This is a genomic window from Undibacterium sp. Rencai35W, assembly GCF_049340185.1.
GTDB lineage: Bacteria > Pseudomonadota > Gammaproteobacteria > Burkholderiales > Burkholderiaceae_D > Undibacterium.
In genome coordinates this window covers 1-53,502 of the sequence record NZ_JBMPPC010000013.1, presented here as the reverse complement: position 1 = coordinate 53,502, position 53,502 = coordinate 1, and the positions used below count along the sequence as shown (strand labels likewise).

Sequence of the window (53,502 nt, the reverse complement as noted above, 5' to 3'; positions counted from 1 at the left end):
AATCGTTTTGTTTGTCAGCAGCAAAGAAGCGAGATTATGAAGCACTTCCTACTTTTCGTCAACACCTTTTTTAGCCGCTTTCGCTAAACACGCTTACTACGCGCACTTAACTCTTCACTTCTAAAACTTGCATCGACTGCTTCTCTTTCTCTTCTTGCCTTCCCCGCCTCTCGACGGGAGCCGAACTATAGCAAATACCACCCAGCCTTGCAAGAACTTTTGACCGATATTTTATAAATCGTTTTATTTAATAATAAAGTATCTATCAAAGTGAAACAATCTTCCCGGTACGGAACAACAGACAGATATAAGCATGTGATAAAACACTTGATGCCAATATTATTGAATAATGTTTGAAGAATTTTTTATGAATACTAAGTATGAATCCAGAAAATCGTAAATTTTTATCCGAGACGATGCTGCATAAGCGTGGCATCCGCATCAATCTGCAACTGCCACTGATTGAATCCGATGAAGAGGTCACCTTGCGTGATACAACATCTCTTTTTGAAAGGCTGGTTGCCTTATGGGCAGTAACTAGTAGCGCGCAATCTGGAGAAGCGAGCTACTTCCGCGAGTATCTTGCCTCCCACCAGATGACCGGCTATTTATCAGAAAAAGAAAAAAGCTTCTTACTATCGGATCAGTGGACTGAAGATGAACGCAATTACTTCTCCGTACAAAAAGAACGCTTATTTTTGCTGGCATGGTGCGCTGGTATCCAGCCGGATATTGAGCTCAGTTTACAAGCATCTAATTTGGATAAGCTGTTACGCTATTTCCCACGAGGCATGGAGAGCCCGGACGTTTTGCGGCAGGCAATAAACACTCGCTCTAAATCGAAAATCTTAGACTGGGCAGATCTGCTATACCGTGTTCATTGGGCGGTGAGGCATGCCAATCTGATTGGAAAAACGACCGTCGGTAATATTCGTTGTGACATCATTCCCGAATGGCATCACGCTGTAAATTGGATTACCTGTTATAACGAAGAAGATAACTGGGATATGGTCGAAACCGATACTTAAACTAAAACAGATATATAAGTATGAACAAAGAAGCGTTAGAAGCCATCATAGCCCGCCAAAAACCCGGCGCCAAATTTGTCGTCTCAGCAGAGATGTTAGGAATGAATATGGTCGATTTTGACCTGCAAGCCAAACGCTGGGTAGAGGAAAATGGTCCCGGCTTCACTACAACAGGCGTCCCGTTCCGCAAAGTAATTGATGGTCAGTTTTTAATTCAGAGACTGACCTTAGTGAAAAATACGTAAGATGCGCTTGAAATGCACTCATCAGATGCATCATCGCATCTGACTTTAGTTAGTAAGTTAGGTAAGTCAGATGTGTTAGACACGCACTGCCGGCGCACTATCAATATCCACTAAAGAGTCGCGACCTTTATCCGTAATCGCAAAGCCCCCCTCAGGCGACTCAATAATGTGGCCTTTTTTACTCAAAAAGGTCGCCACGTCCTTCGCCAGTGACGTTGTTGCATCTTGAGATACCGATCGTAAGCCTTCTATGCATCGTTTAACGAACAGTGTCTGCAAGCCTTTTTCTGTCATTTCGAAAGTGCCGTCTTTATGATGTTTGATAAATTTCAAACCATTCAAGCGCTTAGAGTTTCTTCCTATGCAGGCATTCGGCGTATCACCCTTACGTAATTTGCTAATCAGCTCCAGCGCGTTAAATTCATCGATAGTCAAATTGTCGTTCATACTTTTCCTTATTTATTTTTAATCTTGCAAAAGTGGCGCAATAGATAATTTTCCCGACCTCACAAGTAAGATTTTTGATTATTTCTATGCTTTTCTAGTCGAGCGAAGTATATTTTTTCGCACTGCCGTAGGCTAAGCTCACTGGATAGCGTTTCTCATTGATACGGATTTTTTCTTCCGCGGCCGCAATTAGATCGATTCCATTTTGTTCGGCGATTAGCAGCAAATAATGCAATACATCGGCACACTCACCAGCTAGATCACGCTGAAACCCGGGATCGGCTTGCAATGCGATCACATCCTGATCCGTTTTCCACTGCATCAACTCCAGTAGCTCACCAGTTTCAAGATGCAAAGAAATAATCAGATTTTTTAAGCTATGAAACTGTTTCCAGTCACGCTTGTCTCTGAATTCCACCAATAGTTGACTCAATGATTGCAAGTCAGGCATGTTTTATACAAAAAATGAGAAAGAATGCCGCATTGTAATCGATAGACCGCCGCTTACTGGTAATCAGGGTCTTCAAGGTTCTTAGAAATCCATCGATACCACCAATTGGAAACATCTTGGCTGACCTCCATACAATTTGACTCAGCACCGGATTGAATTCGGTATTTCGTGGTTTTTATCAACTTTGCTCTGTTTATTTTCATTCACATTCATTAATTTGAAAAAAATTGATTAGAATTTGCGGCGTAGGGCGAACTCGCAACAACAATGCTGGTCTATCTAATGCAAGGCTCACGGCAGCGCTTTGCATTTGCCCCGTGCTGCCAAGCGATATTGCCAGTGATTCATTTAGTTAAAACAACAAGCCACAACTCACTACCAGGGAGATTTTTAGTGAAAGCACAAGTTCTCAGCGCTATCGCGCTCATGTTTGCCGGCGCTACCAGCGCCTACGCAGTTGAACCAGTCAATACGGCTGCATCCGCTTCAGCTGTTCTATTAGCTGGCATTGACACCAAACACAACGACAAAACTGTACGCGCGCAAGACGATTTTTATCGCCATGTAAACGGCACCTGGCTAACTAAAGCAGAAATCCCTGGCGACAAATCGTCTATTGGTGCCTTCATGGACTTGCGTGAAGCCGTAGTGCCGCGCCTGCACACCATTATTGAAGGCCTGAACAAACAAAAACCGCAAGCCGGTTCAGAAGCGCAAAAAATCAGCGATCTGTACGCCACTTTCATGGACACAAAACACATCGAGTCACTGGGCCTGAAGCCACTCGATGCCGATTTTGCCAAAGTCGCCGCCCTGTCTGACAAAAAACAGATTCCAGCTTTCATTGCCTGGCTAAATAAAGTCAGCGTCAATGCACCGCTTGATATCTCTGTTCATCAAGATAATAAAGACTCCACCAAATACGTACTGGACGTTGGCCAGTCAGGTCTCGGCTTGCCAGACCGCGATTATTATCTGAACGATAGTGATGCCAAGCTCAAGGACGCTCGTGCCAAATATCTGAAACATATTGAGACGATGCTTGCTCTGGCCGGTGACAAAGCTGCCGCAAAAACGGCTGCCGACATTCTCTCGCTGGAAACAGAACTGGCAAAAATCCAGTGGAGCAAAGTGGAGTTGCGCGACCCAATCAAAGCTTATAACAAAATTGAGCTCAGCAAACTAGATGCATTGACGCCGGGCTACGACTGGACCGGCTACCTCACGACACTGGGCGTACAAAGCAAAATCAATTATCTGATCATCAGCCAGCCAAGCTATCTGACAGGCTTTAATACCGTTATTACTAATACCCCGCTTGATACCTGGAAAGCGTATTTCAAATGGCAGTTATTGAGCTCTGCGGCCAGCCAATTGCCGACAGCATTTGCAGACGAAAACTTTGCATTTAAGAGCACTACGCTGATGGGCGTTCCTAAGCAAGAAGAACGCTGGAAACGTGGTGTGCGTCTGGCAGATGCCGGTCTGGGTGAAAGTCTGGGCAAGCTGTATGTAGAAAAATATTTCCCCGCCGGGCATAAAGTCAAGATGGAAAAACTGGTCAGCAATTTGTTGCTGGCGTACAAGCAAAGTATCGATACGCTTGACTGGATGAGTCCAGAAACGAAGAAAGAAGCACAGGCAAAATTGGCGACGTTTATGCCTAAAATCGGCTATCCAAACAAATGGCGCGACTACTCAGCACTACAAATTGTCAAGGGTGATGCTGTCGCCAACTTACGCAATACGCGCTCATTTGCCTCTCAGGTTGAGTTAAATAAACTGGGGCAACCGATTGACCGCGAAGAATGGGGCATGACGCCACAAACCGTCAACGCCTACTACAACCCGGAGATGAACGAAATTGTCTTCCCGGCAGCGATCTTGCAACCGCCATTCTTTGACGCGAAAGCCGATGATGCAGTGAACTATGGCGGCATCGGTGCTGTGATTGGTCATGAAATCAGCCATGGTTTCGATGATCAAGGTGCGCAATATGACGGCTTGGGTAATTTGCGTGACTGGTGGACCAAAGAAGACCACGAGAAGTTCGCAGCCAAAACAGCGACACTGGTCAAGCAATACAGCAGTTTCAGTCCGCTTCCTGGTTACTTCGTGAACGGCGAACTGACTCTTGGCGAAAACATCGCGGATAACTCTGGTCTAGCCATTGCGTACAAAGCCTACAAATTATCACTTGGTGGCAAGCCTGCACCAGTAATCGCAGGATTGACAGGCGACCAACGCTTTTTCATGGGATTCGCTCAGGTATGGCGCGGAAAAATGCGCGAAGCCTCAATGATCGTTCGCCTGAAAACTGATCCGCACTCTCCTGGCGAAATCCGTGCTAACGGCACATTGCGCAACATGGGCGAATACTACAAAGCCTATAACCTGAAAGAAGGCGACAAGATGTATTTACCGCCTGCTGAACGCGTATCGATCTGGTAATCAGGCATCAGCTTAGCTGCATCAATAAAAAGGGCGCTTCAGTTTATATTACTGAAGCGCCCTTTTTCATTCACTTACAGATACTCCCCTAATTTCCTTTTAAAACCGTCTTATTCCCGCATATCTGCATTGTGGTTTTAAAAAATACTCTAGTGGAGTATGGTAAAAATTCATATAAACGACTTACTTGTATTGTGATTTTACGATGGCAAGATTTTTAAAGAAATTCTGCACAACCGTGAGCTCTCTGGTGCGAGTGAACGCCGGCAGGCTTTGCCATATCCGTTTGCCATAAGGCTTGGAAATCAGGCGGGGGTCGCACAGCATCAATACGCCTTTATCCAATTCATCACGAATCAAGCGCCCTGCTCCCTGCTTCAGATTGATAATCGCTTCCGGTAACTGATGATGGACAAATCCGTTCAAGCCTTTTTTTTCCATGGCTTCGATACGGGCTGCGAGTACCGGGTCATCGGGCGGCGAGAACGGCAACTTATCAATCACCACCAACGACAACGCGTCACCGCGTACGTCCACTCCCTCCCAAAAACTCTGGCTGCCGATCAACACCCCGTTACCGGCGGCACGAAAACGATCAAGCAATTCGGTGCGCCCTGCATCTCCCTGCACAAACAAGGGGAAATCCAGATGACGTTTTTCAAATTCTTCTCTCAGCCGCTCTGCGCAATGCTTGACCGCTTTGATCGTCGTGCACAGCATAAAGGTGCGCCCGCCTGCCGCCTCAATCACTGGCAATGCCGCATCTACGACGGCGTCGGTGTATTCACGAGAATTAGGCTGCGGCATTCCCTCTGGCACATACAAGATGCCCTGCTCCGCATAATTAAACGGGCTAGGCCAGGTTCTAGCAGGCTCATTCCATAAACCCATCTGCGACACAAAATGCGCGAAATCATTCTTCACCGCCATCGTAGCCGACGTAAAAATCCAGGTACGCGGCACACCCTCACGCTGCTTATTAAAAATCGGCGCAATCGACAGCGGGGTACGGTGCAACTGCAACGAGGTTGAAAATGCCTCGACCCACAGCACATAGTCGGCTTTGGGCACGGCACCCGCCTTAGGATTCGGCTCTGGCTCTTTCCAGTCATCGATTTTGGTTTGCAGATCAATCGCCCTGACACGGCATTGCTCAATGGTTTCAGCCCGCTCAGCCTGCTTTTCTAAGACTGCAATCAGATCGTCCATCGTGTCTTTGAGTTTATCGAGCGAAGGAAAAAACTCGCTCGACGGCGCGATTTGCGACAAGGACAGACGGACAACGTCCTGAGGAAATGCCAGACGCAAATCACGCGCGGCACGTTCAACAGGCGCTACAAGCTTTGCCCATTCGGCACCGTCGCGGGCATGCGACAGCCCCTCCGCCAGTACGTCACGGCACAGTTCCAATATTTGAGAAGTCGAAATCGTCTCTCCAAAGAACAAGGTAGCGGTGTCTGGCAATTGATGCGCCTCATCAAAAATCACGGTATTCGCCGAAGGCAGCAGTTCGGCAATGCCAGTATCTTTCAAAGCCACATCAGCAAAGAATAAATGGTGATTGACCACCACCACATCAGCTTGCTGCGCCTCTTTGCGCGCCTTCATGACAAAGCAATCCTGGTAATACTGACACTCAGATCCCATGCAGGTATCTTTGGTAGACGTCACCAGATTCCAGACCGAGGCCGTTTCCGGCACACGTGCTAGTTCCGCTTTATCACCGCTGCTGGTAGTCTTCATGAAACGGGAAATATCACGCAAATATCCGACGTCCTCACGAGAAGTCAGGCGGCCATTTTGTAAAGTACGCTCCAGATGAAAATGGCAGAGATAGTTCGCCCGCCCTTTCAGCAAGGCAACCGAGACTGGCGCTTTCAAGACTTTTTTGATTGTTGGAATATCGCGCAAGAACAATTGATCCTGCAAGTTCTTGGTACCGGTAGAGATGATCACCTTCCCACCCCATAGCAAAGCAGGCGTCAGATAGGCATAAGTTTTACCTGTGCCGGTACCAGCTTCTGCCAGCAGGGTTTTTTGGCCAGAAATCGCATCAGCAATCGCTTTTGCCATCTCGGTCTGCGCCTGACGAGGGCGATATCCGTTAATTGAAGCGCTTAGCGCACCGGTCAAACCAAAAATATGTTCAACTTCGTCATCATGAGTGCCCTTGGCACCAGGTACTAGTGTGGATTCAGTCAAAATAAATGGATCAGTCAGCAAAGTGTAACAAAATAAAACAGATCATCAGCTTACGCCGGCACATCTGGCATCATTTGCATTTTGAGTAGAGTAATATGGTCTTTTAATTGCAACTTGCGCTTTTTAAGGCGGCGTAGCTGCAATTCATCGTGATTTTGGTCTTTCACCAGGGTTTCAATCACGATATCAAGATCGCGATGTTCGACTTCCAACTCGATAATGCGTTGTTGTATTTGTTCCGGATGGCTCATAGTCGTCTGGTTGCGAGTAAAATGAAGTTTAATTTGAACAACAGTTTTTTGCTTGGGACCTTTTACAGGATACCCGCTAGTTTAATCTACCAAGACGTATGAGCCAATATAAGATCGAAGCTGGCACCGGACAACACATTGGTGACAGGAAAGAACAACAAGACAGGGCTGCCCTGTTTGCGGCTCCGCACGCCCCTGGCTATATGATGGCCGTAGTGGCCGATGGCATGGGTGGCAAGAGCGGTGGCGCACTGGCGGCGGAACAGGTCGTGCGTACTGCAAAATTATTATTTGATGATTTCTATCCGACCAGCGATGTCAAAAAATTGCTGGAACATATCGTCAACGAAGCACATACCGTCATCAAGCTCAGCGGCGTCTCCGCTGAAAAAGAACCACACAGCACCTTTGTCGCCTTGGTGATTACGCCAAATAAAGAAGCGATCTGGGCATATGCAGGCGACTCTCGGCTATATCGTTTCAGCGGACCGAATTTCGCCGAACGCACAAAAGATCATTCATACGTAGAACGCCTGGTGGACGAGGGCAAAATTACTGCAGAAGAAGCCAAGACTCACAGGATGTCGAATATTCTGGTAAACGTGCTCGGCTCCAGCACAACACCTCCTTATATCACCTACGGACAACGCAGCGAATTAAAGGTCGGCGATTCGTTTTTGATCTGCTCTGACGGACTCTGGCATTATTTTACCGACGCAGAATTATCCGCCGCCGTTGCTGCAAATTCTCCGCGTCAAGCATCTGAGTTACTGATCAGAAAAGCCCGAGAGCGTGCCGAGGGGCATGGCGACAATTGCACCTTCGCGATTGTTAAACTGGTTGAGCCACCGGAAGAAGTAAAGAATTACGTCGTCCAAAAGATGCGCAGAGCGGTATAAGCACCTGCTTGAGCGATGTAGCGCGGCATGACTTAACGTGCAGTGCTTATAGCAACTTACATAAAAACGGCGTCCTGATAATGAAGGACGCCGTTTTTTACTCTACAGTCACCGCGTGCGGTACATAAGCTATTTTTTTGAGCGTTCTGCGAGCAATAGTTGATTCGCCTTGCGATCCGCGTTGATCTGCTGCATCGCTGGGCGTTCTGACATCATTTTCACGTAATCCCGGGCAGGCAAATCCGCTAAGAAATCGCGATCATAAATCGCCTTCGTCGCCATTGATACCAAAGGAAAATGCACTACCGCAACGCAGTCAGCCATCGTAAATTCGCTGCCCGCAACGAACGGGGCGAATTTAAGCATTGGTGTCAGCGCTTTAATATTTCTCGTGAGTTGCTTCTCGACCCGCATCTTTACTTCGTCGCTGACTTTGCCACCAAAAAAAGCCTCTGCATACAGCTCTCGTGCCACCAGCTCCAGATGCAATTCGAGAAACACAATCAGTTCCCGTACTTTTGCCGCGGCAAAAGGATCGGCAGGCAACAACGGATGCGCAGGATAAGCACTTTCCAGATAATCAATAATCGCCTGGGATTCACATAAAGCACCTTGTTCAGTGTCGATAAAAGGAACTTTACCTAGCGGAGATCTGGCTAACAGATCGGGGGAACGATCAGCCCATACCAGAACTTCTTCAAATGGGATCTGTTTTTCCAGCAATGCCAGTTTTACTTTGTTGTGATAATTACTGACGGCAAAGCCACATAATTTAAGCATCGTTTGTCTCCGGTTTTGTTATTTTGTGCATCAGACTCATTATCTGACGAGTACACATTATTGTGAATTACAAACCTTAGCGCACAGCTCAGGTTTTTTTATGAAAATCAATCGCTTCAAAATCAATGCTATGCGGATCGGACTGGATAATGGACTCATCGACGCCAGGCTCAATATGACTGACGACATCCGGAGCATGTGCCCAACCGCTGCCTGCAGGACCTGCGCTGGCATTGCGTTCGAGCTCATTTGCGATGGCAATCAATAACAAAATATCGCGATACACCGGCAAATCAAATCCCATCCGCGTACCATCACGGTCATCGACTAATAAGCTTTGCAGGAAAGGAACGATATTACCGCCGTTCCACATACCACAAATACGCTCAATCAAATGCGGAAATTCTTCCAGGTGACGGCTCACAATTGTTGAGTGATCCACATCAAACTCAGGAATATTGGCATTGAAAAACAAGATGAAACGATCACGTAAGGCATCGTATTTCACACGATTATCGGTCGCGTGATACAGATCCAGTAAATACAACCAAGGCACGGGCGAATCCGGATGTTCGACCAGGCTTTGCGGCTCCAGAATCTCAATCGCACGCTGAGGGTCGTTGACTGACATCCAGAATTCAGCTTCCTGAGTGACGTCAGAGATCTCTTCAACCTTGACTGAGCTACCTCTCGTGGAGAAAAAATTAAAGGTGCTGCTATTACTTTCTTCTAGCGTCGGGGTGCGCCCCCGCCCTCCTCTTGCCGGAGAATCTGTGTCCATCGCATCTATATCGGGAGAGCCTGCTTTTGACATCGTATCGCCCCCGCCAAACGACATAGGCTGACTATCTTCAAACGACTGAAAGCGTCCGCTGGTCGTCGTTGGCTCATACGAAGCCTGTATGTTGTTGACGATATCTTCTATATTTTTTCTTTCAACAGGTTTTTCAGCATGTTGTGCCCACCAGGAACTCTCGGTACGTTTGTGCATGCGATTGATATAAATCAGCAACATCACAATGACCAGCAATCCCGTCAAAATGAAGGCGGACAAACCAATCACCCAATTGCGGGAAAAACTATTTTCCTTAACCTCATCCAACGCAGCCCTGTCAATCTGGCTTTGTTTTTTGAGTTGCGCCGCTTCCATTTGCAGGCTGGATAGTTTTTGCTGGTCGGCTTTTAATTGGGTTGATTGTGTTGCAGACTGGTCGCTATCACCACGCAACAAAGCTGCCAGATGTGCCTGTGCTGCGCGAAGCTCGGCCATATTACTTGCACTCTGCGCCTCGGCTCCCATCGTCAGACTGTCACTCATGCGCAAGCCTTGAGGCAAGACCATCGTCTCATCAGAGAGCTTTAAGACATCTTTATGTTCTGTGGAATTTTTTTTATGGTTCTTTGGCTTATCCGGGGATTTTGGCGTGTTGGTTTTTTCTGAAAATGCCGCTTCTCCGGCCAATTCTGCACTAGTTGCAGAAGTTTTCACTTTTTTAGAACTTTTTTTTACCCGGGTGAGCGCTGGCTCGTTTTGAGCAGATGCAGAAGACGCCTGGGGTAATGACGAGGATTGACTTGCTGATGAACTTTGCGTGCCTTGTATGAGCGGCAAAGAAATAGCCTTCTCATTTTGATTAAATTGCGGCGGATCTAACAAGAGCATGTATTCGCGATGCAATTGCACTTCGCAAGCGATATCAATCGTGACTTTGACCGCAGGCTCAGACAAGCCTTGACGGGTTGTGACGTAAATCGTCTTAGCACTACCTGACTGAACCAGCGCAACATTGCCGGTTGCCAAAAAACCGCCTTCAGAAGTTTCAACCTTCGCCTTAATGCAAATCTGGCTCACATCACTTGCGTCATTACCTAATAAGCCAATAGACGATTTCAGGGGCTGACCTAATCCTGACTGCAGACGAATTTCGCCGAGACCTAAGGCGTAAGCGGGCATCGCAGCAATCAACATCTGAGCTGCGATAAAAAGCAAAGTGACAACGAATCGACGGGTGCGATAAAAAATAATCAGTTCCTCAAAAAACACTTAGCAAGAATAATTTTCGCAAACCGCAAAAAAAGATACCTAATTGACTAAACTAATATTGCCAATCTTACTTGCTTTATAACAAAGGCAAAAGCAATTGCCTTTAAAAAAGGCGATGAAGTACAAGGATTTCAACTTATTTATCATTTGCCACAACAATTCATTTCCAATAAGAAATTATATTGTGCCAACTTGGGACAAACCGTCCCTGAAGGCGCCTGATTTTTATCTCAAGTCAGATTGAAACAGACACTACTTCACATTGTTGAACTGCAAAATTTTCTTTGCAATTCCGCGCAGTATATTCACTTCTTCAGTTTCTAGTTGAGCTCGTGAAAACATCCGTTTCAATCTCGGCATCAGCTTTTTGGGACTGGCAGGATCAAGGAAATCAATCGCGATCAACGCCTGCTCCAGATGCGCATACATGCCATCAATATCGTTGGCAGATGCCGCCTCGCCCTGAAAACCGATATCGCTTATAGGCAATTTATCGCCAAGCGCTGCCAGACGACATTCATAAGCTAGCAGTTGCACCGCCTGCGCCAGATTAAGCGAAGAGTAATTAGGATTCGCCGGAATATTGATTAAGGTATTGCAGTTGACGACGATGTCATTCGGCAGGCCAAATCGCTCGTTGCCAAAGACCAGAGCAATGGGCGCATTGCTGGACGAACCACCAGTTTGCGCCGCACGGAGCGCAAGCTCGCGTGGCGTGCTGAGCGGCGGCGAATATTCCCGCAATCTTGCACTGACTGCCGCGACTAATTGGCAGCCATCAAGGGCGACATCAATAGAATCGACAATTCTGGCAGACTCCAGCACATCCAGTGCCCCGCTGGCAAAAGCGATCGCATCAGGATTACTTAGCGCATCAGGAAAGCGAGGATTCACCAAAACCAGCTCGGAGAACCCCATCGTTTTCATCGCTCTGGCAACGGCACCAATATTGCCAGGATGACTAGTTTCTACCAGAACGAAGCGCAGGCGTTTGAAAAGAGATGTGTCAGTTTGGGTCAAGTTCATTTAAAATAGCGCAATTACGCGTTTATCCAAGGCATGTTAATTGTGCCGCGATGTGACGCGACGCTCTTTAATTCATTTTTGTGTGGCATCTTTTTTTGCAGATACCGGTTTCGATGTCTGCACCGATAATGCCGCCATTTTAACGGAAACCCTTATGCACCCAATGCTCAATACGGCTATCAAGGCCGCTCGTCGTGGCGCGACTATCATTAACCGCGCATCTTTTGACCTCGACCGCGTCCAGGTCACGGAAAAACAATACAATGATTTTGTGACTGAAGTCGACCGTGCTGCCGAAGCAGCGATTATTGAGGTGCTGACAACTGCCTATCCGGATCACGCGATTCTGGCAGAAGAGTCCGGGGCTTCCGCCAATCTTCACGACGACAACGACAATGTCTGGATCATCGATCCACTTGACGGCACAACTAATTTTATTCACGGCTTCCCACAATACTGCGTATCCATCGCGCTGCAACAACGTGGCGTGATTACGCAAGCCGTGGTCTACGATCCTACCCGCAATGAAATGTTCACTGCCAGCAAAGGCGCTGGCGCTTTCTTGAACGACAAACGTATCCGCGTTACCCGTTGCGACAAAATTGCTGATGCACTGATCGGCACAGGCTTCCCTGCACGCGACTTATCCGGTCTGGATGAATACATGGAAATGTTCAAAATCATGACGACCAAATGTCAGGGCTTGAGAAGACCGGGTGCTGCAGCTCTGGATCTCGCCTATGTCGCAATGGGTCGCCTCGACGGCTTCTTTGAAAAGGGCCTGGCCCCCTGGGATATCGCAGCAGGTTCATTGCTGATCACCGAGGCTGGCGGCATCGTCGGTAATTTTTCTGGCGATGGCAACTACCTGCACAAAGGTGACGTTCTGGCTGGCACACCAAAAGTATTTGCCCAAATGGTCGGCGCTCTGCAAGCCTTTGCCGGCAAATAAATATGTAACCGGTCCCTCTTGATTGCAAAACAACCAAGAGAGACTAGGACGCTTTAATAAACGCCATAAAGCGACCACATCAGCTTATCGATGTATCAATTTATACCGTAATATCGCACCGTATCGCCCGTCTAAAGAATGCAAGCCGAGTGGGGAGTATAGTTAAAAACACCCCTGATTCGGCACTGTTTTATTAGGCCTTTAAATAATACTCCACCCGAGTATTTAACATGCAGTACAGAAAAATCTGCACTGCATGGTCATCAAGTAGAAGTTAAGTAGAAATAAATTATGTCATTTTCAGAACTCGGTTTGTCCGAGAATATTGTTCGTGCTGTGACCGAGCAAGGTTATACCACCCCGACTCCGATTCAAAAGCAAGCGATTCCTGCTGTCATCAGCGGTGGCGACTTACTCGCTGGTGCGCAGACAGGCACTGGCAAAACAGCGGGGTTCACGCTGCCGATTTTGCAGCGCTTATCGACCTCCGCGACGACACCAAAAAACAAAACCGACCGTCGCCCTATTCGCACACTGGTGCTGACGCCGACACGTGAACTGGCTGCACAGGTCGAAGAAAGTGTCAGTACTTATGGCAAATATACGAATCTGAATTCAGGTGTCATTTTCGGCGGCGTCGGCATTAACCCACAAATCAAGCTGCTCAAAAACGGGGTTGATATTCTGGTCGCGACACCGGGTCGTTTGCTTGATCATCATCAGCAAGGCACGATCGATTTACGCAATATTGAAATCCTGGTACTAGACGAAGCCGACCGCATGCTGGACATGGGTTTCATTCACGACATCAAAAAAGTCCTCGCGATTTTGCCGCCAAAACGTCAAAACCTGCTGTTCTCAGCGACTTTTTCTGATGAGATCAAAACACTCGCGGATCGCCTGTTGAATAATCCGGCGATGATCGAAGTGGCGCGCCGCAACTCAACGGTAGAAGTGATTGCCCAAAAAGTTCATCCAGTCGACCGCGATAAAAAACATCCCCTGCTCGCCCACTTGATCAAAACGCATCAATGGAATCAGGTACTGGTCTTTACGCGTACCAAACATGGTGCCAACAAGCTGGTCGAACAACTCGCTAAAGACGGCATCAATGGCATGGCGATTCATGGCAACAAGAGCCAGTCGGCACGCACCAAAGCCCTGAGCGAATTTAAAGATGGTAGCCTGACTGTCTTAGTCGCAACCGATATCGCTGCACGCGGCATCGACATTGATCAATTGCCGCACGTCGTCAATTATGATTTGCCGAACGTACCGGAAGACTATGTGCATCGTATCGGCCGTACCGGCCGTGCCGGCGCAACTGGTGAAGCCGTATCGCTGGTTTGCGTAGATGAATTCAAACTTCTGGCCGACATCGAAAAACTGATCAAGCGTCAATTACCGCAAGAGATCATCGACGGCTTTATTCCTGATCCGCATGCCAAGGCACAGCCAATCCAATTGCGTAGCTTTCAGGGGCAACCGCGTGGCAATGGCAGCGGCGGCGGTAACGGTGGCAATGGTGGTGGCAACCGTCCACGTCAAAACTCTCCTGCACGCAGTGGTGGCGGCGGTGGTGGTAATAGCAGTAGCGCAGGTGCAGCAGGCAAACCCGCTCAACGTAGCGGTGATGCACGTCACCCATCACGCCCGGTCGTCAAGCAATCCACACCACGTCGCTCAGGCGGTCGTGGCGGCGCATAAGCCATTCTGATGTATCTTCAGAGAGAATGATGTCTGGCCCAATTAATCCAAAGCATCCAAAGAATCTATCTCGTAGCGATTAATAAGATGTACTCCGTTATCACCTGAGAACGTCTAGGCACGATTTAGACCTCATTCAGGCATCGCTCTCTCAATAATGCTCTTCACATCAATATGGCGCGGCAACGCGCCATATTGATGATGCCCCTGACTATCCAATCTTGAACGACAAAACGCATCTGACACAAAGACAGGTGCTGACATTAACAGTTGTGCTGCCTGCAAGGCGAGCGCCATTCTGTCGACCAGATCACGCGCACGGTACTCAAGATCCGTGGTATCACGTAACGCCATTTTAAGCTGTTCCACATACCGGTCAAAAACGATGTGCTGCGTTTTCGCTTTATCCAATTCGGCAAAAAATACTGGCAATACCTCCGGCGTTTTGCTGATCGCACGTAAAACATCGAGACACTGCACGTTCCCGCTGCCTTCCCAGATCGCGTTGACAGGCGCCTCACGATACAGTCGCGGCATGACCGTCTCCTCCATCACGCCGCTGCCGCCGATACATTCCATGGCTTCATAAGCATGTTGAGGCGTGCGTTTACAAATCCAGTATTTACCGATTGCCGTTCCCAGACGCAGCAGCAAATCTTCTGAGGGCTGAGTTCGCTGGTTTCGATTATCGATCGCGCGAGCCATCCGCATCGTCAATGCCAGCGCCGCTTCTGACTCCAGCGCCAGATCGGCAAGCACGTTTTGCATTAACGGCTGATCAGTCAATAAAGTACCGAAAGTTTTACGCTGACGGCAATGATGCAAAGCCTGATTCAGCGCGGCGCGCATGCCAGCAGAAGACCCGATCATGCAATCGAAACGCGTCATCGCCACCATTTCGATAATCGTAGCGACACCCCGCCCCTCCTTGCCCACCATCCAGGCCAACGCGCCCCGCAATTCTGTTTCACTCGATGCGTTCGAGACATTACCCATCTTCTTTTTCAAACGCTGGATCTGCAATGGGTTTTTGCTGCCGTCAGGTCGCCAGCGCGGCAACAGAAAACACGACAAACCTCCGGGCGCTTGCGCCAGCACAAGAAACGCGTCGCTCATCGGCGCTGACACAAAATATTTATGCCCCGTCAATTCATATGCTTGTCCACCATCAGCATCGGAGCCAGCAGCAACAGGAATAGCGCGCGTCGTATTCGCCCGCACATCAGAGCCGCCCTGCTTCTCAGTCATTGCCATACCGATCGTCAAGCCCTTCTTTTGCGCAGCCGGAATATTGCGCGGATCGTATTCCAACGACATAATTTTTGGCAGCCATTGCGCTGCCAGATCCGGCTGCGCTTGCAAGCAAGGGATTGCTGCGAACGTCATCGTGACGGGACAACCATGCCCGGCCTCAACTTGTGATTGCATGTAAAAACGGGCGGCGCGGGCAACATGTGCACCTGCTTGCGGATGCAACCAGGGAGAGGCATGCAAGCCCTCGCCAATGGCTTTTTGCATTAGCTGGTGATACGCAGGGTGAAAGCGCACAACATCTACCCGATGACCGTGATGATCATGCGTATCAAACTCAGGGATATATTTATTCGCAAGCTGCCCTAGTGCCAGATAATCGGCACGACCGGATTCAGCGCCAAAACGATCGAGCTCATCCGTTGCCCACGCTGCGCCTTCACGCGTCACCGCTTCTTGCAACGCAATATCTGTCGTGAATAAATTGTAATCAAGCAGATCTTGCGGCTGATTGCTCACCTCATGCGTCACGGCACCATAGGAGTCAAATTCATTCATGCGCTTTACTTTTTCAGACATGTCATCCACCACGCGGATTCATTTCAATAATTGTGCAATCTCTTCCGCACTCAATCCCGCTTCACGTAACAGTACTGCGCTATCCGCTCCGCGCTTTACCACCTTACCGGGAATGACATTTGCCGAATCAGAAAACCGTGGCGCGGGAGCCGCCTGAAGTATCCCTTCATGCCGTGCATAGATACCCCGTGCCGCGATATGGGGATGAGTCATCGCCTCCGCCGGTGTTAGCACGGGTGCAAAACAAGCGTCACTCCCCTCCAGCAAGTCGATCCAATATTTCCGCGGCTGACTCACGAAGACCATCGTTAAACGAGCACGCAACGACGGCCATTGTTGCCGGTCATAAGGGTTTTTAAACTCAGGCGCCTCACCCAGTCCAAGTCGACTCATCAGTATCTGATAAAACGGTGGCTCCAGTGCGCCGATCGTAATCCATCCGCCATCAGCACATGTGTAACTGCCATACCAGTGCGGTCCGTCCAGCAAACCCTGACCACGCTCATATGGTTGATGTCCCGCAGCATGCAACGACAACAGCAGATTCATCATGTTGGCACTACCATCGACAATCGCCGCATCCACAACCTGACCGCACCCTGTGGCGCGTGCGCTTAATAAGCCTGCCAATACGCCCATCGCCAGATACAAAGCGCCTCCGCCGATGTCTCCGACCAAAGTAGGTGGTGCTAAGGGTGGAGTTCCAGCAGCACCGGCGTACCAGAGAGCACCGGATAAGGCGATGTAGTTGAGGTCATGTCCCGCTGCTTGTGCCAGCGGCCCGTCTTGTCCCCAGCCTGTCATCCGGCCATATACGAGTTTAGGATTGATAGCATGGCAGGCCTCCGGACCAAGACCCAGACGCTCCATGACGCCGGGGCGCATGCCCTCAATTAAAGCGTCAGCACTGGTAATCAGGTGCAGTAACGCCTTGAGCGCCTGCGGATCTTTCAGATCCAGTGCCAGCGAGCGCTTGCCGCGGTTTACGATGGCATTCTCAGCGAGATCCAGCGGATCACCAGGTTTACTCGTCTTGCGCTCAACGAGAATGACTTCGGCGCCCATATCTGCCAGCAACATGCCGCAAAAAGGGGCGGGGCCAATGCCCGCAATCTCGATCACCCGCACACCAGAAAGAACTGCCATCCTTATCCCTTCATAACAATCTCAGATAATTTTTCAGACAATTGATATCGCTTCAAAACTCTAATGAATTCACGTTATCGCGTTAACAAAGTAACGTGCTTCTGTTTTTAAACCTGTGTCGATATCGGTCATCAATCCCTCGTACACACTCGACAAAGTATTGACGGAGACTTTATCCAACACATGATTGTGTGCATGACTTCTTGCCCGCAGCATCGCGTTACTGATCATCAATAATTGCTGTATCGCCGGACTGGACACGGCACCACCCGGTACTTTATATCCTTTTACATCCCAGCTTTGTTGTATCACGCTTGCCTGGACCAGCTTGCTGAGCAGCCATAGTCGCGCCTCATTCGACTCACTGCCTGCTGGTGCCAGTGCATGTACGAGCTGTTGCGCCAGGGCTTCTGCTACGTTTATTTTTTTATTGTCGAGAAGCATGGATAAGGCATTTTGTATGCCGATCAGACGAGGCAAACGTTGCGCCCCGCCAGATCCCGGCATGCGCCCCGGAGAATTTGGGCTGATACCAAACTGAGCCGTTACCACGTCAGAAGCAACGCGATAATGCGCAACCAAGGCCAGCTCCAAAGATACACCCACAGCGCCGCCGGACAAGGCAATGGCGACCGGTTTACCGCAAGTCTCTAACCGGCGCAACACGCGGTGACGCTCAAGCATTCTTGCAAATAGTTTGGCTACGTTGTCTTCATCTATATTTTTTTCATCTGCAATAAAATTACTATTAGACGCTAACAACAAAAGCCCTTTCACATCATCGTCATTGATCGCTTCGTCTAAAACCAGAAGCAGATCATCTATCTGAGGTCGAAAGGTCTGATCGAAATTCATAGTGGCGATACCTTGCGCATCGAGACTCAATATCGTGGTCATCTTCTTACACCCGCTCAATAATCGTAGCAATGCCCATCCCGGCACCGACACATAAGGTGGCCAGCCCGGTCGATAGATCACGTCTTTCCAGTTCATCCAGCAAGGAGCCCAGTATCATCGCCCCGGTTGCGCCTAGCGGATGTCCCATCGCAATCGCACCGCCATTCACATTCATCTTATCGTGCGGTACAGACATGACTTCCATAAAGCGCAAAACAACCGCTGCGAAAGCCTCATTGAGTTCAAACAAATCAATATCCTTTGCGCTCATGCCTGCGCGTTTCAGTGCTTTTTCTGCGGCATAGCTCGGGCCTGTCAGCATGATCGACGGTTCTGACCCGATGGTGGCGAACGAGCGGATACGCGCTCTTGGTATCATGCCAGTAAGTTCCGCGATAGCACGATTGCCGATCAACACGACCGCTGCGCCATCGACAATGCCAGAACTGTTGCCGGCATGATGCACATGCTGTACTTCACCCAGATCGGGATAACGCTGACCTATCACCGCATCAAAACCCCATCGCTCCCCCATATCAGCAAATGATGGACGTAAAGCGGCCAGCGACTCCAGCGTGGTTTGCGGACGTATCGTTTCATCTTTATCTAACATGATCAGACCATTGATATCCATCACCGGCACAATCGACCGCCCAAACCAACCCGCTTGCGCTGCAACCGCAGCACGGCGGTGGCTGTCGACCGCATAAGCATCCACATCCTTGCGCGAGTACCCTGATTGCGTTGCAATCGCGTCCGCAGAAATACCTTGCGGTACAAAATAATTTTTTATCGCTGCTTGCGGATCAACTGGCCAGGCGCCGCCATCACTACCCATAGCGACACGTGACATCGCCTCGACGCCACCACCGACAGACAATGCGCTCTGGCCTGACATTACCTGCGCCGCCGCCATGTTCACCGCCTCCAGGCCAGAAGCACAAAAGCGATTGATCTGCACACCCGATACGCTCTCGTGATAATCCGCTGCGAGAACGGCCAGACGGGCAATACATGCTCCTTGCTCCCCTACCGGCGTGACACAACCGAGCACCACATCGTCAATCAATCCGGTATCCAGATGGTGACGCTCACGCAAAGCGCGTAAGGGTGTTGCAGCCAATTCGAGCGGCGTAACACCATGCAAAGCACCCTCTTTTTTCCCTTTGCCACGCGGCGTCCGCAAGGCATCATAAATAAACGCATCCATATACTGTCCTATCAAAGTGTGCGGCTGATCAGCTCTTTCATGATCTCATTAGTCCCGCCATAGATCCGCTGCACCCGTGCATCTGCCCAAGCCCGCGCAATGGGATATTCATGCATATAGCCATAACCGCCATGCAACTGGACACATTGATCCATGACGTTGAATTGCATTTCCGTTGCCCAGTATTTCGCCATAGACGCCGTCTCGGCATCGAGGCGGTTCGCGAGTTTTAGCTCTATGCAGCGATCGATGAATACCTGCCCTACGGCGATTTCGGTTTTCATTTCCGCCAGCTTATGCGACACCGTCTGGAAGTCGATCACGGATTTGCCAAACGCTTTACGGTCGCGAGTGTACTGGATGGTCCACTCCAGAGCCGCCTGAGCAGCAGCGACACCGGTCAAGGCGATTTGTAAACGCTCCCAGGGAAGCTCCTGCATCAGATAAGCGAAGCCACGTCCCTCCTCGCCCAACAGATTCTGCGCAGGCACACGAACCTGATCGAAAAACAGTTCCGAGGTATCTTGTGCGCTCATACCCATTTTGTGCAGTCGCTTGCCTTTAGTAAAACCGGGCATTGACGTATCGACCACCAACAAGCTGATCCCTCTGGAGCCTGCATCAGGATCGGTCTTCGCAACGACGATCACCAGATCGCAATGCCAGCCATTTGTGATGAAGGTTTTTGACCCGTTCAAAATATAGTGCTCCCCTTCTCGCAGCGCACTCGTTTTAATTCCTTGCAGATCCGAACCTGCACCCGGCTCAGTCATCGCAATCGCACCGATCATTTCGCCAGTTGCGAGCCTCGGCAGATACGTCGACTTCAGATACTCACTCCCGTGATGCAACAGATAAGGCGCAACAATCTCCGAGTGCAAACCAAAGCCCGGCCCCAAGGCACCAATCCTGAATTGCTCCTCCATCAAAATCACGCTGAACAGAATATCGACACCAGAGCCCCCATATTGCTCAGGCATACTGGGACATAGCAATCCGGCAGCACCTGCTTTACGCCACAGATCCCGGTCGACAAAGCCTTGTTCATCCCAGCGTGCGTGATGCGGCGCGACCTCGGTCTCCATAAAGCGCCGGACGGTATCGCGAAATAATTGGTGATCGTCGCCAAAAAGCGTACGTGGAATCATGTTTTGCTCCCGGAATTAGTTTTTATTTTGGTGATCGGCTACATGAATCGAGTCTATAGGTCAATTGACCCATTTGTCAATGAATGCCATAATCCGGCGACTTACCTGACTAAACCACCATAATTCCCCAAAAAAAACGGATGAGCTCCAGCCGCACCAGCCCGCTACGCAACAAGGAATCAGAAACCACAGGTAAGGGTTACGAACGTGCTCGGGCGATTCTGGAGGCGACACGGACGATTTTTGCGAATGACGGATATGCGGGTCTGTCGATGCGTGCCGTCGCCACCAAAGTTGGCGTCAACCTGTCGACGGTGCAGCATTACTATCCCAGCAAAGATAACTTAATCGAAGCGCTGCTATCACAGACACTGCAAGACTATCAGGCCGCAGTTGATCTGTTCGCCCCCTCAGGCAGTCAGTCAAGCAATCTTGATCAACATCAGTTTGAAGCCTTAATTGATTATTTTCTGGATGACATCAGCACACCGGAATCGAGTGGCATGCTGTCAGAATTATGGGCGTTGGCTTACCGGCACACCTTCGCCGCAGGCATCCTTGATCAGATGCTGACACGCTCACGCAAAGTATTTCGCAATCTAATCCGCAACCGCATGCCCACTCTCGCGCCAGAACAATGCGAGCTGCGCGGCGCCCTGATGGTCGCGCAACTGCAAGGACTGACCTTATATCTGGCGACCTCACGACCTCAGCACAAAGAATTAACGGGTTTAAAAACAGCGGCGCGTGCAGCGATAGTTCATCTGGCTTTTGCACCAGAAATCAATCCAGACACATAGCCACCCGCACTCCAGATAACGATCTCCCATCTCTGCGCCATAGACTGCGATATTCGTCTATGATAATGTTCTGACCCCGCGTACTGCCTATGGCTGCATCGCTGCATGATTGGTATGTAATGCCCCATGTGAGTAATTTCTTCTGACAGTGCAGATTCTGATCACGTAAATAATTTATCTACAATTCACACAGGGTAGATCAATGCGCAGCAGCCTGAAATGAAGCGCAGTCCAGCATCGCACCAGTACCGAAACTACCGAATCAAGAAAATTAAGGTTTTATGAAAGCAGCAGAAAACAGCCACACCCCAATGATGCAGCAATATTTACGCATCAAAGCCGACCATCCGACCACATTGGTTTTTTATAGAATGGGGGATTTTTATGAACTGTTTTTTGAGGATGCGGAAAAAGTCACGCGTCTGCTAGGGATTACCTTAACTCAACGCGGCACCTCGAATGGTGCACCGATCAAAATGGCGGGTGTGCCATTTCATTCATTAGAACCTTACCTGGCAAAGCTGGTAAAACTGGGGGAATCCGCTGCGATTTGCGAGCAAATTGGCGACCCTGCAACCAGTAAAGGTCCAGTAGAGCGCAAGGTCATGCGTGTGATTACGCCAGGCACTCTGACCGATACTGATTTGCTGCCAGAAAAATCTGAACGCCCTCTGCTGGCGCTATGCCTTTTACAACAGCGCAAGATCGTCACGGCAGGACTGTCCTGGTTATCTTTAGCGAGCGGTGCACTCAAGCTTATGGAATTCAGCTGCGACGAAAAATCCTTGCCGCAGCGCCTGCAACAAGAGCTGGAACGCATCTCGCCTGCTGAGGTCTTAGTGTCTGCCGGCAGCTTGTTACTGGAATCGTATCAAGCCAGTTTACCTGGAAAATTCTCTGAGGTGCCTGATTGGCACTTCGATTTAAAACAAGGTCAGAAATCCTTACAAGATCAATTAGCGACCGCTTCGCTGACAGGCTTTGGCGCAGAAAATCTGACCGCGGCAATTGGTGCATCCGGTGCTTTATTGCGCTATGCCGAAGCGACACAAGGTCGCGGCCTAAAGCATATCAACACGCTGACAGTTGAAAACGAAAATGAATTCATCGGTCTCGATACGGCGACACGACGCAATCTGGAATTGACCGAGACTTTACGCGGACAAGAATCACCAACACTCTTTTCCTTGCTCGATCATTGCCGCACCGCGATGGGCTCACGTTTGCTGCGACACTGGCTCCATCATGCACGCCGGGATCAATTGGTTGCGCGATCACGTCATGATGCGATCAAGGCACTGATACAAGCCGACTCTACGGCGGGACTTTCTACTACATTGACTTCCGTTCCGGATATCGAGCGGATTACAACACGTATCGCACTACAATCGGCGCGACCACGTGATCTGGCCGGTCTGCGTGATGGCCTGCAGCATCTGCCAACGGTACGCTCGTATGTCTCGATGTGTATCGCCGATAACCATACCAATCTGCTGACCAAAGTGCTGACGGATCTGGCGACACCGACAGAATGTCTGGATTTGCTCGAGCGCAGCCTGATGCTGCAACCCGCAACAATGGTGCGCGATGGCGGCGTAATGGCGACTGGCTTTGACGCGGAGCTTGATGAGCTGCGCGCACTGTCAGAGAACGCCGGGCAATTTTTAATCGATCTGGAAACCTCAGAGCGCGCACGCACCGGCATCGCGAATTTACGTGTCGAATACAACAAAGTACATGGCTTCTATATTGAAGTCACGAACGGACAGACCGATAAAGTACCGGACAATTATCGCCGCCGCCAGACGCTGAAAAATGCTGAGCGCTACATCACGCCAGAACTCAAAGCCTTTGAAGATAAAGCGCTGTCAGCACAGGAGCGTGCCCTGGTCAGAGAAAAAGTTTTATATGAAAAACTGTTGCAAGATCTGCTGCCGCACATCACGACCTTGCAAGCGATCGCTCATGCCATTGCGCAGCTCGACACTCTGGTCAGCCTGGCGAATCATGCGACAAAAAATAACTGGTGTGCGCCCGAGCTGGTAGATGAACCTATGCTGCACATTACCCAGGGACGCCATCCCGTGGTGGAGAACCAGATTGAACGCTTTATCGCGAACGACTGCCAGCTCTCCAGCGAACGCAAATTACTCCTGATCACCGGTCCGAACATGGGCGGTAAATCGACCTTTATGCGTCAGGTGGCACTGATTACCCTACTGGCCTATGTCGGGAGCTATGTACCGGCAACCGAGGCCATGATTGGCCCCATCGACCGTATCTTTACCAGGATCGGCGCCGCTGATGATCTGGCAGGCGGACGCTCCACCTTCATGGTCGAGATGACTGAATCTGCGGCCATCCTGAACGGCGCGACAGAAAATTCACTGGTATTAATGGACGAAGTTGGTCGTGGCACCTCGACATTCGACGGACTGGCATTGGCCTGGGCCATTGCACGACACTTAATTCTTATTTCGAAAAGCTACACCTTGTTTGCGACGCATTACTTTGAATTGACACAGTTACCTGACATTCATTCAAGCGCAGAAAACGTGCACCTGTCCGCGATTGAGCACAAAGAAAATATCGTATTCCTACATGCCGTTCAGGCTGGTCCGGCATCACAAAGTTATGGTCTGCAAGTCGCGCAACTCGCCGGTATTCCGCAAGGTGTCATTAAGGCTGCGCGCAAACATCTGGCGGAACTAGAGGCGCATTCACTGCAAGCCTCACCACAATTTGACCTGTTCAGCGCCAATGCGCCGACAGAGCTGGCTGATGAGTTCGAACCAGACAGTAGTACCGAACCGCCAAGTGAATTATTCAATGCGATCAGTGAACTCGATCCTGATGCCATGAGCCCACGGGAAGCCCTGGATGCATTGTATGGGTTGAAGCAGCTTTACAAATCACATCACTCATCATAAGGCAAAGACAAAGGGCTTATCGCATCCAAGGCCTGTTAAGGGCCGTCAAGTGTGATTAAGCTCGTTGTTATTCAAGTTGGCATTCAAATCGGAGTGGCGCTTCTGGCGTGGTTTTTTTGCGAGAATCGCCTTGTCTCATTTCCAGATAAAGTCCTCACTTCCGGTTGCATGCTTAACAAACTCTAGCCTGCCCACATCTGATCAAAATTCTTAAAAGCCCATTTTGCGGGATCTTCATGACCGACGATCTGTTCGGCATTGCGGTCCATCGTCGAGCGTGAAAGGTCGATAATTTCCGGAGGAATATGGACATTCGATTTTGTCGAAAAAAATACTTTTACCTTGGGGGCAACCAGCGAGGTTGCCGACTGTTCAAGCACGACTCCGAGACGTCCTGATGACAAACGCACCAAGGAACCAATCGGATAAATACCGACACTATTGATAAAAGCGTGAAAGACATCTTTTTCATATTGAGCAGCACTCCACTCGCTCATTTTTTTAATTGACTCTATAGGCTCCCACCCTGCTTTGTATGGTCGATTCGATGTAATCGCATCATACACATCGCAGACCGCCCCCATCTTTGCAAAAATAGAAATCTCACGTCCTTTTAGTCCATGCGGATAGCCACTGCCATCAACTCTTTCGTGGTGATGCAGACAGACATCAAGCGGAATACGTCCGACAGAACCACTCTCCAGCAAGAGTCGATGTCCCTCTTCGGGATGACTCTTCATAATGTCGAACTCCTCAACCGTCAATCTGCCGGGCTTATTCAGCACCTCGGTTGGCATCAGCGCCTTACCAAGATCATGCAACAAACCCGCCATGCCGGCTTCACGAGTCTGATCGTCATCCAGATTCAGTTGCTGCGAAACGGCAACCATTAAAGCGCATACCGCGACGGAATGCATGTACGTGTAATCATCGGCTGTCTTCAGGCGAGCCAGACTAATCAGCGCTCCGGGATTACGCATTACTGAAAGCGATATTTCCTGAACCACGTCACCAGCCAGATCGACGGATATCGCTTTGCCCATGCGGACTTCCTGGAACATGGACATCACCGCATTTTTTGAGCGATCACAGATTTTTTCAGCTCGCTGAATCTCATCAGCAATCAATGCAGGTTTTGGACGCTCTGCGCGGACAATGTTGACTGGCTCGATATCCGGCGATGCATCCTGTAATTCCAGATGTGCTTCGAACTGAGGTTTGGGCTGAGGTTTGGGCTGAGATTCGGACTGAAATTCGAGTCCAGCCTGCAGGGCTGAGGTAGTGCGCTTGTGTTCGCCTGACGAGACGACATCATTACCTTTATCGAGATTAATCCATACCTCAGAAATACCACTGTCGATAATCAGACGAATATCATCTTGTTCCTTGATAACAAATTTGGAGCGCCAAAACGGATGATCAATCCATGAGCCACAAAGCGACTGCAAATACATACCAGTCTTTAGTTGGGCGACTGGGATTTTTTTCAGCATGCTGTCTCCAGGCAAATGAGGGGTTTCGCTTAACGCAGCTAATTACGTCAGATTTTTTTGCGATACAGCGTTTTTATTATCAAGTGAATATAGTACGGCGAATCAGACCAAGATGTGATGTAGCACAACTATTTTTTAATCACGAAAAATCTTTTATTTAGTCTCTACGTAGTCTCATATATTCCCACAAGACGAACTCAAGCGAGCTAGCTAGCTGCCCCACTAACGCATGCCTCACAATGACTTTAGTAATTAATTTACTCCGAATCGGTTTCTATAAAAAATCCATTACCATCCACTAAAAATCATATACTCCCTCAAAATATCTACAAAACATACCTAACCCGCTTATTTTAAAAGGTGGACTTAAATATACTCCCCCTATGACTAATTTATTAGTCCATTTATCTGCCCATTTATTTCACTCACCTACATAAATGAATGCCTTCAAATTCAGTCCCATGCAATAAAATTAAGTAACTAAATAAACTGTTACGTCGTAAAAATTCATCCTCAGCCAATAACCGAAGGAAGCTGCAAAAATCCTGCGCCAGGTGACAAACTCGCATAAAAAAACCGCAAAGATGAACTTTGCGGTTTTTCATTCCACCTTGCCTGAACAAGATTTGTCACTACATCAGCTTATCAACAGATATATCTACCTGCCCGGCATCATTAGTGAATCGGATGGCTGCGATATTCATCGCCGGCATCATCTTCATCGTCTTCACCATGATGGTGACCGTGTGCGCCATGCACGTGACCATGTTCGATTTCTTCGTCGCTTGCAGCGCGGACTTCTACCACAGTTAAATCAAAGCGCAATGCCATACCTGCCAACGGGTGATTGCCATCCAAAACGACTTTGTCGTCTGTAATATCCGTCACTGTAAAGATCAGAGCGTCGTCCTCATCTTCACCATCCTGCATGCCTTCGAACTGCATACCCACTTCCAGTGGATTTGGTAGGCGATTACGTGGCTCAACTTTCACCAGCTCTGCGTCGTATTCACCAAACGCGTCATCTGGCTCAACCTGCAAAATCGTTTTGTAGCCAACTTCTTTGCCATCCAATGCTTCTTCGATCTTAGGCAAGGTATTTTCGTAGCCACCGTGCAAATACACCATTGGCTGTTGACCTTCTTCGATCAGATTGTCTTGCGCATCCGACAGTTTATAGTTAACAGTAACAACTGTATTTTTGACAATCTTCATGATATTCCTTAAAAATAATGTGCAGACGAATTATACCCGTCTGGCTAGTTGAGTACGCCACGCCTATAATGCCGACATGAAAAATTTATCTACAAAACTGCCTCTCTTGGGCAACATCACCGCCGACCAGTTCCTTAGCGAGTATTGGCACAAGAAACCCCTGCTGATACGCCAGGCAATTCCCGGCTTCAGCGCACCAATCAAGAAGGATGCCTTGTTCGACATGGCAGCACAGGAGGATGTCGAGTCCCGCCTGATCTGCTTTTTTGACAAACACTGGGAAATGAAAAACGGCCCTTTCCAGCAATTGCCGGTAAAGGAAAAAAAAGACTGGACCTTGCTGGTACAAGGCGTGAACTTGCACAATCCGGTCGCCGATGAGTTGCTGCGCCAGTTCAACTTCATCGCCGATACCCGCCTTGATGATCTCATGATCAGTTATGCAGAAGACGGCGGTGGCGTTGGCCCGCACTTCGATTCATATGACGTATTCCTGTTACAGGCACACGGTCAGCGACGCTGGAAAATCGGTGCGCAAAAAGATTTATCGCTGATCGAGGGAATGCCGCTCAAGATCTTACGTAATTTCAAGCCGGAACAAGAATTTGTACTCGAACCTGGCGATATGCTGTACCTGCCGCCGCAATACGCGCATGACGGCGTCGCGATCGGTGAGTGCATGACTTACTCGATTGGCTTCCGCGCACCGTCTTATCAAGAGTTTGGCGAGTCGTTTCTGCAATTCATGTCTGATTCGATTGATCTGCCTGGCCGCTATGCCGATCCAGATCTCAAGGCAAGTTTACGCCCTGCCGAAATCAGCACGGCAATGGTCGATACGATTGCCGAACAATTGGCAAAAATTCGCTTTACCGAGGAAGACATTACCATTTTTATCGGTGAGTATCTGAGCACGCCAAAATCCAGCGTATTCTTTAATTCACCAGAAAAACCATTGACGCCGAAACGCTTCACCCAAGCCGCGCAAAAAAACGGCGTTTCTTTGTCACTAAAAACCCAGATGCTCTACAAAGGTAAGCATGTCTTCGTGAACGGAGAGTCTTTTGCGATCGGTAAAGACGATAAAGTAAGCTTGTTAAAACTGGCGAATCAAAGAAAACTGGACGGTGCAGATGTCGCACAAGTCTCAGATGATGTTATGGAAGCCTTATGCCTTTGGTATGAGGATGGCTGGCTGAATCTGAATTCATAAAGCATTTTTCTTGCCTCCAAATATTTACAACTATTTGCAAAAATTAGCCTCATGAAATTAGTTAAATTGCATGATTTTTTAAAAAAACTCGCTGTAATTTAACTAATACATGAGTATTGCCAATAAAAAATTGTTTTTGTTGGTAAATATTACGGAAAATCCGTATAAAAATGACTCTTTCCCTATTCCATTAATGGAAAAATCATTATAATTCTGGGTTAGGAAACTTTCGTAGGGGCCGACCTGCCTATTTGGGCAATAAGCCCTCGAATAAACCTATAGAGCGATAATTACCGGTAATTATTCATCGCAAAATTCTGATCTTATTTTTTTGATCTATTTATTGAAAGTATAAACATGAAAAAATCACTCTTGCTCGTTTCCCTGTTGGCAGTTGCTTTGGCAGCTTGCGGTAAAAAAGAAGAAGCTCCAGCAGCTTCTGCAGCAGCTTCCGTAGCTGCACCAGCTCCAGTAGCAGCTTCTGCTCCTGCTGAAGCTCCAGCAGCAGCACCAGCTCCAGCAGCTGATGCAGCAGCAGCATCTGGCGCAGCTCCAGCAGCTTCCGCTCCAGCAGCAGCTTCCGCATCTGCTTCCAAGTAATTTTTTTATTGCTTGAAAAAAACCGGCTTTCGAGTCGGTTTTTTTTCGCCCTTTTTACCAGCCGCCTTAATAAATTTGCATCACGGTAATATTATTTTCTCGGGTAAAAAGAGGTATTTAGATTACTCTCCAGATCACTTCTCAGATTGTCTTCTAAAACATAACAGGCAAAAAAAATGCGACTCAATGAGTCGCATTTTTTAATGTGAAATACCTTATTTCAATTGCTCATTCAGCAATTGCAGAATCTTGTCAGCAGTTGCAGAAATCTCAACCTTACCATCTGTGCCGTAGATACTGACATGACTAACCTCGCCTTTGCCAGAAACCAGAATACGATACTTTTGTGCATTCTTTGGATCACTAGAGCCAAACGAGAATAATTTCGAGAAGAAGCCTTCGCTCGCACCTTTAGTTTTCGCATCGATGTCCTGATCGATGTAGCGAACGTAGTAGAGACCTTGTGAACGATCACGGTCTTCGACGGTGAATCCAATACGATCCAGTGCAAGGCCTACGCGACGCCATGAGCGGTCAAAACCTTCATCTGTTTCAACATAAGACACGTTATCGGCCTTCAACAGCTTGGCACGAATCTTCAATTGCGTTGGAGACGCGGCAGCAACTTTAGCCTGCTCAGCATCCGCCCCCAGGCGCACCATCAAACGAGACAAAAATTCTGCTTCAAGACCGCTATCGTTCGCACGCGGCGTCCAGACAGTACCCTCTTTCTGGTTACCGACTAACACCTCTTGTGCGCCACGATGGCTGATGTAAATTTCGACTTCGCCTTTGGCATTGCGTTCGAGACGCGTGCGGAATTTATCGCGCTCACCAGTCGAATACAGAGAATCTAGCACCTTACCTAAGGTATTGCGGATAATATCTTGTGGAATTTTGGCGCGGTTCTCGGCCCAATCCGTCTCCATCACGCCGGACTCTTGAGATTCAATATTGATCAGGAAACCTAACTCCTGCCAAAAATCCTTGATCTGCGGCCATAGAACCTCAGGTGTTTGATTCACCAGCAACCAGCGCTGAGAACCATCACGCTCAATGCGCATGGACTTCACTTGCAGGGGCGCAATGGCAGAAGCGCCCGAAGTGGCGGCAACATTCCCTTTTTGCAGGTTATAGCTTGAGGCAGTAGCACTACCTTGATTACTGTTAGGGACGGCAAAACGATTATCACGACGAATTTGCGTCAGATCAGGTGGAACTTCCAGAGATACTGTGGCAGCTTTGCTCGCACTTTTATAGTCGATCTTATTTGGCTCAAGAATATTACCAATTGACGTACAAGCACTTAAGCTGATTACACCAGCCAGTGCTAATGCACTGATGATCCCATTTTTAGCAACAAAGCTTTTTGCCATGTGAAAGTCCCTACGATTTGTAATCAATTAAATGTACATAAAAACATAGGCGGGAATCAGATACCCGCCCAAGCGACGCTATTGTAATACACCTGACTCGCGTAAAGCAGTGCGAACTACATCATGATACTGCTCTGACATAGGCACCAAAGGCAAGCGGATACCACTTGGTATCAGACCCATCTCTTGCATTGCCCATTTCACAGGCAAAGGATTTGGCTCGATAAACAATTTATTGTGCAAAGGCAGCATACGATTGTTGATTGCCACTGCCGTTGCGATATCACCGCGCATCGCGGCAACGCACAACTCATGCATTGCACGAGGAGCCACATTGGCTGTTACAGAAATATTGCCCTTACCGCCGCAGAACATCAACGCCATTGCCGTCGCGTCGTCACCAGAGTACACAGCAAACGATGCTGGTGCCAGACGAATCAAGTCCGTATCGCGAGCGATATTACCTGAAGCCTCTTTGACACCAATAATGCCAGGGACTTGCGCCAGACGCAGAATTGTCTCATTGCTCATATCGGCAACGGTACGGCCTGGCACGTTATACAGAATCACAGGAATATCAACCGATTCCGCAATTTTCTTAAAGTGCTGATACATGCCCTCTTGCGTAGGACGATTGTAGTAAGGCACTACTTGCAAAGATGCATCTGCGCCAATTTCCTTGGCGAATTTAGTCAGCGCAATTGCTTCTGCCGTTGAATTGCCGCCAGATCCGGCGATGATGGGAATACGTTTATTAGTGTGTTCGACGGCCACGCGAATCAATTCGCAATGCTCTTCTACCGACACCGTAGGCGACTCACCCGTGGTACCGACGATCACGATGCCATCAGTGCCCTCGGCGATATGCCAGTCAATCAGTTTGCGCAGACATGGCAGATCGAGACTGCCGTCGGCGTGCATGGGGGTCACAATTGCAACCAGACTACCCTGTATCGTTGTCATGTTAATGCGTGAAAAAGTAAAACCTTGATTGTAGCGGATAGGGCATCACTATGGGCAGGAATCGCTTGAAAATGACGTCAAATCCGATTCAGAGAATCAGACAGATTATTCATCATGCCGTCCGACACATCAGACATCTCCGATATACCCGACATATTGCGTACACAGATTCTCTGCACTATTGCCGGGTGCGGGTGTTCAACATAGCCATGCTCATATGCAATCACCTGATTTTGTTGACCAAGGCTTATGTCAGACCCGAATTGCTGTAAAAGTTCACCGGGTCGTAGCAAAAAATCTGGATTACGCGGCCGGCCAAAACTCGCATTACCGTCACCAAAGGTTTCATAAATCAATATGCCACCTTCTGCCACAGCCATTTTCAAATGCGAAAAAAGTGGCCGATGCAGATAATTAGTCACGATGACGCCTGCAAACTGATGTCGCCCAAATGGCCAGACTGTTGTATCGGCCTCCAGGTCAAGCAGAAAAGTCCGCGCGCCAAGCTTGGCAAGTGGCGAAAGCAACTGCGCCTCTCTATCCACGGCCCAGACCTCGTATCCGGCAGCCAGCATCAGTTGAGTATGCCGGCCGCCGCCGCAGGCCAGATCCAATACAGGGCCAGCATTTTTGGGTATCAGAGATGCGAAGCGACGCACCCAGGCTGAGGTATCGGGTCCGGTATGCGGTACATTGATAGTCGAAGACATATTGATCAAGGATCAGCTAAGTAAAAGCCGGATTGGCGACATCATGAGATAAAGCAGCGTTTCTGCTAACCACATGACGGGAACCATCCAAAATTGCAGCACGTGCAACATCACCAACGCCATCACGATGAAAAACCCGTATTGCTCAATTTGTGCGAATTTATATGCCAGCTTATAAGGCAATAAACTCACCAGAATTCGACCACCATCCAGAGGTGGAATAGGAAAGAGATTAAAGGCAAACATCACCAGGTTCGTCAAAATACCGGCATTGGCCATGCGAACAAAAAAATCCTCGCTGACATCTGAAACCTGTAAAAAAATTGCCAATAACATCCACAAGAATGCCATTGCAAAATTTGCGGCAGGCCCAGCCAAGGCAACCCATGCCATATCTTGTTTTGGTTTTCGCAAATTAGCGAAATTCACAGGAACCGGTTTGGCATAACCAAATAAAAATGCACCGCCCGTTGCAATATATAAAACCGCAGGAATAATAATGGTACCGAAAGGATCGATATGGCTAATTGGATTTAGCGTCATTCGCCCCTGACTGTAGGCCGTCGTGTCACCAAAAAATTTAGCCGCGAAAGCATGCGCAGCTTCATGCAAAGTGATTGCAAAAATCACCGGCAAGGCATACACAGCAACGGTTTGAATTAATTCATTCATATTGGTTTTTCATTATCTAAAATTCAAAGAGCTCAGGATTACAAACCGAACAAAGTTGCGTCACCCCTACCCTGCCTGATCAGCACAGGCACATCATCTGTCATATCGATGACCGTGGTAGGAATCAGGCTGCAGGCACCGCCGTCTATGATCAGGTCCACTTGTTTTTCCAGTTTTTCACGGATGACTTCAGGATCTGTCAGAGGCTCGTCCTCGTTCGGCAAGATTAAAGTGGTTCCTAGCAAAGCCTGTCCCAGCTCCTCTAACAATGCGTGAGTAATGCGATTTTCTGGAACTCGCAAACCTATGGTCTTACGCGAAGGATGGCTCAGCCGACGTGGAACTTCTTTCGTCGCTTCCAGAATCACAGTAAATGCACCTGGCGTCGCCGCTTTAAGCATGCGGTATTGACGGTTATCGACCTTGGCATACAAAGCGATTTCTGACAAATCCCGGCACAACAAAGTCAGGTGATGCTTCTCATCCACAGCACGGATGCGTCGCAAACGTGTGACGGCGTCTTTGTCATCAAGGTGACATACCAGTGCATAGCAAGAATCTGTAGGCAATGCCACGATACCGCCCTGATGAATAATCTGGGCAGCTTGCTTGATCAACCTTAGTTGCGGGTTATCAGGATGCAGTTGAAAAAATTGGCTCATCAGCGATTAGTAATGACGATAAAAGTAGAAAGGCGGTAGCGGGACATCCCTGCTACCGCCATTTTATGAATAAATGTGTTTATTTAAGATTTTGTAGAGCCGCAATCCGTTGCTCCATCGGTGGATGCGTAGAAAACAAGGCGCTCCAGCCAGCTTTATCACTGATACCGGCCGCCGCCATCGACTTTGGTAACTCACCCGGCTGCATACCGCCTAAACGAGCCAGCGCGTGAATCATCGGTAACTGATTGCCCAGTAGTTTTGCTGATCCTGCATCGGCACGAAACTCACGCTGACGCGAGAACCAGGCAACGATCACTGAGGCAGCAATACCAAACACAATCTCGCAAACGAATACCGTAATCATGTAACCAATACCTGGCCGGTCGTCGTCGCCATTGCGGAACACCGCTTTATCAATCGCATAACCGACAACCCGCGCCAGAAACACGACAAAGGTATTCACCACACCTTGAATCAGCGCCATCGTGACCATGTCGCCATTCGCAATGTGAGCAACTTCATGCCCCAAGACAGCTTCGACTTCTTCCTTCGTCATACTCTCCAGCAAGCCGGTAGAGACAGCAACTAGCGCAGAATTCTTAAATGCGCCCGTCGCGAATGCATTTGCTTCACCATCGTAGACGGCAACCTCAGGCATGCCGATACCGGCGCGTTCAGCCAGCGCTTTGACGGTATTCACCAGCCATAGCTCGGTAGACGAAGACGGTGCATCGATCACACGTGCACCAGTAGACCATTTGGCCATCGGCTTGCTAATTAATAAGGAAAAAATAGCGCCCGTGAAACCGACAACCAGCGAGAACACCATCAAGGTGCCCATATTTAAACCGTTCGCGGTCAGATAGCGATTGACGCCAAGCATCGACAAAACTAGCGACATCACCAGCATTACAGCGAGATTGGTCGCCAAAAATAGCACTATACGTTTCATTCGGACATCCCTAAAAAGTTAGACCCGCCGCATAAATTGGGCGAAATAAGGAAATTTCAAGATGATTTACATCCACTTCGACCAGACTGGCGTGAGTGTAGACGAAAGTGGCGGCAATTGGCCTAAATCCACGACGGCGTCGTCAGGACCATGAAAGTCCGAACCGCGCGACCCTAGAAACCCATAGCGGCTGGCAATTTTTGTATATTCCGCATACTGATCAACCGTGTGACTGCCGGTGACGACCTCGATAGCAGAGCCGCCATAAGATTTAAACTCATTAAAAAAGGCGTCAAATGCAACAGGACTAAGCTCATAGCGCCCTGGATGGGCAACCACAGCCTCACCACCGGCACCTTGTATCCACTTCACCGCTTCCGCCAGTGTCGCCCATCGGTGTGGCACATAGCCGGGCTTACCTTCAATCAGATATCTCTTAAACACCTCATTCACGGTATCGCAAGCACCGATTTCAACCAGATAGCGCGCAAAATGTGAACGCGAAATCAAATCAGGATTACCCACATAGGTCAACGCACCCTGAAAGGCATTTGGAATACCTGCCTTTGCCAGACCTGCTGCCATCTCGTGAGCGCGACGCTCACGACCAGAGCGGGTTTCGGCCAGACCGCGTATCAGGTTTTCATTTTTCTCGTCGATATTCAAACCGACGATATGGATAGTTTTACCCGCCCAGGTAATCGATATCTCAACACCGGTCACATACTGCAGACCCAGATCCAGCGCGGCGGAACGAGCTTGTGGAATACCGCGGATCTCATCATGATCGGTCAACGCCCAGACATCCACACCGTTTGCCTTGGCGCGGGCAGCAACCTCAGCGGGTGCCAGTACACCATCTGAAATCGTGGAGTGGCAGTGAAGATCAACATTCAATAATTCGGTGGACATGATTATGCAAGGCAAAGTGCGGATGACTTGATTGTACTCCGTCAAATCAGACTCTGCTGCACTGCACACTCAACAATCTGCCATCGCCAGCTGATTGCCGATGGGTATCGGTCAAATCTTAATTTCAAAGCGCAGAGACCAAGTTGTATACGTTTTTGCCACACTGCTATCCATATGATTAATACCACCGGTTGTGACGATGCTGGAACTCAAATAATCACTGGCGGACAGATTGTTCGCTGACAAGCGTAATTGGGTGGTCGGATTGATTTTCCAGAGGCTATAAAAATCGAGCTGGCGCTTGATTCCCGTGCTGTTGATTTGCGTCTCACTTGTCTGAATCTCATAGGCTGGCGTCCAGTTAACATTACCACCAAAAGTCAGCGGTAACGTCGCCATACGGTAGTCGATTCCGACATTCGCAGTTTGCTTAGGTTGCTGATCCAGGCGGTTATTAGGGCCTTGAATATCGTCAACGCTAGACCAGAAGCGACTGTAATTGCTGCGTAAATCGATTGCAGGACCCTCCGGGAAAAATTCCTGTAACTGGAATTTTGCTTCCAACTCTATGCCCTTGGTCGTTGCATGGCCGATATTGACCGGGGACGATACCCAGCGTGGCCCCGTCAGGGTATTAACCAACAAGGTGCGACGGCGTATCAGATCGTTAATATCGCGGGCGAAAACATTGGCGCTCATAATTCCCGCACGACTCAGATAATGCTCAAACGCGATATCAATACCTTTGGACAATTCCGGCTTCAGATTAGGGTTGCCGGTACGATCAGGCCTGGTCGGACTATTGATAGGCGAAATCGATGGCAATGCAATCAGGTCATTCAAGCCAGGTGCACGGTACGCATTAGTCAAACTCACACGTATCTGATCCTTGCTTTCGCCCGGAATACGCCAGACACCATGCAATACCGGACTCCAGACACTACTTGTATTATTGACCGCATTGCTGAGACTGGTACTGCTGGTGCGAATGCCTTCCCAGCGCAAACCGGCATAGGCAGAGAGCTGAGAATTAATATCGAACTCATCCTGTACAAAGACCGCAACACGTCTTGTGTTTGCATTCACATTGTCGCCAGATTCAGCAAACTGCGGGCGACCCTGACTATCGACCGATGTACGAATCTGCTCACGCTGACTAGTCTCCAGATCCCATCCCGCCGCCAGCGTATGTTTTTCACCCCAAGGCTGAGTATATTTTCCACCGATATTGATACTGCTATCTCGCGTGTCATTGACATCACTGATTGCAGTAATGAACTTGCCGCTGGTATCGTAATCCGTACGTAACGATGAGCTATTCATTTTCCCGATGCCACCGCCAAATTTCATATTCAGTTTGGCATTATCTGCAAACTTGTGCTGCCAGTTACCAAAGCCACGTAAAAAAGAATTTTCTGACGTGCTGGACGTATTTGCCATGGCATATTCAGCAAGATGATTGATATCAGTCAGCGTCTGATCAACCACGCTAGATATCGTCGAATCACTACGCGAATTCATCAGGAAAGGTTGCAACATAAGCGTATCGCCATTATCAAACCGCACATTCAATCTCGGCGTCAGCTGAATGCCGCGAGTACGACGGTTAGTTTCATCCTCCTGTGTCTGCATCAGACTTGGCTGGCCTTGCGTATTTTTTTCCAAAGTTGTCGTCAGATTTTCATCATGCTGACGATTCTGAAAAATAGAGCCACTTAATGCATAGGACACATTACCAATCTGCCCGGGATAACTAATTGACAGATTTGGCGCAGAACGTCCCTGCTCCAGACTTTCTGAGAATTTGATCTCGGCATCTTTTTGTTTGTAGTCTTCACGCAATACGATATTGATGGTGCCCGCGATCGCCTGCGTGCTAAATTCAGCGACCGGTCCGCGAATAATTTCAATACGCTCGACCTGATCCGGTGAGAGCGAATCCATCGAAAACCCGCGCGGCGGTCTCTCTCCGTTAAGTAAAATCTGCGTGTAACCATTCCCCATGCCACGCATACGGATATCACCGCCACGTCCGGGGCGCCCGCCGATAGTCACGCCTGGCAAGCGCTTCAATACTTCCCCTAAATTTGAATCCCCATTACGATCTAGTTCTTCACGTCCGAAAATAATTTTTGCTGCCGTAGACTGACGTCGCTCATCAAGGTCGGATTGGCGACCGCCCGTAATCGTCACCTTTTGAGTTGCATTCTGGTTGATCAGCGGAGCGCCGGGCTTAACATTTGCGTCGTTATTTTGAATACTGGTTTTTTTTTCTGGTGTCGACGGTTTTGCCGGGCCGGCATCTTTCGCTTTTTCTTCGGGTGGACTAACCGACTCAGTTTGCGCCAAAGCTAATTCCGGAGCAGCGACACCAGCTGAGAACACACCAGCTAGTGCCAGATGCATGAACTTCAAAGAAAAATCGACAGAGACATTTTTGGACATGATAGAAATGTGTTGAATTTTTTGACTCCTGCACAATTGCGCAACGCATCAGTGCAGCTCGTTCGAAACTGCCGGAGAGGTAGCCGCATTGTATTTTCAAACACAGATAACAAGCCAGCGGTTTGCCCCGCTGTTTTGTATGATATTGAAACAGCCTGGATCGAAGCTGTTACTTAAGGATACGTTGATGTCCGCAAGAACACCTCCCGGCAGACTGTCACACCAAAAGTGGCCGATATCAAATACTGTTTTGCTGCTTCCGGAAGCGCCATAAAGCGAGAGTTACAAACAACAGGCAAAATCCAAGCTGGACAGCAATCGCGGGCAAAGCCGCATCCAATCCTAATCCACGCCAGGTCATCGCGTCAAAACCGTCAACCGCCCAGCGAGTAGGTACAATCAAGGTCAGGTTTTGCAACCATTGAGGAAATAGAAAAGACGGCATCCAGGCGCCCCCCCAGCATCACCATAATCAAGGTCGCAAACACAGAAATACCGCGTGCAGCCTCTGGCGTTTTTCCAAAAGCAGCGATCAACAATCCGAAGCTCGCCGTCATCAGGGAAAAACTTAAAGCAACGCCAACAAAGCCAATCAAGCTGCCAGCGATGTTGACTTTAAAAATCACGCCGGCAATTGAGAAAATAATGCCTGTCAGAGCAAACGCAATTAGCGCACAAGACAAGGCACGCGCAATCAGTACCGTGTTCAGACTGACCGGCGCCGCAAGTAAACGATTCCATAAGCCGAGTCGTCGCGCCATCAAAATACTGATACCAGCATCAATTGCCATGAATAAAATAAATTGTACTGTCATACCCGCAAAGGAATGAGCATAACCGTTATAGCGCGCCGTAACAGGATCTCCGGCTACCATCGCCTGATCCTTAGTCACGAACGGCATCGATAATCCACCCACAACTGATGCATCTTTCCCGGCACTTGCAGGAGAGTCCGTTTTTTCAGCACTTTTCATGAGATTTGAGCTTTGGAATTTTTTTAAACTACCTAAAAAATCTTTTAGTTCAGGCTGAGCCGCAGCAAGCTCCGGGTGCGCCTCAAAATCGCTGATGTTTTTATCCACCATAGTCAGCCCACTCTTACCGCTAAACATTTCGGCACTGACGCTCTGCATCACATACTGTGTGAGTATGCCTTTTACCATTGCAAGAACCGCTGATTGGGATGGGTCGTAATAAATTGGCAGTTCTGGTTTAGCTTGACCGCCAAATAAAGCCGCTCCCGCTGACTCACCAAAACCCGCAGGGATCACGATTGCCACATTTAGCTTCCCTTTGCGTACTTGCTCCTGCGCTTGCTCTAGGGGCAGCTCTGAAATCTGCAAACTCGATTCCGACTTCAGGCCGCTAGCGATTTTTTGACTAATCACGTGCGTATCCTGCATGACCAGAGCAATAAGGATTTTTGAGTTATCTTTACTACCGGAACCACCGGTGATAAAACCAAAAAAACCACCGAGAATGATGGGCATGACCAGAGTCAGCAACATCGCCCGGCGATCAGAAAAAAACAGAATCAAGTCCTTACGAATCAGTGCGATAAGAGCAATCATGATTATTCTTTCAAAACAGATCATTGTGAGCAAATTCCAGACGATGGCGCACGTAATTTCTTCAGGTAAAAGTAGAAATTAATCGCGCAGGCTACGACCAGTTAAAGTCAGGAAAATATCTTCCAATTTAGTTTTTGCAGTAGAAAAATGCTGCAACGCATACCCTTGAGAATTAACCCATTGCAGCACTGACAAAGCGTAGCCGGAATGAAGTAAGGACACGTCAAGATGTGCGCCGGTAGTTTGTATCTGAGTGACGCCCGTTTGCTGAGCTAATGCTGCGAGTGTTTCAGCACCGGGGGTGCGATCCAGATCGAGCTCCAGCGCAGCCTGTGCAGGCAAGCGCTGATACAGCTCTTGCGGGCTCTCATTAGCAATGACTTTGCCGTGATCAATAATCACAATATGATCAGCCAGGCGCTCGACTTCTTCCATATAGTGGCTGGTATAAATTAAGGCCCGCCCCTGCTTCTTGAGTATCTCAAGACTATCAAAAATCGCATTCCGGCTTTGCGGATCAACACCCACCGTAGGTTCATCCAATATCAGCAGTTGAGGATCATGCAGCAAGGCTGCGGCAATATTTAAACGGCGCTTCATGCCACCAGAAAAAGTCGCCGGCTTATCTGCCGCTCTGTCACGTAAATTCACCAGTTCTAACACTGCATCACAGCGGGCCTTGAGAGCGCTCCCCGTCAGACCATATAAAGCGCCGAACAATTTAAGATTTTCTATGGCAGACAAATCATCGTAGAGCGCTAGATCCTGCGGTACAAAACCGATCTTATGCTTAACCGCATTATTTCCCTCGCCGACCAGTTGTCCATCGATACGAACTGCCCCCTGATCCTGACGCAACAAGCCGCAAATCATACTCACTGTCGTAGACTTACCAGCCCCGTTTGGCCCTAGCAAACCCAGAGTCTGTCCATGCTTGAGAGAAAAAGAAACCGAGTCAACAACCTTGCGCTGACCAAAAGACTTGCTAAGAGTTTTTACGTCTAATAGTAAGGATGTCATGTTGTCTGCCAGTGAACGAAACACGAGGACTATACCTGATAGTCAGATTTTTTTGGTCGTTTTGACATGAATTTTGAAGCCGCACTTGATGACTGAAATTATCAGATCACATTGACACCTTAAATTAACACTTCAAATTGATACTTCAATAAATTAAGATTTCAAAAAAACAAGCGGTGCAACAATCGCCAGCAATGAATTGAGCATCACGAATAGCGTCAGAACTGTTAAGATCGCGACCTGATTTCACTCTTTTGTTACCATGAAACGTCTTACTCTTTCGCTCATCGTTTTGCTAACGACGCTTTGCTCGTATCCTACGCTGGCTGCGGATAAGCCCTGTGGCGGAACTGGAAATAGCCAGCCTTGCCAATCTGTACCGCAGCCCAGTTCAGCACCTGCAGCACCGGCGGCACTGATGGTATCCATCCAGGATCAGGTGGCTGCGGCCTCGCTAGCATCCGAAGCTGCGGCAATGGCAGCCCAAGAGCCGCGTAAAAGCGTGCTGCGCGACAACGTCTATTTCAATGCAATTTTCTGGATACTGGCGCTGTTAGCGCCATTGGGTGCGGGGATGATGATCGTTTTAAATTTGCTTGAATATCGCTTCAAACGTCAGGACAAGGTTGAGGACTGAACAAGGAAGTTAAGTTTAAATTTATAAACCGTAAAGCAAAGCAGAGTAAAAAAAGAAAAAGCCCGATACCAGTGGATATCGGGCTTTTTAATGATACTAATGCTGATCCTGCACTGACGGCGATTAATCTCCGCGCTCTGCCAGGTTTAAATTTAGCTGAGAGCGCATCATATCTTCAGTGTCAGGGCGAGGCTTATTTCTAGCCGTCTCCAGACGATCCAAATACGCAGAAGATACGTCACCGGTAATGTAATGTCCGTCAAAGCAAGAGGCTTCGATATTACGCAACATCGGGTTGACATCCGAGATAGAACGCTTCATCGCGGCCACATCTTGATACACCAGAGCATCTGCAGTAATTTCGCGGCAAACCTCTTCTTCGCTGCGACCATAAGCAATCAATTCGCTACGGGTAGGCATATCGATACCATAAACGTTAGGGAATTGAACCGGCGGTGCTGCCGATGCAAAAATAACGCGCTTTGCGCCCGACTCGCGTGCCATCTGTACGATTTCACGGCTTGTAGTACCACGCACAATCGAATCATCGACCAGCAAAACACTCTTGCCTGCAAATTCCTGCTTGATTGCATTGAGTTTTTGACGCACTGATTTTCTGCGGATTGCCTGACCAGGCATCATGAAGGTACGTCCGATATAACGATTTTTGATAAAGCCTTCGCGGTAATCCAGATTCAGTTTCATCGCCAGCTCCATCGCGGAGGGACGCGAAGAATCCGGAATCGGCATAACCACATCAATTTCACCATCACGGAATTGATTGCGGACTTTGTCAGCCAGATACTCACCCATTTTCAGGCGAGTCAGATACACGGATGCGCCGTCGATAATCGAGTCCGGGCGGGCCAGATAAACATACTCAAACGCACACGGATTCAGCGTAGGGTTCTCGGCGCACTGTTCGTTATACATCTTGCCGTCGAGATCAATAAAGATAGCTTCACCAGGTTCAACGTCACGCAAGAATTTAAAACCCAACCCCTCCAGGGCGACAGACTCGCTGGCGATCATGTATTCAACGCCGCTTTCGGTATGCGATAAACCGATGCACAAAGGACGGATGCCGAACGGATCGCGGAACGCCAGCAAACCATAACCGGCGATCTGTGCGACTACTGCATAGGAGCCGCGTACACGTCGGTGCAACATTGAAACCGCACGGAACATTGACTGAGGATCCAGCGAGTAACCACTGGTGACTTCCTGAATTTGATGCGCAAGGATATTGAGCAATACCTCAGAATCAGAATCAGTGTTCAGATGACGCATGTCATTCTTAAACAACTCAATCTTCAATTCATCTGCATTGGTCAGGTTACCGTTATGCGCCAATACAATACCGAACGGTGCATTGACATAAAACGGTTGCGCTTCTTCTTCACTGGTAGAGCCAGCCGTCGGATAGCGTACCTGACCGATACCGATATTACCCGGCAGAGAGCGCATATTGCGAGTACGAAATACATCTCTCACCAGACCATTTGCCTTATGCATGGCAAACTTGTTGCCATGACCCGTCGCGATACCTGCTGCGTCCTGACCACGATGCTGCAACAACAGCAAGGCGTCATACAACAGTTGATTGACGGGATTGTTTGAAACTACGCCAACGATGCCACACATGGTGGACTCCTAAAAAAACAAATTAAAAACGATTCAGATATGCTTCAAAAATGGACGTGCCGCGTAATCGACGCAGGCAAAAATGGCATCACAGTTTGTGCGGAGGTTACAACCACCGGGCTCAGTAAGGCATCTTTCCAGAACGCCTGCTGCGGAATGGCAGTCATGCCACAAATCATCACAGCAGCCAGTACCAGAACGCAGCCACGCGCTAAGCCAAACAAACCGCCTAACCCTCTGTCAGCCAATTTCAGTCCGCTGGCTTTAAGCACAGCGTCAACGGCCATCATCAATAACGACATTAGCAAACGAACGCCAATAAACAAGGCTAAAAATGCCACGATCAGACGTAACATTTGTCCCGAAAACAAATCCGGCAAGTAGCCCGCCAGCGTCGCACTGAAGGCATTTGCCACAACAAAGGCGACGATCCAGCTCACTAGCGACAACATTTCTTTGACAAGTCCGCGCATGGTACTGATCACGATGGAACAAATCAGAATAAACAGCACCAGGTAATCAAATAGCGTCACAACATCATTCCGTTACGGTGAATATGGGGATCATCAGTTGGGAATCAACTTCGGTGTCAGGCCAAGCTTGGCCAGCTTGGACGCCGTCTTGTCTGCCTCTTCCTTAGAATCAAACGGGCCAACCCGGATACGTGTCACCGATTTGTCACCTGCAGGCGTGGTCGCTACTTTTTGTGTGTACGATTTGATACCTGCAGCTTTGAGCTTTTCCTGTACTTCGTTGATTTTTTCCTGAGTGGCAAACGCACCTGCCTGAACCACATATCCGTGCTCTTTAGACTGAGCCTCTGTGGCAACTGCGGGTTTAACGGTTTTACCTTCCAGAATGGCTAAGGCACGTGCGGCGTCATCATCTTGGCTGTTTGATTTTGTCGTGGTTTTTGCGGATGCTTTGGTATCCGTTTTTAATTCGGACTTGAGGTCTGTCTTGGCGTCTGACTTAGTGTCAGATTTGCCCTCTGGCTTTGCGTCGCTCTTTGCTTCAACCCTGGATACGGTTTTAGCATCAACCTGAACTTTTGGTTCAGGCTTGGGCTCAGATGTTTTTTCTGGTGTTTTTTCTAATTTCGCTTCACCTTTGGCATCTGGTCTGGCGTCCAGCTTAGTCGCTGATTTGCTATCAGCGAGTCCTGCGGCTGGCAGAGCGGTGGCATTTTTACCAAGAGCAGGTAATTGGGAAGGCTCGATGATTTCTTCCGGCAGCTCTGACCGCTTATTTGCACTTTTTGGCGCAATGGTCTGCTCAACGGAAGGCAGTTTATCTTTAGACGGTATTTGAACAGCGATGTCATCTGCCAAAGGTTTGGGCTCTGAATCAAGTAACAAAGGCAAACCGATCACAGCAGCGAGAACCAGAGCAACGGCGCCGATCAAACGACGGCGGGCACGTTTTTTTTCTGGCAATACTGGATCTGCTGCTTTGTTTTTGCGTGCATTTTCAGCACGTTTGCCGCTACCACGCGTCGGCTTGGTCTCATCTTCAGTGCGAGCACGGAATTCTCCATCGTCCTGATCGTGTGATGCATCTTGCTTTTGTTTAAACAACGAGAACAAGCCCATGTGCAAACTTCTTTGGTTAGTGAGTCGTACGTTGACGGGCTTTCATCACACCGGCTACTGTGAGAAAAGATCCGAAGACCGCTATTCTATCATTTTCGCCCGCTTTACTGAGTGCGTGACGATACGCCGCCTCAGGATTTTCAAAACATTGAATACTATGTTCTGGATCACTGAGCACGCCAGCCGCAATCAATCTGGTTTTAATATGCTCGGCGCTGGCAGCACGCGGCAGTGGCAGGTCGGTCACGCACCAGTGATCAATCTTGCCTTTAATCTGTGCGATCACGCCATCGATATCTTTGTCCAGCATCGAACCGAATACCGCATAGGTATAGGCATGGAAACCCATGTTGTCAAAATTTTGCGATAAAGTCGCGGCGGCATGCGGGTTGTGCGCGACATCCAGCACCACAGTAGGACGACCGGGCATGACCTGGAAGCGCCCTGGCAGATCGACCATACCCAGTCCATTACGCACTTCCTGCGCGCCGACTGGTAAGCGATGGCGCAAGGCCTCCAGTGCGGCCAACACGGCAGAGGCATTCAATAACTGATTTGCACCGCGCAGGCTAGGATAGCCAAGAGAATTACGGCGTTGCTCACGACCGCCAAAGTTCCACTGCTGCTTATCACCGGAGTAATTAAAATCGCGCCCAAACAGCCAGAGATCCGCGCCAATCTTAGTGGCGTGCTCAATCAGACTTTGAGGAGGTAACGGGTCGCCGCAGATTGCGGTTCTGCCTGCACGAAAAATTCCAGCTTTTTCGAAACCGATTTTTTCGCGGGTATCTCCGAGGTAATCAACGTGATCGATATCGATACTGGTCACAATCGCGACATCCGCATCGATGACATTGACCGCATCCAGGCGGCCGCCAAGTCCAACCTCCAGAATCACGACATCCAGCCTGGCGTCGGCCAGTAATTTGCAGATAGCCAGCGTGGTAAATTCAAAATACGTTAATGAAATTTCCTTACCGCTCTGACTTTCAATCCGCGCCTTTTCTACCTCTGCAAAAACGTCGACAAAGACCTGATCCTTGACCGATTCGCCATTAATACGGGCACGCTCATTGAAATCCAAAAAATGCGGCTTGCTATACAGACCGACACGATAACCGGCCTGCAGCAAAATCGCTTCCAGCATCGCACAGGTAGAGCCTTTGCCGTTAGTCCCGCCAACCACAATCACGGGGCAATCATAGCGGATATCGAGACGTTCTTTCACCGCAGCGACGCGTTCCAGCCCCATGTCAATTTCTTTGGAGTGACGTGTTTCTAACAGCGCGAGCCAGTCGTTGAGATTAATTGGGCTAGTAGGAATAGTTTGCATAAGATAAAAAAAGCCCGAAGGACAATGTCTCGGGCTTCTCTTTAATAATGAAGATGATTAAGCGACGGCTTCAGCAGATTGATTTTGCAAGAGAGCCAATAAACGAGCGATTTCTTCACGCATTTTGCGGCGGTCGACGATCATGTCGATAGCACCTTTTTGCAGCAAGAACTCAGAACGCTGGAAGCCTTCCGGCAGTTTTTCACGCACGGTATTTTCGATCACACGCGGTCCGGCAAAACCGATCAAGGCTTTTGGCTCTGCCATGACAACATCACCCAGAAACGCGAAAGAAGCAGACACGCCACCGGTCGTAGGATCAGTCAATACTGAAATAAAAGGCAATTTCTTCTCTGACAGCTTGGTCAGCATCGAGGTCGTTTTTGCCATCTGCATTAAGGACAATAAGCCCTCTTGCATACGAGCGCCGCCGCTGGCGGTGATACAGATGAATGGTACTTTTTGGTCGATCGCCGCTTGCGCGCCACGCACAAAGCGCTCGCCCAATACAGAACCCATCGTACCGGCCATGAATTCAAAAGCGAAGCAAGACACGACGACCGGCACGGACATAATAGAACCGCCCATGACCACCATCGAATCGGTCTCGCCTGTCGCTTCGAGAGCGTCTTTCAGGCGATCCGTGTATTTTTTGCTGTCTTTGAATTTCAGCGTATCGATAGGCAGAATTTCTTGGCCGATTTCATAGCGACCGCCAGCATCCAGCAAAGCATCTAGACGTTCGCGCGCACTGATACGCATGTGGTGGCTGCACTTAGGGCATACGTGGATATTTGCTTCTAGATCAGAGCGGTAGAGAACCGCTTCACAGGACGGGCACTTGACCCATAGACCTTCGGGGATGGACTTGCGGTTTGCAGATTCTGAGCGCTGTATGCGCGGTGGTAGCAATTTTTCTAGCCAACTCATAATTTCTCCTGAATTCGGCTTGCGAACAAATTTTGCACGCAAGCATCATGTTCTTCCTAGACGGTCAAACAGTTTCGGAGCGTATTTTACTCGTCTAAAGCCTGTCTGACACCAGAAATAAAGCTTTTTACAGCTGCCGCCGCATTTTCGTGAGGCGTACTTTCCAGTTCCTGAATAATGCGAGAGCCTATCACAACTGCATCCGCCAGCGTCGAAATCGCACGTGCCGTGGCACCGTCACGAATCCCAAAACCCACGCCCACGGGGACTTTCACGTGTTTTTTGATGCGTGGAATCATCTCCGCTACCGCATCCAGATCCAGACTTCCTGAACCTGTTACGCCCTTGAGTGACACGTAATACACATAACCCGTAGCAATTTTACCAACTTGCTCAATGCGCTCATCAGTCGATGTCGGTGCCAGCAGGAAAATAGTATCCATCCCCTGCTCATGCATTTTGCCGGCGAACTCCTCACACTCTTCGGGCGGATAATCGACAACCAGCACGCCATCCACACCGGCCTCAGAAGCTTGCGCGATAAAAACATCTATCCCCATACGCTCAATAGGATTGGCATATCCCATTAGCACGACGGGCGTTGTCTGATTACTGGTCCGAAATTCGCGGACGAATTGTAATACATCGCGCAAGCCAACACCATGCAGCAAAGCCCGCTCAGACGCCCGCTGAATCACAGGGCCATCTGCCATGGGATCAGAAAATGGCACACCCAGCTCAATAATATCAGCACCACCCTCCACCAGAGCATGCATCAAAGGCACGGTCAGCGACGGTGCAGGATCACCAGCAGTGATGAAGGGAATCAGGCCTTTTTTATGATTGGCAGCCAATGCGGCCAATGTAGTTTGTATTCTTGACATAGTAATTTTTCGCGTGAATGACTTCGGTAGCTTAGGTAGCCTGGATTTATTAAAAAATACATACTCCCATCCTGTATATTTTCAATCCCTAATCAACACATGCGGACAAGGCAGTATTTTATTAAGTTACAGGGGGAGTATGTGCAATACTGACTTTACTCAACCGATTTTATTCAACCAAGCTAAGCTGAACTAAGCTAAATCGCCAAGTTGACTGCCAAACAAGAGAATCACCAGAGAGTAAAGTCAGCAACTCAGTTAATAGAACTTCAGTCCGGCCTTTTCGGCCACGGTATGCATATCCTTATCGCCACGACCAGACAAATTCACCAAAATGATTTTATCTTTAGGCAACGTCGCCGCAAGTTTGGAGGCGTAAGCGAGTGCGTGGCTAGACTCCAAAGCCGGGATAATGCCTTCGATACGGCAGCAATCATGGAAAGCTTTCAATGCCTCGACGTCAGTAATCGTGACGTACTGTGCACGTCCCATATCCTTCAACCAGGCATGCTCTGGCCCCACGCCCGGATAATCCAGACCAGCCGATACCGAGTGCGTCTCGATGACCTGACCATTCGCGTCTTGCAGCAGATAAGTACGATTGCCGTGTAGCACGCCTGGTGAACCCGCCGTCAGCGACGCCGAGTGCTTGCCTGTTTCCATGCCCTCGCCTGCTGCTTCCACGCCGATTAATTGCACATTTTTTTGATCAATGTACGGATAGAAAATCCCGATCGCATTCGAACCGCCACCAACGCAAGCCAGCACGGCGTCCGGCTGACGACCGGTCATTTCCGGCATCTGCCATAAGCATTCCTCACCGATTACGGACTGGAAGTCCCGCACCATCATAGGATAAGGATGTGGACCAGCGACGGTACCGATGATGTAAAACGTATTGTCTACATTGGCAACCCAGTCACGCATCGCCTCATTCAGCGCGTCTTTTAAGGTCTTGGAGCCCGACTCGACCGGCACTACGGTAGCACCTAGCAGCTTCATGCGGTAGACGTTTTGCGCCTGGCGCTTGACATCTTCCGACCCCATATAGATCACACATTCCAGACCAAAGCGTGCGCAGATTGTCGCAGTTGCCACACCATGCTGCCCTGCCCCGGTCTCAGCGATCACACGCGGCTTGCCCATGCGTCTGGCGAGCAAAGCCTGTCCGATAACATTATTGATTTTGTGCGCGCCGGTATGGTTTAAGTCTTCGCGTTTGAAATAGATTTGCGCACCACCACTGATTTCCGACATGCGCTTGGCGTGATATACCGGCGACGGGCGGCCAACAAAATGATGCAGTTCATCACGAAATTCGGCTAAAAACTCCGGATCGTTTTGATAACGTGCGTAGTTTTCTTTTAAGTCATTCAGTGCATGGGTCAGGGTTTCTGACACAAAGGTGCCGCCATATTGGCCAAAATGGCCACGCGCATCGGGGAAATTGTATTCAGCCGCATGGAAAATTGCCTGCGGATTAGATTGAGATGCAGACTGCAAACCCGGCTGGGTTGGCAACAGAGGATTGATCGTGCTCATGATTTTACTTTCAGTGGCGTTAGCTAAGCGCATTAAGAGAGCGTAGTGACAAAGCTCATTAACAACGCTGATTGGCTAGTTTTCATTGTCTGCCAAGCGCACGGCCTCAATAAAAGCACGTACCTTGACATCATCTTTAATCCCTTTGCTCAGTTCAACACCACTACTGATGTCGACCGCAAATGGACGAACCTGACGCACTGCGTCAGTCGCGTTTTGCACGCTCAAGCCACCACTTAAAACGACCCGAGGCGCGAGTTCTTTTGGGATGAGAGACCAATCAAAAACCTTTCCACTACCTCCGTACGCATCGACGAAAGTATCAAGCAATAATCCGGCAAACAAAGGGCTTGCCGCACGATATTCTGATTCGCATTCTAGCAAATCAGCCGCGCTTGTGGTGGGCTTGACCCGAAAAGCTTTAATAAATGGCCGATTCACAGCGCTAGCAAGTGCGTGACACTGCGCCGCGGTCTCATCACCGTGGAACTGCAATAACTGCAGCGGCACCACAGCCACCGCCGCCTGCAGCTCCTCAATCGTCGCATTCACAAACAAACCGACCGACATCACAAATGGCGAAATCTCTTTGACCAGATTCGCCGCCACTGCGGGCGTGACATACCGCGGACTAGGCGGATAAAACACAAAGCCCAAAGCATCCGCCCCCGCGGCGACCACACGCCGCACATCGTCCGCCTGCGTCAAGCCGCAAATTTTTATTCTGGTTTTATAGTTTTTATGAAACATGTTGATACTTTCAAATACAGAAACACGGCGATAGCTGAGATAATCAAATGATTATGTACTAACCTCCTTGCGAATATTACCCCATGCCCTCAGCCAACGACCATTTGCCAATCGACCCAGCGCTACAGATCAGTAATTTATTCGGACTGGATATTCGAGCCTGTACATTTGACGAGGCAACGGCACATTTGCTACAGGTCGCCAGCCAACGCGATCATGCCAGCCGCATCGTCGTCACGCCCAACGTCGATCACGTCGTCAAGCTCGATAGCGACCCGACATTTAAGGCTCAATACGCCGAAGCCGACTATATTTTTGCCGACGGTATGCCAATTATCTGGGCCAGCAAAATGGCGGCAATACCCTTACCAGAACGCGTCACCGGTGCCGATTTATTTGTCTCGCTGTGCCAAGGTGCGATACAAAGACAACTATCGATTTTTGTCATCGGCGGACAACCGGGACAAGAAGCCGCGCTGTTAGCATCGTTCGCACAAACCTATCCCGGCTTAAAAGTCAGCATCTTTTGCCCATCGATGCAATTCTCCGCAGACGGCGAAGAAGGCACCGAAGCCATGCGCCTGGTACAGCAAGCGCAGCCCAACATCGTCTTCGTCTGCCTCGGCATGCCCAAACAAGAACGCTGGTGCCTGCGCTACCGCAAAGAATTTACCCAGAACAATGCACCGCTACTACTCTGCGTCGGCGCCGCCATGGAATTCGCCTTAGGACAAAAAAAACGCGCCCCGCTATGGATGCAAAAAATCGGTATGGAATGGTTCTGGCGCCTAGCCAGCGAACCTCGTCGTCTGTGGCAACGCTATACGACGCAAGGTGTGAAATTCATCGGTGTGCTTCAGCGCGAACGCCAATCGCAACGAGCGAAACGCCATTCACAATAAACTGACATTTCCATCTGTTGCAATCAATTCGCAGAGATAGGAAGGACATGCAGCTTGATGATAATTTGTCCTATCCAATATTAAAAAATTACGCCGTGGCATCCAGCGGGCTGCGTACGCCACCAGCTATTTTTAACCTTTGGCCTCGCGAATAATAATCGCGCCTCATTCAACCTAGAAACGGCAGTTGACCGCTCATCAGTGTAATTAAATGTTTGATTCAATTGAATCATGTCAGTGTTTTCACCATCACCGTTTTGGTGATAACGCTACGAATCTGATTGCACACTTTTTCGGCTCCCCAGCTTCGTTGCTCCTCGTTGCAACGTGGAGGTTGCGCCTCGTCTCGCCTTGCTGGGAAACCGAAAAAATGCACACTCAGACTCGTCCAACTGCCGTTTCTAGGTTCAAATATCATATCCTTAGTCTTTAAACGCGCAGCTTCCATAACCCGCATCCCGGTGCCATAAAGTAGCTTGGCGAATAAAGCAAATTCCGGATGACTGGCATTTAAAACAGCGAAGATCGCCTGCACCTCCAGAACCGTCAACACCACCGGCAAACGTTGCGATGTTTTTGGCCGACCAATTTGCTGCATCCAAGGCAAATCAACTTGAATCACTTCTTTGTACAAAAACAAAATAGCGCTTAAAGCTTGTTTATGGGTAGATGCAGAGACTTGCCTATCGGTTGCCAGCATCGTCAAAAACGCCTCTATTTCGGGCGCCCCATTTCCACAGGATGACGCAATCCAGACCAGCGTATAAAGAAACGTATCCAATATACATAGACCTTTTCTGTTGACAAACTGCAATGCTTATAACGCAAGCGTTCACGCACTTGGTCAAGTAAACGCGGTTTTACAGGCGTGATGTTTTTGTCCATTTGGTTATACTGTATATTTAATCAGTATAACCAAATACAGCTCGCGTTCATGAGGGCTTCAAGAGATGTAGAGCAAGCTTCTTTTTTTGCTCCATCGGTTATCATTGCAAAATGAAAATTAAATCACGTTATGTGTCATAAGGATTCTATGAGCACGACGGCTTTAGAATTACTAGAAATTATGGATCTTCGGCTTAAGATGCAAAAGAGTGGCTTGACCAATCCGCCTTCATCGATCAAAGCAATTACACAGTCGCTGGTTGACAAGCTTAGCGCATTGCCTGTTGATGAGGAAATTGAGATATTGGTTTTAGAGAAGAGAATTGGACGATACATTCGTTCTTCAACCAACGAAATACTCGCGGAAATTCACTTTGATGAAAACACATAACAAGTCGCTGAACACTGACACGCAAGCGTGCCAGTTAGCTCTGCGTTATATCTAATTGAGAAACTCACGATGCCAATGATTCCAAGTTTTTTAGCTGTCGCTACATACACTGCAATTAAGCTGGGTGGTTATTACTATTTCGGGTCAGCGGCTAATAAAAAACTGAAACAGGATTTTCCACCGTTGAAATTTGCGTTCATCAAAGTGGTGAGCGGATTCGTTGGGGGATTTCTTTTTTTGTTGGCATTTTCCGCTTTTAAAGGGGAGCGAAATTTTTCTGACTTTGAAATGCTTTTGACGCTTTTTCCGGTTAGATATGTTATTTGGTTTTTTGCTTTAGGGTATTGCTATAAACTTTTTTCACGTAAATCGGTTTTAATTTATGCGAGTTTATTGGGTACGCTTGTTTCCTATTTTCTGGATTTAATTATGTGGGCGTTATTCGGGATTCTTCCTGGAATGCAGATGGGGTTTTGTTGAGCTATTTTTCATATAACTTAACATTCGTAACGGACGCGCGACTCAGCAATGTGCAGCACTTCCATTTCTGGCGCGCGCGCCGCACAATTCAACGTTAGGCCCCTCCAATGACCCTTTCCATGTCTTCAAGCGCATTTCAATTCGAACAACTGGTTAGTCGAATTCTCCGAGCCAACGGCTTCGAAGTTCATGAGGCCGGAATCGGAGGACGCGACGTTGGCTTCGACTTCAACGCCAAGCTGGGCAACGAGGTCTGGGCCATTGAGGTGAAGTTCTATCGAACAGCGCGAGCTCAGGTCTCCTTACTGGAATCGGCAGCATCCCGACTAGCCTCGCGAGGAATCATTGCTGGTGCGTGGAAGGGAATGCTCGTAGTCTCCTGCCAGCTACCTCCAACTCTTCGCCTGGCCTTCGAAGACAAGTTCAGCATCACCTTCGTCGATCGGGTCGATCTCTTGAACTGGGCCGCGCGAGTTCCGGAATTGCTCGACGAGTTGAATTCGCTGCTGGAGTCGGACCCCACGGCAACACCCGACGCATCAGCAAGGCCAAACGAACCAACTCAAACAAGCAAAAGGTTGCCTGAGGATGGTCCGCCAGAGGACACTAAAGGAACAGAGTTGTGCCGCGAACTGAGAGCGCTCAAACGAGGCAAGACGACTTGGTCCGCGTACGAAGAACTTTGCGATCGAATCCTAAGATATCTATTCCCAAACGACCTTCATGGCTGGCATCGACAGAAGCGGACGGACGATGGGTTGAACCGCTTTGACTACGTGTGCCGAATTCGCCCAACAACTGACTTCTGGCAGTTTCTGCTTCATCACCTAGACAGCAGATACGTCCTATTCGAATTCAAGAACTACACGGGAAAGATCAAGCAAGGCCAGATACTCACGACCGAAAAATATCTGCTTGAGCGAGGTCTGCGCAGGGTAGCGATCGTCATAAGTCGGGCAGGGGCGGAAGCTGATGCCATAAAGATGACGCAGGGCGCTATGCGCGAGCATGGCAAGCTGATGCTGATAGTCGACGACGAGCAGATTTGCGAAATGCTCCACATGAAGGAGCGCGGCGAAGATCCTACAGATCGCCTCTTTGAATTAGCCGATGATTTTCTTCTTGCATTGCCGCGCTGAGAGGCCTACCCCTCGTATATGGACTCCCCCCAAAGTACAAGAAATTAGTCAATAGTTCTGGCGCGAGGAATAAGCCTGCAGTCGTATATCCGGCATCTAATGTGGAATCTATTGTGTTCCGTGCCGACATGGAATCTGCGTG

48 protein-coding genes and 1 pseudogene are annotated in these 53,502 nt (G+C 48.9%); 15 read left to right on the top strand and 34 right to left on the bottom strand.

What is annotated here, in order from left to right; genetic code table 11:
• The first annotated feature begins 380 nt into the window (after window positions 1-380).
• Both ACO0K3_RS19410 and ACO0K3_RS19405 read left to right on the top strand, forming a co-directional pair.
• Window positions 381-1,028, top strand: coding sequence for a DUF4272 domain-containing protein (locus tag ACO0K3_RS19410; RefSeq protein ID WP_422987482.1), 648 nt, complete (start codon window positions 381-383; stop codon window positions 1,026-1,028).
• A gap of 20 nt (window positions 1,029-1,048) precedes the next feature.
• Complete coding sequence (locus ACO0K3_RS19405) at window positions 1,049-1,273, top strand: hypothetical protein (protein WP_422987480.1); 225 nt, start codon at window positions 1,049-1,051, stop codon at window positions 1,271-1,273.
• Between the two features lie 75 nt (window positions 1,274-1,348).
• Here the strand turns inward: ACO0K3_RS19405 and ACO0K3_RS19400 are convergent, their stop codons facing one another.
• Together ACO0K3_RS19400 and ACO0K3_RS19395 are read right to left on the bottom strand one after the other, a co-directional pair.
• Complete coding sequence (locus ACO0K3_RS19400) at window positions 1,349-1,720, bottom strand: hypothetical protein (protein ID WP_422987478.1); 372 nt, start codon at window positions 1,718-1,720, stop codon at window positions 1,349-1,351.
• 94 nt (window positions 1,721-1,814) lie between these two features.
• Window positions 1,815-2,171, bottom strand: coding sequence for a nucleotide pyrophosphohydrolase (locus ACO0K3_RS19395; RefSeq protein ID WP_422987476.1), 357 nt, complete (start codon window positions 2,169-2,171; stop codon window positions 1,815-1,817).
• A gap of 426 nt (window positions 2,172-2,597) precedes the next feature.
• Here ACO0K3_RS19395 and ACO0K3_RS19390 point away from each other — a divergent pair, with 426 nt between their 5' ends.
• Window positions 2,598-4,622, top strand: a complete 2,025-nt coding sequence (locus ACO0K3_RS19390; protein WP_422987486.1) for a M13 family metallopeptidase — start codon at window positions 2,598-2,600, stop codon at window positions 4,620-4,622.
• A 183-nt stretch (window positions 4,623-4,805) separates the two neighbouring features.
• Here ACO0K3_RS19390 and ACO0K3_RS19385 read toward each other — a convergent pair whose 3' ends face one another.
• The gene (locus tag ACO0K3_RS19385; protein ID WP_422987474.1) at window positions 4,806-6,824 is read right to left on the bottom strand and encodes an ATP-dependent DNA helicase; all 2,019 of its coding nucleotides are present in this window, start codon (window positions 6,822-6,824) and stop codon (window positions 4,806-4,808) included.
• Window positions 6,825-6,874: 50 nt separating this feature from the next.
• Window positions 6,875-7,075 carry a YdcH family protein gene (locus ACO0K3_RS19380; RefSeq protein ID WP_422958245.1) on the bottom strand — a complete coding sequence of 67 codons (201 nt, stop codon included), beginning with the start codon at window positions 7,073-7,075 and terminating at the stop codon, window positions 6,875-6,877.
• A gap of 98 nt (window positions 7,076-7,173) precedes the next feature.
• Here ACO0K3_RS19380 and ACO0K3_RS19375 point away from each other — a divergent pair, with 98 nt between their 5' ends.
• Window positions 7,174-7,974, top strand: a complete 801-nt coding sequence (locus ACO0K3_RS19375; RefSeq protein ID WP_422987472.1) for a PP2C family protein-serine/threonine phosphatase — start codon at window positions 7,174-7,176, stop codon at window positions 7,972-7,974.
• A 129-nt stretch (window positions 7,975-8,103) separates the two neighbouring features.
• Here ACO0K3_RS19375 and ACO0K3_RS19370 read toward each other — a convergent pair whose 3' ends face one another.
• The 3 genes from ACO0K3_RS19370 to ACO0K3_RS19360 all read right to left on the bottom strand — a co-directional run bounded on the left by ACO0K3_RS19370 (window position 8,104) and on the right by ACO0K3_RS19360 (window position 11,824).
• A complete protein-coding gene (locus ACO0K3_RS19370) occupies window positions 8,104-8,754 on the bottom strand; it encodes a glutathione S-transferase family protein (RefSeq protein WP_422987470.1) in 651 nt (216 codons plus the stop codon).
• An 88-nt stretch (window positions 8,755-8,842) separates the two neighbouring features.
• Window positions 8,843-10,723, bottom strand: a complete 1,881-nt coding sequence (locus ACO0K3_RS19365; RefSeq protein ID WP_422987468.1) for a type IV pilus assembly protein FimV — start codon at window positions 10,721-10,723, stop codon at window positions 8,843-8,845.
• Between the two features lie 327 nt (window positions 10,724-11,050).
• Window positions 11,051-11,824 (bottom strand): RNA methyltransferase, encoded by a 774-nt coding sequence (locus ACO0K3_RS19360; RefSeq protein ID WP_422987466.1) that lies wholly within the window; start codon window positions 11,822-11,824, stop codon window positions 11,051-11,053.
• Window positions 11,825-11,987: 163 nt separating this feature from the next.
• Here ACO0K3_RS19360 and ACO0K3_RS19355 point away from each other — a divergent pair, with 163 nt between their 5' ends.
• Together ACO0K3_RS19355 and ACO0K3_RS19350 are read left to right on the top strand one after the other, a co-directional pair.
• Window positions 11,988-12,776: an inositol monophosphatase family protein gene (locus ACO0K3_RS19355; RefSeq protein WP_422987484.1), complete on the top strand. Its 789-nt coding sequence runs from the start codon at window positions 11,988-11,990 to the stop codon at window positions 12,774-12,776.
• A 291-nt stretch (window positions 12,777-13,067) separates the two neighbouring features.
• On the top strand, window positions 13,068-14,483 hold the full coding sequence (locus ACO0K3_RS19350) for a DEAD/DEAH box helicase (protein WP_422987464.1): 1,416 nt from the start codon (window positions 13,068-13,070) through the stop codon (window positions 14,481-14,483).
• A 132-nt stretch (window positions 14,484-14,615) separates the two neighbouring features.
• Here the strand turns inward: ACO0K3_RS19350 and ACO0K3_RS19345 are convergent, their stop codons facing one another.
• The 5 genes from ACO0K3_RS19345 to ACO0K3_RS19325 form a co-directional block, all read right to left on the bottom strand.
• The gene (locus ACO0K3_RS19345) at window positions 14,616-16,313 is read right to left on the bottom strand and encodes an isovaleryl-CoA dehydrogenase (RefSeq protein ID WP_422987462.1); all 1,698 of its coding nucleotides are present in this window, start codon (window positions 16,311-16,313) and stop codon (window positions 14,616-14,618) included.
• An 18-nt stretch (window positions 16,314-16,331) separates the two neighbouring features.
• Complete coding sequence (locus tag ACO0K3_RS19340) at window positions 16,332-17,459, bottom strand: CaiB/BaiF CoA transferase family protein (protein WP_422987460.1); 1,128 nt, start codon at window positions 17,457-17,459, stop codon at window positions 16,332-16,334.
• A 69-nt stretch (window positions 17,460-17,528) separates the two neighbouring features.
• On the bottom strand, window positions 17,529-18,356 hold the full coding sequence (locus ACO0K3_RS19335; RefSeq protein ID WP_422987458.1) for an enoyl-CoA hydratase/isomerase family protein: 828 nt from the start codon (window positions 18,354-18,356) through the stop codon (window positions 17,529-17,531).
• Window positions 18,357-18,360: 4 nt separating this feature from the next.
• Window positions 18,361-19,566, bottom strand: coding sequence for an acetyl-CoA C-acetyltransferase (locus tag ACO0K3_RS19330; RefSeq protein WP_422987456.1), 1,206 nt, complete (start codon window positions 19,564-19,566; stop codon window positions 18,361-18,363).
• A gap of 11 nt (window positions 19,567-19,577) precedes the next feature.
• Complete coding sequence (locus tag ACO0K3_RS19325; RefSeq protein ID WP_422987454.1) at window positions 19,578-20,714, bottom strand: acyl-CoA dehydrogenase family protein; 1,137 nt, start codon at window positions 20,712-20,714, stop codon at window positions 19,578-19,580.
• Window positions 20,715-20,854: 140 nt separating this feature from the next.
• Here ACO0K3_RS19325 and ACO0K3_RS19320 point away from each other — a divergent pair, with 140 nt between their 5' ends.
• Entirely contained in the window at window positions 20,855-21,514 is a 660-nt protein-coding gene (locus tag ACO0K3_RS19320; protein WP_422987452.1) for a TetR/AcrR family transcriptional regulator, read from the top strand.
• A gap of 281 nt (window positions 21,515-21,795) precedes the next feature.
• A complete protein-coding gene (gene mutS, locus ACO0K3_RS19315) occupies window positions 21,796-24,444 on the top strand; it encodes a DNA mismatch repair protein MutS (protein WP_422987450.1) in 2,649 nt (882 codons plus the stop codon).
• A gap of 182 nt (window positions 24,445-24,626) precedes the next feature.
• Here mutS and ACO0K3_RS19310 read toward each other — a convergent pair whose 3' ends face one another.
• Both ACO0K3_RS19310 and ACO0K3_RS19305 read right to left on the bottom strand, forming a co-directional pair.
• A complete protein-coding gene (locus ACO0K3_RS19310) occupies window positions 24,627-25,937 on the bottom strand; it encodes an HD-GYP domain-containing protein (protein ID WP_422987448.1) in 1,311 nt (436 codons plus the stop codon).
• Between the two features lie 675 nt (window positions 25,938-26,612).
• Window positions 26,613-27,152 (bottom strand): FKBP-type peptidyl-prolyl cis-trans isomerase, encoded by a 540-nt coding sequence (locus ACO0K3_RS19305; RefSeq protein ID WP_422958262.1) that lies wholly within the window; start codon window positions 27,150-27,152, stop codon window positions 26,613-26,615.
• A gap of 76 nt (window positions 27,153-27,228) precedes the next feature.
• On the opposite strand from ACO0K3_RS19305, the gene ACO0K3_RS19300 reads away from it, so the two are divergent.
• Both ACO0K3_RS19300 and ACO0K3_RS19295 read left to right on the top strand, forming a co-directional pair.
• A complete protein-coding gene (locus ACO0K3_RS19300) occupies window positions 27,229-28,365 on the top strand; it encodes a cupin domain-containing protein (protein WP_422960065.1) in 1,137 nt (378 codons plus the stop codon).
• Window positions 28,366-28,722: 357 nt separating this feature from the next.
• Entirely contained in the window at window positions 28,723-28,965 is a 243-nt protein-coding gene (locus ACO0K3_RS19295) for a hypothetical protein (RefSeq protein WP_422960043.1), read from the top strand.
• Window positions 28,966-29,180: 215 nt separating this feature from the next.
• On the opposite strand, the gene bamC is transcribed toward ACO0K3_RS19295, so the two are convergent.
• The 11 genes from bamC to ACO0K3_RS19240 all read right to left on the bottom strand — a co-directional run bounded on the left by bamC (window position 29,181) and on the right by ACO0K3_RS19240 (window position 40,251).
• Window positions 29,181-30,341 carry an outer membrane protein assembly factor BamC gene (gene bamC / locus ACO0K3_RS19290; protein WP_422987446.1) on the bottom strand — a complete coding sequence of 387 codons (1,161 nt, stop codon included), beginning with the start codon at window positions 30,339-30,341 and terminating at the stop codon, window positions 29,181-29,183.
• 78 nt (window positions 30,342-30,419) lie between these two features.
• Complete coding sequence (gene dapA / locus ACO0K3_RS19285; RefSeq protein WP_422987444.1) at window positions 30,420-31,304, bottom strand: 4-hydroxy-tetrahydrodipicolinate synthase; 885 nt, start codon at window positions 31,302-31,304, stop codon at window positions 30,420-30,422.
• 77 nt (window positions 31,305-31,381) lie between these two features.
• The gene (locus ACO0K3_RS19280; protein WP_422987442.1) at window positions 31,382-32,014 is read right to left on the bottom strand and encodes a class I SAM-dependent methyltransferase; all 633 of its coding nucleotides are present in this window, start codon (window positions 32,012-32,014) and stop codon (window positions 31,382-31,384) included.
• Window positions 32,015-32,026: 12 nt separating this feature from the next.
• Window positions 32,027-32,686, bottom strand: coding sequence for a site-2 protease family protein (locus ACO0K3_RS19275; protein ID WP_422987440.1), 660 nt, complete (start codon window positions 32,684-32,686; stop codon window positions 32,027-32,029).
• Window positions 32,687-32,724: 38 nt separating this feature from the next.
• Window positions 32,725-33,348, bottom strand: coding sequence for an L-threonylcarbamoyladenylate synthase (locus tag ACO0K3_RS19270; protein WP_422987438.1), 624 nt, complete (start codon window positions 33,346-33,348; stop codon window positions 32,725-32,727).
• Between the two features lie 79 nt (window positions 33,349-33,427).
• Window positions 33,428-34,303 carry a protease HtpX gene (gene htpX, locus ACO0K3_RS19265; RefSeq protein WP_422958270.1) on the bottom strand — a complete coding sequence of 292 codons (876 nt, stop codon included), beginning with the start codon at window positions 34,301-34,303 and terminating at the stop codon, window positions 33,428-33,430.
• 66 nt (window positions 34,304-34,369) lie between these two features.
• Window positions 34,370-35,215: a 3',5'-nucleoside bisphosphate phosphatase gene (locus ACO0K3_RS19260; RefSeq protein ID WP_422960037.1), complete on the bottom strand. Its 846-nt coding sequence runs from the start codon at window positions 35,213-35,215 to the stop codon at window positions 34,370-34,372.
• A gap of 111 nt (window positions 35,216-35,326) precedes the next feature.
• Window positions 35,327-37,660, bottom strand: a complete 2,334-nt coding sequence (locus tag ACO0K3_RS19255; RefSeq protein WP_422987436.1) for a TonB-dependent receptor plug domain-containing protein — start codon at window positions 37,658-37,660, stop codon at window positions 35,327-35,329.
• 238 nt (window positions 37,661-37,898) lie between these two features.
• Window positions 37,899-38,063: a hypothetical protein gene (locus ACO0K3_RS19250; RefSeq protein ID WP_422987434.1), complete on the bottom strand. Its 165-nt coding sequence runs from the start codon at window positions 38,061-38,063 to the stop codon at window positions 37,899-37,901.
• Window positions 38,035-39,231, bottom strand: coding sequence for an ABC transporter permease (locus ACO0K3_RS19245; protein ID WP_422987432.1), 1,197 nt, complete (start codon window positions 39,229-39,231; stop codon window positions 38,035-38,037). The genes ACO0K3_RS19250 and ACO0K3_RS19245 overlap by 29 nt, the downstream gene beginning before the upstream one ends.
• Before the next feature lie 78 nt (window positions 39,232-39,309).
• Window positions 39,310-40,251 carry an ABC transporter ATP-binding protein gene (locus ACO0K3_RS19240; RefSeq protein ID WP_422987430.1) on the bottom strand — a complete coding sequence of 314 codons (942 nt, stop codon included), beginning with the start codon at window positions 40,249-40,251 and terminating at the stop codon, window positions 39,310-39,312.
• 262 nt (window positions 40,252-40,513) lie between these two features.
• On the opposite strand from ACO0K3_RS19240, the gene ACO0K3_RS19235 reads away from it, so the two are divergent.
• Window positions 40,514-40,888 (top strand): hypothetical protein, encoded by a 375-nt coding sequence (locus tag ACO0K3_RS19235; protein WP_422987428.1) that lies wholly within the window; start codon window positions 40,514-40,516, stop codon window positions 40,886-40,888.
• A 123-nt stretch (window positions 40,889-41,011) separates the two neighbouring features.
• On the opposite strand, the gene purF is transcribed toward ACO0K3_RS19235, so the two are convergent.
• The 8 genes from purF to ACO0K3_RS19195 form a co-directional block, all read right to left on the bottom strand.
• Complete coding sequence (gene purF, locus ACO0K3_RS19230; RefSeq protein ID WP_422987426.1) at window positions 41,012-42,532, bottom strand: amidophosphoribosyltransferase; 1,521 nt, start codon at window positions 42,530-42,532, stop codon at window positions 41,012-41,014.
• 44 nt (window positions 42,533-42,576) lie between these two features.
• The gene (locus ACO0K3_RS19225) at window positions 42,577-43,065 is read right to left on the bottom strand and encodes a CvpA family protein (RefSeq protein WP_422987424.1); all 489 of its coding nucleotides are present in this window, start codon (window positions 43,063-43,065) and stop codon (window positions 42,577-42,579) included.
• A 33-nt stretch (window positions 43,066-43,098) separates the two neighbouring features.
• Window positions 43,099-44,124, bottom strand: a complete 1,026-nt coding sequence (locus ACO0K3_RS19220) for an SPOR domain-containing protein (RefSeq protein WP_422987422.1) — start codon at window positions 44,122-44,124, stop codon at window positions 43,099-43,101.
• Between the two features lie 16 nt (window positions 44,125-44,140).
• Window positions 44,141-45,457, bottom strand: coding sequence for a bifunctional tetrahydrofolate synthase/dihydrofolate synthase (gene folC / locus ACO0K3_RS19215; protein WP_422987420.1), 1,317 nt, complete (start codon window positions 45,455-45,457; stop codon window positions 44,141-44,143).
• A gap of 57 nt (window positions 45,458-45,514) precedes the next feature.
• Window positions 45,515-46,387, bottom strand: coding sequence for an acetyl-CoA carboxylase, carboxyltransferase subunit beta (gene accD / locus ACO0K3_RS19210; RefSeq protein ID WP_422958280.1), 873 nt, complete (start codon window positions 46,385-46,387; stop codon window positions 45,515-45,517).
• A gap of 86 nt (window positions 46,388-46,473) precedes the next feature.
• The gene (trpA, locus tag ACO0K3_RS19205) at window positions 46,474-47,271 is read right to left on the bottom strand and encodes a tryptophan synthase subunit alpha (RefSeq protein ID WP_422987418.1); all 798 of its coding nucleotides are present in this window, start codon (window positions 47,269-47,271) and stop codon (window positions 46,474-46,476) included.
• A 258-nt stretch (window positions 47,272-47,529) separates the two neighbouring features.
• Window positions 47,530-48,813 carry a tryptophan synthase subunit beta gene (gene trpB, locus ACO0K3_RS19200; protein WP_422987416.1) on the bottom strand — a complete coding sequence of 428 codons (1,284 nt, stop codon included), beginning with the start codon at window positions 48,811-48,813 and terminating at the stop codon, window positions 47,530-47,532.
• A gap of 75 nt (window positions 48,814-48,888) precedes the next feature.
• Window positions 48,889-49,563, bottom strand: coding sequence for a phosphoribosylanthranilate isomerase (locus ACO0K3_RS19195; protein WP_422987414.1), 675 nt, complete (start codon window positions 49,561-49,563; stop codon window positions 48,889-48,891).
• 83 nt (window positions 49,564-49,646) lie between these two features.
• Here ACO0K3_RS19195 and ACO0K3_RS19190 point away from each other — a divergent pair, with 83 nt between their 5' ends.
• Window positions 49,647-50,465, top strand: coding sequence for a WecB/TagA/CpsF family glycosyltransferase (locus tag ACO0K3_RS19190; RefSeq protein WP_422987412.1), 819 nt, complete (start codon window positions 49,647-49,649; stop codon window positions 50,463-50,465).
• A gap of 229 nt (window positions 50,466-50,694) precedes the next feature.
• Here ACO0K3_RS19190 and ACO0K3_RS19185 read toward each other — a convergent pair.
• Window positions 50,695-51,350 (bottom strand): annotated as a pseudogene (locus ACO0K3_RS19185) (phage integrase N-terminal SAM-like domain-containing protein).
• Window positions 51,351-51,498: 148 nt separating this feature from the next.
• On the opposite strand from ACO0K3_RS19185, the gene ACO0K3_RS19180 reads away from it, so the two are divergent.
• The 3 genes from ACO0K3_RS19180 to ACO0K3_RS19170 all read left to right on the top strand — a co-directional run bounded on the left by ACO0K3_RS19180 (window position 51,499) and on the right by ACO0K3_RS19170 (window position 53,360).
• Window positions 51,499-51,741, top strand: a complete 243-nt coding sequence (locus ACO0K3_RS19180) for a hypothetical protein (protein ID WP_422987410.1) — start codon at window positions 51,499-51,501, stop codon at window positions 51,739-51,741.
• A 69-nt stretch (window positions 51,742-51,810) separates the two neighbouring features.
• Entirely contained in the window at window positions 51,811-52,221 is a 411-nt protein-coding gene (locus ACO0K3_RS19175; RefSeq protein WP_422987408.1) for a hypothetical protein, read from the top strand.
• A gap of 119 nt (window positions 52,222-52,340) precedes the next feature.
• Window positions 52,341-53,360 carry a restriction endonuclease gene (locus ACO0K3_RS19170; protein ID WP_422987406.1) on the top strand — a complete coding sequence of 340 codons (1,020 nt, stop codon included), beginning with the start codon at window positions 52,341-52,343 and terminating at the stop codon, window positions 53,358-53,360.
• Window positions 53,361-53,502 lie beyond the last annotated feature (142 nt).

Coding starts and splice junctions, on each gene's coding strand:
- ACO0K3_RS19410 (WP_422987482.1), top strand. CDS start 381: ATGAATCCAGAAAATCGTAAATTTTTATCCGAGACGATGCTGCATAAG.
- ACO0K3_RS19405 (WP_422987480.1), top strand. CDS start 1,049: ATGAACAAAGAAGCGTTAGAAGCCATCATAGCCCGCCAAAAACCCGGC.
- ACO0K3_RS19400 (WP_422987478.1), bottom strand. CDS start 1,720: ATGAACGACAATTTGACTATCGATGAATTTAACGCGCTGGAGCTGATT.
- ACO0K3_RS19395 (WP_422987476.1), bottom strand. CDS start 2,171: ATGCCTGACTTGCAATCATTGAGTCAACTATTGGTGGAATTCAGAGAC.
- ACO0K3_RS19390 (WP_422987486.1), top strand. CDS start 2,598: ATGTTTGCCGGCGCTACCAGCGCCTACGCAGTTGAACCAGTCAATACG.
- ACO0K3_RS19380 (WP_422958245.1), bottom strand. CDS start 7,075: ATGAGCCATCCGGAACAAATACAACAACGCATTATCGAGTTGGAAGTC.
- ACO0K3_RS19375 (WP_422987472.1), top strand. CDS start 7,174: ATGAGCCAATATAAGATCGAAGCTGGCACCGGACAACACATTGGTGAC.
- ACO0K3_RS19370 (WP_422987470.1), bottom strand. CDS start 8,754: ATGCTTAAATTATGTGGCTTTGCCGTCAGTAATTATCACAACAAAGTA.
- ACO0K3_RS19365 (WP_422987468.1), bottom strand. CDS start 10,723: ATGTTGATTGCTGCGATGCCCGCTTACGCCTTAGGTCTCGGCGAAATT.
- ACO0K3_RS19360 (WP_422987466.1), bottom strand. CDS start 11,824: ATGAACTTGACCCAAACTGACACATCTCTTTTCAAACGCCTGCGCTTC.
- ACO0K3_RS19355 (WP_422987484.1), top strand. CDS start 11,988: ATGCTCAATACGGCTATCAAGGCCGCTCGTCGTGGCGCGACTATCATT.
- ACO0K3_RS19350 (WP_422987464.1), top strand. CDS start 13,068: ATGTCATTTTCAGAACTCGGTTTGTCCGAGAATATTGTTCGTGCTGTG.
- ACO0K3_RS19345 (WP_422987462.1), bottom strand. CDS start 16,313: ATGTCTGAAAAAGTAAAGCGCATGAATGAATTTGACTCCTATGGTGCC.
- ACO0K3_RS19340 (WP_422987460.1), bottom strand. CDS start 17,459: ATGGCAGTTCTTTCTGGTGTGCGGGTGATCGAGATTGCGGGCATTGGC.
- ACO0K3_RS19335 (WP_422987458.1), bottom strand. CDS start 18,356: ATGACCACGATATTGAGTCTCGATGCGCAAGGTATCGCCACTATGAAT.
- ACO0K3_RS19330 (WP_422987456.1), bottom strand. CDS start 19,566: ATGGATGCGTTTATTTATGATGCCTTGCGGACGCCGCGTGGCAAAGGG.
- ACO0K3_RS19325 (WP_422987454.1), bottom strand. CDS start 20,714: ATGATTCCACGTACGCTTTTTGGCGACGATCACCAATTATTTCGCGAT.
- ACO0K3_RS19320 (WP_422987452.1), top strand. CDS start 20,855: ATGAGCTCCAGCCGCACCAGCCCGCTACGCAACAAGGAATCAGAAACC.
- mutS (WP_422987450.1), top strand. CDS start 21,796: ATGAAAGCAGCAGAAAACAGCCACACCCCAATGATGCAGCAATATTTA.
- ACO0K3_RS19310 (WP_422987448.1), bottom strand. CDS start 25,937: ATGCTGAAAAAAATCCCAGTCGCCCAACTAAAGACTGGTATGTATTTG.
- ACO0K3_RS19305 (WP_422958262.1), bottom strand. CDS start 27,152: ATGAAGATTGTCAAAAATACAGTTGTTACTGTTAACTATAAACTGTCG.
- ACO0K3_RS19300 (WP_422960065.1), top strand. CDS start 27,229: ATGAAAAATTTATCTACAAAACTGCCTCTCTTGGGCAACATCACCGCC.
- ACO0K3_RS19295 (WP_422960043.1), top strand. CDS start 28,723: ATGAAAAAATCACTCTTGCTCGTTTCCCTGTTGGCAGTTGCTTTGGCA.
- bamC (WP_422987446.1), bottom strand. CDS start 30,341: ATGGCAAAAAGCTTTGTTGCTAAAAATGGGATCATCAGTGCATTAGCA.
- dapA (WP_422987444.1), bottom strand. CDS start 31,304: ATGACAACGATACAGGGTAGTCTGGTTGCAATTGTGACCCCCATGCAC.
- ACO0K3_RS19280 (WP_422987442.1), bottom strand. CDS start 32,014: ATGTCTTCGACTATCAATGTACCGCATACCGGACCCGATACCTCAGCC.
- ACO0K3_RS19275 (WP_422987440.1), bottom strand. CDS start 32,686: ATGAATGAATTAATTCAAACCGTTGCTGTGTATGCCTTGCCGGTGATT.
- ACO0K3_RS19270 (WP_422987438.1), bottom strand. CDS start 33,348: ATGAGCCAATTTTTTCAACTGCATCCTGATAACCCGCAACTAAGGTTG.
- htpX (WP_422958270.1), bottom strand. CDS start 34,303: ATGAAACGTATAGTGCTATTTTTGGCGACCAATCTCGCTGTAATGCTG.
- ACO0K3_RS19260 (WP_422960037.1), bottom strand. CDS start 35,215: ATGTCCACCGAATTATTGAATGTTGATCTTCACTGCCACTCCACGATT.
- ACO0K3_RS19255 (WP_422987436.1), bottom strand. CDS start 37,660: ATGTCCAAAAATGTCTCTGTCGATTTTTCTTTGAAGTTCATGCATCTG.
- ACO0K3_RS19245 (WP_422987432.1), bottom strand. CDS start 39,231: ATGATTGCTCTTATCGCACTGATTCGTAAGGACTTGATTCTGTTTTTT.
- ACO0K3_RS19240 (WP_422987430.1), bottom strand. CDS start 40,251: ATGACATCCTTACTATTAGACGTAAAAACTCTTAGCAAGTCTTTTGGT.
- ACO0K3_RS19235 (WP_422987428.1), top strand. CDS start 40,514: ATGAAACGTCTTACTCTTTCGCTCATCGTTTTGCTAACGACGCTTTGC.
- purF (WP_422987426.1), bottom strand. CDS start 42,532: ATGTGTGGCATCGTTGGCGTAGTTTCAAACAATCCCGTCAATCAACTG.
- ACO0K3_RS19220 (WP_422987422.1), bottom strand. CDS start 44,124: ATGGGCTTGTTCTCGTTGTTTAAACAAAAGCAAGATGCATCACACGAT.
- folC (WP_422987420.1), bottom strand. CDS start 45,457: ATGCAAACTATTCCTACTAGCCCAATTAATCTCAACGACTGGCTCGCG.
- accD (WP_422958280.1), bottom strand. CDS start 46,387: ATGAGTTGGCTAGAAAAATTGCTACCACCGCGCATACAGCGCTCAGAA.
- trpA (WP_422987418.1), bottom strand. CDS start 47,271: ATGTCAAGAATACAAACTACATTGGCCGCATTGGCTGCCAATCATAAA.
- trpB (WP_422987416.1), bottom strand. CDS start 48,813: ATGAGCACGATCAATCCTCTGTTGCCAACCCAGCCGGGTTTGCAGTCT.
- ACO0K3_RS19195 (WP_422987414.1), bottom strand. CDS start 49,563: ATGTTTCATAAAAACTATAAAACCAGAATAAAAATTTGCGGCTTGACG.
- ACO0K3_RS19190 (WP_422987412.1), top strand. CDS start 49,647: ATGCCCTCAGCCAACGACCATTTGCCAATCGACCCAGCGCTACAGATC.
- ACO0K3_RS19180 (WP_422987410.1), top strand. CDS start 51,499: ATGAGCACGACGGCTTTAGAATTACTAGAAATTATGGATCTTCGGCTT.
- ACO0K3_RS19175 (WP_422987408.1), top strand. CDS start 51,811: ATGCCAATGATTCCAAGTTTTTTAGCTGTCGCTACATACACTGCAATT.
- ACO0K3_RS19170 (WP_422987406.1), top strand. CDS start 52,341: ATGTCTTCAAGCGCATTTCAATTCGAACAACTGGTTAGTCGAATTCTC.